This is a genomic window from Shewanella morhuae (assembly GCF_900156405.1).
GTDB lineage: Bacteria > Pseudomonadota > Gammaproteobacteria > Enterobacterales > Shewanellaceae > Shewanella > Shewanella morhuae.
Genome location: NZ_FTNN01000006.1, coordinates 1 through 57,671 on the forward strand (window position 1 = coordinate 1; position 57,671 = coordinate 57,671).

52 protein-coding genes and 1 tRNA gene (1 of these 53 running past the window's edge) are annotated in these 57,671 nt (G+C 43.7%); 22 read left to right on the top strand and 31 right to left on the bottom strand.

The genetic code is table 11. The features are described from left to right. Positions 1-8 precede the first annotated feature (8 nt). Positions 9-84, bottom strand: a tRNA-Gly gene (locus BW947_RS08595). A gap of 201 nt (positions 85-285) precedes the next feature. Beyond that, positions 286-831, bottom strand: coding sequence for an oligoribonuclease (gene orn / locus BW947_RS08600; RefSeq protein WP_076498504.1), 546 nt, complete (start codon positions 829-831; stop codon positions 286-288). Between the two features lie 112 nt (positions 832-943). Here orn and rsgA point away from each other — a divergent pair, with 112 nt between their 5' ends. From rsgA to BW947_RS08620, 4 genes are all read left to right on the top strand, one after another. Continuing rightward, entirely contained in the window at positions 944-2,008 is a 1,065-nt protein-coding gene (gene rsgA / locus BW947_RS08605) for a small ribosomal subunit biogenesis GTPase RsgA (RefSeq protein ID WP_076498506.1), read from the top strand. Positions 2,009-2,070: 62 nt separating this feature from the next. Next, positions 2,071-2,943, top strand: a complete 873-nt coding sequence (gene asd, locus BW947_RS08610; RefSeq protein ID WP_076498509.1) for an archaetidylserine decarboxylase — start codon at positions 2,071-2,073, stop codon at positions 2,941-2,943. Between the two features lie 290 nt (positions 2,944-3,233). Then, the gene (locus BW947_RS08615; protein WP_076498512.1) at positions 3,234-6,437 is read left to right on the top strand and encodes a mechanosensitive ion channel domain-containing protein; all 3,204 of its coding nucleotides are present in this window, start codon (positions 3,234-3,236) and stop codon (positions 6,435-6,437) included. Positions 6,438-6,451: 14 nt separating this feature from the next. After that, complete coding sequence (locus tag BW947_RS08620; protein ID WP_076498514.1) at positions 6,452-7,174, top strand: glycerophosphodiester phosphodiesterase; 723 nt, start codon at positions 6,452-6,454, stop codon at positions 7,172-7,174. A gap of 11 nt (positions 7,175-7,185) precedes the next feature. On the opposite strand, the gene BW947_RS08625 is transcribed toward BW947_RS08620, so the two are convergent. Further along, the gene (locus BW947_RS08625) at positions 7,186-7,521 is read right to left on the bottom strand and encodes a DUF3392 domain-containing protein (protein WP_076498516.1); all 336 of its coding nucleotides are present in this window, start codon (positions 7,519-7,521) and stop codon (positions 7,186-7,188) included. Between the two features lie 120 nt (positions 7,522-7,641). Between BW947_RS08625 and BW947_RS08630 the strand changes: the two genes are divergently transcribed. Then, a complete protein-coding gene (locus tag BW947_RS08630) occupies positions 7,642-8,574 on the top strand; it encodes a D-2-hydroxyacid dehydrogenase (protein WP_076498518.1) in 933 nt (310 codons plus the stop codon). Positions 8,575-8,769: 195 nt separating this feature from the next. Next, positions 8,770-8,961 (top strand): bacterioferritin-associated ferredoxin, encoded by a 192-nt coding sequence (locus BW947_RS08635; protein WP_076498521.1) that lies wholly within the window; start codon positions 8,770-8,772, stop codon positions 8,959-8,961. A 325-nt stretch (positions 8,962-9,286) separates the two neighbouring features. Here the strand turns inward: BW947_RS08635 and BW947_RS08640 are convergent, their stop codons facing one another. Together BW947_RS08640 and BW947_RS08645 are read right to left on the bottom strand one after the other, a co-directional pair. Next, positions 9,287-9,943, bottom strand: coding sequence for a thiopurine S-methyltransferase (locus BW947_RS08640; RefSeq protein WP_076498523.1), 657 nt, complete (start codon positions 9,941-9,943; stop codon positions 9,287-9,289). A gap of 101 nt (positions 9,944-10,044) precedes the next feature. Then, positions 10,045-10,386 carry a hypothetical protein gene (locus tag BW947_RS08645; protein ID WP_076498525.1) on the bottom strand — a complete coding sequence of 114 codons (342 nt, stop codon included), beginning with the start codon at positions 10,384-10,386 and terminating at the stop codon, positions 10,045-10,047. 249 nt (positions 10,387-10,635) lie between these two features. Between BW947_RS08645 and BW947_RS08650 the strand changes: the two genes are divergently transcribed. After that, positions 10,636-12,444: a protein kinase domain-containing protein gene (locus tag BW947_RS08650; RefSeq protein WP_076498527.1), complete on the top strand. Its 1,809-nt coding sequence runs from the start codon at positions 10,636-10,638 to the stop codon at positions 12,442-12,444. Positions 12,445-12,494: 50 nt separating this feature from the next. Here the strand turns inward: BW947_RS08650 and BW947_RS08655 are convergent, their stop codons facing one another. The 3 genes from BW947_RS08655 to BW947_RS08665 all read right to left on the bottom strand — a co-directional run bounded on the left by BW947_RS08655 (position 12,495) and on the right by BW947_RS08665 (position 20,307). Continuing rightward, entirely contained in the window at positions 12,495-14,897 is a 2,403-nt protein-coding gene (locus BW947_RS08655; RefSeq protein ID WP_076498529.1) for a zinc-dependent metalloprotease, read from the bottom strand. 84 nt (positions 14,898-14,981) lie between these two features. Next, positions 14,982-18,698, bottom strand: a complete 3,717-nt coding sequence (locus BW947_RS08660; protein ID WP_076498531.1) for a response regulator — start codon at positions 18,696-18,698, stop codon at positions 14,982-14,984. A gap of 214 nt (positions 18,699-18,912) precedes the next feature. Next, positions 18,913-20,307, bottom strand: coding sequence for a PhoH family protein (locus tag BW947_RS08665; RefSeq protein WP_076498533.1), 1,395 nt, complete (start codon positions 20,305-20,307; stop codon positions 18,913-18,915). A gap of 403 nt (positions 20,308-20,710) precedes the next feature. Here BW947_RS08665 and rapA point away from each other — a divergent pair, with 403 nt between their 5' ends. Together rapA and BW947_RS08675 are read left to right on the top strand one after the other, a co-directional pair. Continuing rightward, positions 20,711-23,617 (top strand): RNA polymerase-associated protein RapA, encoded by a 2,907-nt coding sequence (gene rapA, locus BW947_RS08670; RefSeq protein ID WP_076498536.1) that lies wholly within the window; start codon positions 20,711-20,713, stop codon positions 23,615-23,617. A gap of 158 nt (positions 23,618-23,775) precedes the next feature. Continuing rightward, positions 23,776-24,702, top strand: a complete 927-nt coding sequence (locus tag BW947_RS08675; RefSeq protein ID WP_076498539.1) for a DUF3530 family protein — start codon at positions 23,776-23,778, stop codon at positions 24,700-24,702. A gap of 22 nt (positions 24,703-24,724) precedes the next feature. Here the strand turns inward: BW947_RS08675 and BW947_RS08680 are convergent, their stop codons facing one another. Continuing rightward, positions 24,725-25,531: a crotonase/enoyl-CoA hydratase family protein gene (locus tag BW947_RS08680; protein ID WP_076498541.1), complete on the bottom strand. Its 807-nt coding sequence runs from the start codon at positions 25,529-25,531 to the stop codon at positions 24,725-24,727. A gap of 162 nt (positions 25,532-25,693) precedes the next feature. On the opposite strand from BW947_RS08680, the gene BW947_RS08685 reads away from it, so the two are divergent. Together BW947_RS08685 and BW947_RS08690 are read left to right on the top strand one after the other, a co-directional pair. Then, positions 25,694-26,689, top strand: coding sequence for a response regulator (locus BW947_RS08685; RefSeq protein WP_076498544.1), 996 nt, complete (start codon positions 25,694-25,696; stop codon positions 26,687-26,689). 18 nt (positions 26,690-26,707) lie between these two features. Next, on the top strand, positions 26,708-27,673 hold the full coding sequence (locus tag BW947_RS08690) for a GGDEF domain-containing protein (RefSeq protein ID WP_076498547.1): 966 nt from the start codon (positions 26,708-26,710) through the stop codon (positions 27,671-27,673). 80 nt (positions 27,674-27,753) lie between these two features. Here BW947_RS08690 and rraB read toward each other — a convergent pair whose 3' ends face one another. The 6 genes from rraB to BW947_RS08720 all read right to left on the bottom strand — a co-directional run bounded on the left by rraB (position 27,754) and on the right by BW947_RS08720 (position 32,369). Then, entirely contained in the window at positions 27,754-28,170 is a 417-nt protein-coding gene (gene rraB, locus BW947_RS08695) for a ribonuclease E inhibitor RraB (protein WP_076498549.1), read from the bottom strand. 42 nt (positions 28,171-28,212) lie between these two features. Beyond that, complete coding sequence (locus BW947_RS08700) at positions 28,213-28,956, bottom strand: 1-acylglycerol-3-phosphate O-acyltransferase (protein ID WP_076499047.1); 744 nt, start codon at positions 28,954-28,956, stop codon at positions 28,213-28,215. Between the two features lie 161 nt (positions 28,957-29,117). Then, a complete protein-coding gene (locus tag BW947_RS08705) occupies positions 29,118-29,918 on the bottom strand; it encodes a metal ABC transporter permease (RefSeq protein WP_076498552.1) in 801 nt (266 codons plus the stop codon). Between the two features lie 4 nt (positions 29,919-29,922). Continuing rightward, positions 29,923-30,831, bottom strand: a complete 909-nt coding sequence (locus BW947_RS08710; protein ID WP_076498555.1) for a metal ABC transporter solute-binding protein, Zn/Mn family — start codon at positions 30,829-30,831, stop codon at positions 29,923-29,925. Further along, positions 30,815-31,996: a porin family protein gene (locus BW947_RS08715; RefSeq protein WP_076498558.1), complete on the bottom strand. Its 1,182-nt coding sequence runs from the start codon at positions 31,994-31,996 to the stop codon at positions 30,815-30,817. The genes BW947_RS08710 and BW947_RS08715 overlap by 17 nt, the downstream gene beginning before the upstream one ends. 82 nt (positions 31,997-32,078) lie before the next feature. After that, a complete protein-coding gene (locus BW947_RS08720; RefSeq protein ID WP_076498561.1) occupies positions 32,079-32,369 on the bottom strand; it encodes an ABC-type zinc uptake system zinc chaperone in 291 nt (96 codons plus the stop codon). Positions 32,370-32,668: 299 nt separating this feature from the next. Between BW947_RS08720 and BW947_RS18950 the strand changes: the two genes are divergently transcribed. Then, positions 32,669-32,794, top strand: coding sequence for a hypothetical protein (locus tag BW947_RS18950; RefSeq protein WP_107883768.1), 126 nt, complete (start codon positions 32,669-32,671; stop codon positions 32,792-32,794). Between the two features lie 112 nt (positions 32,795-32,906). Here BW947_RS18950 and BW947_RS08725 read toward each other — a convergent pair whose 3' ends face one another. Together BW947_RS08725 and BW947_RS08730 are read right to left on the bottom strand one after the other, a co-directional pair. Next, positions 32,907-33,236, bottom strand: a complete 330-nt coding sequence (locus BW947_RS08725; protein ID WP_076498563.1) for a hypothetical protein — start codon at positions 33,234-33,236, stop codon at positions 32,907-32,909. Between the two features lie 178 nt (positions 33,237-33,414). Then, positions 33,415-34,245, bottom strand: a complete 831-nt coding sequence (locus tag BW947_RS08730) for a MaoC/PaaZ C-terminal domain-containing protein (protein ID WP_083948162.1) — start codon at positions 34,243-34,245, stop codon at positions 33,415-33,417. A gap of 414 nt (positions 34,246-34,659) precedes the next feature. Here BW947_RS08730 and BW947_RS08735 point away from each other — a divergent pair, with 414 nt between their 5' ends. Then, complete coding sequence (locus tag BW947_RS08735) at positions 34,660-35,433, top strand: methyltransferase domain-containing protein (protein ID WP_076499049.1); 774 nt, start codon at positions 34,660-34,662, stop codon at positions 35,431-35,433. 18 nt (positions 35,434-35,451) lie between these two features. On the opposite strand, the gene BW947_RS08740 is transcribed toward BW947_RS08735, so the two are convergent. Next, on the bottom strand, positions 35,452-36,354 hold the full coding sequence (locus tag BW947_RS08740; protein WP_076498567.1) for a TraB/GumN family protein: 903 nt from the start codon (positions 36,352-36,354) through the stop codon (positions 35,452-35,454). 48 nt (positions 36,355-36,402) lie between these two features. Here BW947_RS08740 and BW947_RS08745 point away from each other — a divergent pair, with 48 nt between their 5' ends. Beyond that, positions 36,403-36,711, top strand: coding sequence for a prephenate dehydrogenase (locus tag BW947_RS08745; RefSeq protein WP_076498569.1), 309 nt, complete (start codon positions 36,403-36,405; stop codon positions 36,709-36,711). Between the two features lie 416 nt (positions 36,712-37,127). Here the strand turns inward: BW947_RS08745 and BW947_RS08750 are convergent, their stop codons facing one another. Continuing rightward, positions 37,128-37,652 carry a DUF3016 domain-containing protein gene (locus tag BW947_RS08750; protein ID WP_076498571.1) on the bottom strand — a complete coding sequence of 175 codons (525 nt, stop codon included), beginning with the start codon at positions 37,650-37,652 and terminating at the stop codon, positions 37,128-37,130. A gap of 275 nt (positions 37,653-37,927) precedes the next feature. On the opposite strand from BW947_RS08750, the gene BW947_RS08755 reads away from it, so the two are divergent. Both BW947_RS08755 and BW947_RS08760 read left to right on the top strand, forming a co-directional pair. Then, the gene (locus tag BW947_RS08755; protein ID WP_076498573.1) at positions 37,928-38,236 is read left to right on the top strand and encodes a hypothetical protein; all 309 of its coding nucleotides are present in this window, start codon (positions 37,928-37,930) and stop codon (positions 38,234-38,236) included. 140 nt (positions 38,237-38,376) lie between these two features. Then, a complete protein-coding gene (locus BW947_RS08760) occupies positions 38,377-38,613 on the top strand; it encodes a hypothetical protein (RefSeq protein WP_244153237.1) in 237 nt (78 codons plus the stop codon). A gap of 106 nt (positions 38,614-38,719) precedes the next feature. Here BW947_RS08760 and BW947_RS08765 read toward each other — a convergent pair whose 3' ends face one another. Then, positions 38,720-39,229, bottom strand: a complete 510-nt coding sequence (locus BW947_RS08765) for a DUF4240 domain-containing protein (protein WP_076498576.1) — start codon at positions 39,227-39,229, stop codon at positions 38,720-38,722. A gap of 127 nt (positions 39,230-39,356) precedes the next feature. On the opposite strand from BW947_RS08765, the gene BW947_RS08770 reads away from it, so the two are divergent. The 4 genes from BW947_RS08770 (at position 39,357) to BW947_RS08785 (ending at position 42,025) form a co-directional block, all read left to right on the top strand. Next, positions 39,357-39,737, top strand: coding sequence for a hypothetical protein (locus BW947_RS08770; RefSeq protein WP_076498577.1), 381 nt, complete (start codon positions 39,357-39,359; stop codon positions 39,735-39,737). 87 nt (positions 39,738-39,824) lie between these two features. After that, entirely contained in the window at positions 39,825-40,622 is a 798-nt protein-coding gene (locus BW947_RS08775; protein WP_076498580.1) for a response regulator, read from the top strand. A 148-nt stretch (positions 40,623-40,770) separates the two neighbouring features. Next, positions 40,771-41,043 (top strand): HU family DNA-binding protein, encoded by a 273-nt coding sequence (locus tag BW947_RS08780; protein ID WP_076498582.1) that lies wholly within the window; start codon positions 40,771-40,773, stop codon positions 41,041-41,043. Between the two features lie 289 nt (positions 41,044-41,332). After that, positions 41,333-42,025 carry a TorF family putative porin gene (locus tag BW947_RS08785; protein ID WP_076498585.1) on the top strand — a complete coding sequence of 231 codons (693 nt, stop codon included), beginning with the start codon at positions 41,333-41,335 and terminating at the stop codon, positions 42,023-42,025. An 84-nt stretch (positions 42,026-42,109) separates the two neighbouring features. Here BW947_RS08785 and rimK read toward each other — a convergent pair whose 3' ends face one another. The 4 genes from rimK to BW947_RS08805 all read right to left on the bottom strand — a co-directional run bounded on the left by rimK (position 42,110) and on the right by BW947_RS08805 (position 47,503). After that, positions 42,110-43,015 (bottom strand): 30S ribosomal protein S6--L-glutamate ligase, encoded by a 906-nt coding sequence (gene rimK / locus BW947_RS08790; RefSeq protein ID WP_076498588.1) that lies wholly within the window; start codon positions 43,013-43,015, stop codon positions 42,110-42,112. A gap of 160 nt (positions 43,016-43,175) precedes the next feature. Then, the gene (locus BW947_RS08795) at positions 43,176-44,909 is read right to left on the bottom strand and encodes a putative bifunctional diguanylate cyclase/phosphodiesterase (RefSeq protein ID WP_076498591.1); all 1,734 of its coding nucleotides are present in this window, start codon (positions 44,907-44,909) and stop codon (positions 43,176-43,178) included. Positions 44,910-44,918: 9 nt separating this feature from the next. Next, positions 44,919-45,353, bottom strand: coding sequence for a response regulator (locus BW947_RS08800; RefSeq protein WP_076498593.1), 435 nt, complete (start codon positions 45,351-45,353; stop codon positions 44,919-44,921). Then, positions 45,350-47,503 (bottom strand): CHASE domain-containing sensor histidine kinase, encoded by a 2,154-nt coding sequence (locus tag BW947_RS08805; RefSeq protein ID WP_076498596.1) that lies wholly within the window; start codon positions 47,501-47,503, stop codon positions 45,350-45,352. The genes BW947_RS08800 and BW947_RS08805 overlap by 4 nt, the downstream gene beginning before the upstream one ends. 322 nt (positions 47,504-47,825) lie before the next feature. Here BW947_RS08805 and BW947_RS18590 point away from each other — a divergent pair, with 322 nt between their 5' ends. Further along, the gene (locus tag BW947_RS18590) at positions 47,826-48,002 is read left to right on the top strand and encodes a PA3496 family putative envelope integrity protein (protein WP_115406406.1); all 177 of its coding nucleotides are present in this window, start codon (positions 47,826-47,828) and stop codon (positions 48,000-48,002) included. A gap of 148 nt (positions 48,003-48,150) precedes the next feature. On the opposite strand, the gene BW947_RS08810 is transcribed toward BW947_RS18590, so the two are convergent. Beyond that, positions 48,151-49,119, bottom strand: coding sequence for a PDC sensor domain-containing protein (locus BW947_RS08810; RefSeq protein WP_076499050.1), 969 nt, complete (start codon positions 49,117-49,119; stop codon positions 48,151-48,153). Positions 49,120-49,397: 278 nt separating this feature from the next. On the opposite strand from BW947_RS08810, the gene BW947_RS08815 reads away from it, so the two are divergent. Then, positions 49,398-50,753 carry a flavohemoglobin expression-modulating QEGLA motif protein gene (locus BW947_RS08815; RefSeq protein WP_076498598.1) on the top strand — a complete coding sequence of 452 codons (1,356 nt, stop codon included), beginning with the start codon at positions 49,398-49,400 and terminating at the stop codon, positions 50,751-50,753. 461 nt (positions 50,754-51,214) lie between these two features. On the opposite strand, the gene BW947_RS08825 is transcribed toward BW947_RS08815, so the two are convergent. The 6 genes from BW947_RS08825 to BW947_RS08850 all read right to left on the bottom strand — a co-directional run. Then, a complete protein-coding gene (locus tag BW947_RS08825) occupies positions 51,215-52,591 on the bottom strand; it encodes an alanine/glycine:cation symporter family protein (RefSeq protein WP_076498604.1) in 1,377 nt (458 codons plus the stop codon). Between the two features lie 269 nt (positions 52,592-52,860). Beyond that, positions 52,861-54,303, bottom strand: a complete 1,443-nt coding sequence (locus BW947_RS08830; protein WP_076498607.1) for an MBL fold metallo-hydrolase RNA specificity domain-containing protein — start codon at positions 54,301-54,303, stop codon at positions 52,861-52,863. Between the two features lie 117 nt (positions 54,304-54,420). Further along, positions 54,421-55,179: a DUF2927 domain-containing protein gene (locus BW947_RS08835; RefSeq protein ID WP_258866536.1), complete on the bottom strand. Its 759-nt coding sequence runs from the start codon at positions 55,177-55,179 to the stop codon at positions 54,421-54,423. Positions 55,180-55,465: 286 nt separating this feature from the next. After that, positions 55,466-55,702 (bottom strand): thioredoxin family protein, encoded by a 237-nt coding sequence (locus tag BW947_RS08840; protein ID WP_076498612.1) that lies wholly within the window; start codon positions 55,700-55,702, stop codon positions 55,466-55,468. 9 nt (positions 55,703-55,711) lie between these two features. Further along, complete coding sequence (locus tag BW947_RS08845) at positions 55,712-56,707, bottom strand: permease (protein WP_076498614.1); 996 nt, start codon at positions 56,705-56,707, stop codon at positions 55,712-55,714. A gap of 518 nt (positions 56,708-57,225) precedes the next feature. Then, positions 57,226-57,671: the final stretch of a catalase gene (locus tag BW947_RS08850; RefSeq protein WP_076498617.1), read on the bottom strand. Its footprint extends 1,012 nt past the window's final position; the window shows 446 of its 1,458 coding nt (coding positions 1,013-1,458); its start codon lies beyond the right edge, outside the window; the stop codon is at positions 57,226-57,228.

Consider the following 57,671-nt stretch of genomic DNA (forward strand, 5'->3'; position numbering starts at 1 on the left):
TTTTAATTTGGAGCGACATATCGGGTTCGAACCGATGACCTATACCTTGGCAAGGTATCGCTCTACCAACTGAGCTAATGTCGCATTTCTTTCATTAAGAGCTCTCGCTGCTACATTTGCCCCCAACATTAACAAAGGTATCGTATTCCAACCTTTGCCAACTAAGCTAATGTCGCATTCAATCTAAATGAGCAGAACATCTCGTTCGCATCAAAAAGTTGAGGCCGCATTATATGAAAAATTCATGCGGCTGCAACCCCTTTTGCATATTTATCTACTGATCGGTCAAATTTTAAATACTTTACTGCGATAATACTGCAATTCGGCAATCGACTCTTGGATATCCTGCAGTGCTTGGTGAGTGTTTTGCTTCTTAAGACCCGCCATCGTTTCTGGGCTCCAACGCTTCACCAACTCTTTAATGGTACTAACATCTACATTGCGATAGTGAAAATAATCCTCTAGCTCGCGCATGTAACGATTTAAAAAGCGTCTATCTTGGCCAATACTATTACCGCACATAGGAGATGCGCCCTTGGGCACATACTGCTCTAAAAAGGCAATAGTCTTTGCGACGGCTTGCGCTTCTGTTTCTTGGCTGGCACGAACGCGATCAATAAGACCAGATTCACCATGATGTTTCTGGTTCCAATCATCCATAGCAGCAAGCGCCTCATCTGATTGATGAATCGCAATAACTGGACCTTGACCAATAATATTGAGTTCTTGATCTGTCACTAAAGTGGCAATTTCAATGATCCTGTCGACATCGGGCTCTAACCCTGTCATTTCTAAATCAATCCAAATGAGATTATTTACATTTGCCGTCATAAATCAGCCTTATCATGTCAGTTAGCCTAAATTCAGGCTTTTTTATTCAAGAGTGTGTATCATACTGCTTTTTTGCAACACAAAAAATCACCTAATTGACGAAGACGAATCAGTGACGAAAAAGAAACCCCTAAGCCAAGGTCAATTACGCCGTATGCGCGCTAATCACGAAAAGCGACTCAATCGTGATGGTAGCGAAAAAAATACGCCCGAATTACAAGATAGTTCACTGGGGCAAGAACAACCCGGTACGGTAATTTCACGCTTTGGTCAACACGCCGACATCGAAACCGAAAGCGGCCAAGTGGTGCGCTGTAATATTCGTCGTGCTGTCACCAGCTTAGTCACTGGCGATAAAGTGATTGTACGCTTAGCCATTGAAAGCCAAGCCAATAGCGGTATTGCAGGTATTGTTGAAGCGGTTCACCCACGTCGATCATCACTCACGCGACCCGACTTATACGATGGCGTAAAAATCATCGCCTCTAATATCGACCAGATTTTAATCGTATCGTCGGTATTACCCAGCTTTACCACCCAAATCATCGATCGATATCTAGTGGCTGCCGAAGATACCGACATTCCGCCTATCATCATTTTAAATAAAATTGACTTGCTCAACCCTGATGAGGCGCAGGCCATAGATGAAGCGCTACAACGTTATAAAGATATTGGTTATCCAGTTTATAAGGTCAGCAGTAAGCTAGGTGATGGTATTGATACCATCAAAGACATACTCAAAGATAAAGTTAGCGTGTTTGCTGGCCAATCAGGTGTCGGTAAGTCATCGATCATCAATGCCCTATTACCCGATGCTGAACTGGTTATTGGTGATGTGTCTGACAATTCAGGTTTAGGTCAGCACACCACAACCACAGCCAAACTCTTACATTTACCCAGCGGTGGCGACCTGATTGACTCCCCTGGCGTGCGTGAGTTCGCCCTCTGGCATCTCCCTGCACAACGTGTAGGTTGGTGTTTTATCGAATTTCGTGAATATCTTGGCGCATGTAAATTCCGCGATTGCAAGCACGGTGACGATCCTGGCTGTGCACTGCAAGCAGCCCTGAGCGAAGGTAAAATCAGCGCAGATCGCTTTAATAATTACCATAAAATTATCGCCAGCTTAGATGAACAACGTCATGCGCGCCATTTCCGCGCGGCAGCGGATGAATAATAACTGATTGATAAATAACAGTGCTCTCAGAAAAGATTGAGCAGTAAGAAAAGGAATTAACATTGGATAATCTTAAAATAGCCTTGCAGTACATGCTGCCAAAACACTTATTATCTCGTCTAGTGGGTAAATTCGCCGCCGCCGAAGCGGGCGCGTTAACCACAGCTGCCATCAAATGGTTTATCAAACAATATAAAATTGATATGAGCGAAGCGGCACAAAGCGAACCTGATGCCTATAAAAGCTTTAATGCTTTTTTCACCCGCGCGCTAAAACACGGTATTCGGCCGTTGGATCTAGACGCCGATATCATGGTGCACCCCGTCGATGGTGCCGTTAGTCAATTAGGCCCCATTAAAGATGGCCGCATCTTTCAAGCAAAGGGTCATCATTATTCAGCGTTAACATTACTTGGCGATCAAGCCGATGATGCTAAACGCTTTGAAGGCGGTGATTTTGCGACTATTTACCTCGCACCTAAAGACTATCACCGCATTCATATGCCGATTAAAGGCACCTTGTCAAAAATGACCTATGTTCCCGGTGAGTTGTTTTCAGTGAATCCACTCACAGCTAAACACGTCCCCGGCTTATTTGCTCGCAATGAGCGGGTTGTGGCGATTTTTGAAACGGAATTAGGACCACTGGCGATGGTATTAGTTGGCGCAACGATTGTCGCCAGTATCGAGACAGTATGGGCAGGGACAATTACCCCTCCAACAGGTAAGCAAGTTTTTACATGGCAATACCCAACCCAAGGCCCTGATGCCATCACCTTAGATAAAGGCGATGAGATGGGCCGTTTCAAATTGGGCAGCACTGTGGTGATGTTGTTTGCCAAAGATACTATCCAAACTTTTGCTGAAGGCGTTGAAGCCGAAGCGATAACCCGTATGGGTCAAGCCTTCGCCAATCTTAAAGATGTTAAAAAGTAATTTAAGCCCGCTTAAATTTACGCAAAACCCTCAAGATTAATCGATACCATCTAACCGTACTGCTTTTTAGCAGTACGGTTAATATTGGCGGCACTATCATGCATGACTATTATCATACCTAGGCATGCATGACTATTATCATACCTAGGCGCGACTATCGTCATAGTCACTAACATCACCTTCAAAATCGACCAATCACACCAATAAAAAAAGAACGCTTGAAACATACCAATCTCAGCGTAACTTGGCTAATATGATACGTCTTTTGCCCCTAAATATTCTTAGCCTATATGCCACGTATTTTATTGTTCATTATTGTTTTTTTCTCATTTTCTGTTGTTGCCAACTCTCCACTGCAACTGGACAAACGTCTTGGCATGAACAAACAGGATCAACAACAAAATCCCAGCATTGATGAACAAATTAACGATCTAAAAATTAACATAGAGAAGCTTGCAGCTAACGCGACCAGCTTCCAACAGGCGCAAATCGATTTTGAACAACATAAAAAAAGCACTGATAAAGCGCTCAAAGAAGCTTATAAACCGCTGCCACTAGAAAAAGGTACTGATCTCAGCCAGCAAGCTTCTATGGCTTACCTGCGCCTATCTGAGCTTAAAGAAAGCGAGTCTACCTTAGTTAGACAAGTTAACGATTTACTACAACGCCAGAATGAGTTGCCAGCTGTCATTGCCAGTGCAAGACAAAATTTGGTGCAAAATAAAAAGGCTGAACTTGCACCATTAGATACGCCATCGGGTGAATTACAACAAATGCAACGGCTGTTTTTTGAACAAAGCCTGACCACCAATGAAGCTGAATTAGCTAGCAGTCAAAAACGCATTGAACTGACGCAATTACAATTACAATTAGTGCGTCAGCAATTGATACAACAAGAAGCGTTAATTGAAGCTATTAATAAAGCTATCAATAAACAACGCCAGCAAAAAACCGATGCAACCCTAGCCAAAAACTTGGTCGATACTGACAAAGTTATCGACCCTGTCACCCGTAATATTGCCGATACCAATCACATTTATGGTCAGAAACTGCAAACCCTGACCTTACAGATCAATAATGTCGTCGAACAGCAAGAACAAGCTGAAACCCAATATCAATCCCAAGCTAAACAACTTGCGAATATTCAAGAACAAATCACTTGGGTCAAAATGAACTCCGCCTTTGGTGAGCGTTTTTTACAGATATTACAATCGCTGCCTAAGCCGCCAAATAATGAAAAGCTTCAGACACTCATCGCCGATGCCCGTTTAGACAGATATCATTTAGAGCAACAGCAAGCACTCAATGAGCAAGAACTAGAGCATCCTGGTTTATACAATGATCAACAGATTAAGTTACTGCATTCGCAGCAAAGTTTAATTGCACAGTTGATGCAAAGCTATGACCAATACCTCAGTGAATTAGGCAAGTTGAGAGTTAACTATCAACAACTCAGTCAACAGCACCTCACTCTAAAAAATACTCTTAATGAACATTTATTCTGGGTCCCTAATGCCGCCAGCATTAGTAAATTATGGCTTACGGATCTCGAGCGCAGTGCAGTATGGTTGGTGCAACAGGCACAATGGGATGAACTGGGTAAAGCGTGGGATGAGCAAAACGACTATTGGTCTTGGTGGATTATATTGCTGGTATTATGTTTAGTCGTACAAGACTTGATTACGCCTAAATTCAATCGTTTATTTAATCATTACACCACTTATGTGGGTAATGTGACCCAAGATAAGTTCATTTACACGATAAAAGCACTCGCCTGCAGCTTAAGCTATGCATTAATAAAACCGACACCTGTGATTTTGGCGGGGTTAATCTTTTACCAATCCGATCGCAATTTTGTACAGGCGGTAGGTATGGGCATACTGGCTATTGGCTTAGTTTATCTGTTATATCGTTTTATCTTTATTCTCACGCTCGACAAAGGTGTGCTGGTCGGACATTTCAAACGTCCATCAAAGCTTATCCAAGCGGGTCAATTTAGATTTAGGCACTTTGTGTTAGTTGCCAGCCCATTATTAGGCTTGATGGGTTTTACCGAAGTGCTCGATGCATCATTGGTACGCAATAGTATTGGTCGCGGCGCATTTATTATATTTTGTATTGTTTTATTCTTATTTTACAAGGATATTTTACTGCTCAGCCGTAAAAGTGCCAATGCACAGCAAGACGGTAAGAATAAAAAACTTATCCAGAAAATGCTTTGGTTTTTGTTGATATCATTTCCATTACTCAGTGCAGTACTCGCATTTAGAGGATATTACTTTACCGCCTTTCAAATGTTGCTCCAGCTACAATTATCTATCGTGCTAGGTCTGGGTTTCTTGTTGTTATATCAGCTCATTAAGCGCTGGATGTTAATTGAGCGCCGCCGTATTGCTTTCGATCGCGCCAAGGCTAAACGGGCTGAGCGCTTAGCGCAAAGGGAAAAAGGTGAAACACACCATCTATCTACCGATGGCCTCGATACCTATGAAGAGCCAGTAGTGGATCTCGAAACAATTTCAAGCCAGTCACTTGGGTTAGTGCGCTCGTTATTATTATTGGCTTTTTTAGCCAGCTTAATTGGCCTGTGGACACAAACCCACACCGCATTATTTACCTTTCTCGACGGTATTACGCTGTGGACAACCAATACCAGCGTGAATGGCTTAGAACAACAATTACCCATTACCATGAAATCCTTGATGTTTGGGCTTATTGTGGTCGGCTTCTCAATGATGATCGCGACTAATTTACCGGGCTTACTTGAGCTGATGATCCTACAAAGATTAGACCTATCACCCGGTACGGGGTTTGCGATTACCACTGTAAGCCGTTATCTAGTGGTCTTTTTAGGATTATTAATCGGCTTCTCTAATCTGGGAATGGAATGGTCTAAACTGCAATGGTTAATAGCCGCACTCTCGCTCGGTTTAGGTTTTGGTTTACAAGAGATTTTTGCTAACTTTATCTCGGGCCTAATCATTTTATTTGAAAAACCAGTACGCATTGGCGATACCGTGACGATTCGTGATTTAACTGGGACTGTGAGTAAAATTCAAATTAGGGCGACAACGATTATTGATTGGGACAGAAAAGAAATTATCATTCCAAACAAGGCCTTTATTACTGAGCAATTAATTAACTGGTCGTTGTCAGATCCGATTACGCGCGTGATTGTTTATGTATCAGTTGCGCGTGATTCTGATCCGGCCAAAGTTGAGGCAACGCTCTATCAAGCGGTGCAAGAGTGTGAAGATGCACTAGCAACCCCTGAGCCAGAAGTATGGTTTGCCGGTTTTGGTAAACATACTCAAGATTATGAAGTCCGTGCCTACGCAAAAGATATGTCATCACGCTGGCCACTTCGCCATGATTTACATAAACGAGTCACGAAAAAACTCAAAGAAAACAATCTTGAACTCGCTTATCCACAAATGGAAATCTATATTAAAAATAGCCAAAATCGCGAACAACAAAGTATTATTAGAAGCTAATAGGATTGCACAACATGCTCATTTTTGCTCACCGTGGTGCCAGCGGTTATCAGGCCGAAAATACGTTAGCTGCTATGGAGAAGGCATTGCAACTAGGTGTGCCAGCCGTTGAGCTCGATGTGCATAATGTTGAAGGTGAGCTAGTCGTGTTTCACGATCGTCGTCTTGATAGTAAAAGCTCAGGATCAGGAATTATCCATTTAGTGAGTAAGGATTATCTGGCGAATATTAATGTAAAAGGTGAACCAATACCCACATTGTGGCAGGTGCTGGAATTGATTGCAGGGCGCTGCATAGTTAATATTGAATTAAAAGGCATTAATACCGTTACGCCGTTAATTGCTTTATACCCAAAGGCTTTAAAACAACTCGGTTTTACTCAAGAGCAGTTACTGATTTCCTCTTTTAATCATCCTTATCTACGTGAGTTTAAACAAGCACTCCCAAAGGCCTTAGTCGCACCGCTACTCGCCAGCATTCCACTCGAGGGTGCCGCCGTTGTAAGCCAGCTTGATGCCTATTCCTTGAATTTAGATGTGAGTTTCATCAATCAAGCGTTAATTGATGATGCACACCAGCGCTGCGCCAAAGTTTATGTTTATACGGTCGATCATGTCGATGATATTCATGCACTTAAACTAATGGGCGTTGATGGCGTGTTCAGCAATTATCCCGATCGCGCCATGCAGGCTTTAACTCAAGTAATCACCACAGATTACCTTGGTTACTTTGAATAAAGTGTGGCTGATTAAGACTGGTTATTTCGCTGGGCCCAATAGCCGATAAAAATAAACATCGTCATAATTAACAGAAACATCCAATGGGATGGCATAGCCGCAATGTGCCTTGCCACCCATGGGGTAACTTTAACAATCAATAGACCGTAACCAAAAGCATTAATAATAATAAAAACAAAGGTCCGCAGCACAAAAGAATGCCCTAATAAATGGCGCCTTAGGAGACGATTGACGTCCGCTGAAAAAACCAAAATTAGGCATACTACCATGGCGGTAGCAATATCAAATGCCCAAGGACGAAGCATGTTTCCCAATTGGGCGATGATGGCAACTAACTGATCAAACATAATGAATTAACCTAAAAAATACCGCACAAGCCATTTTAATAACTGAGACTGTGCGTAAAATAATGAATTGAAAACCAGTGCATTGAAAAATAACAATAACCAAGCATAAAGGGAGACGCCATGGGGCACAAGTTACTCTTGCTAACAAAGGTCAATCAACAATACCGCGACTTAATTGAGGCGCTGGAACTCCCTAATCTAGTACTACTCAACGATGATCCCAAACACTTAATTGAGGCTGATCTTTGGTTAGCTGAACCTAAGCTCGCAGCGCCATTATTACCTCATGCAAAAAATCTAAAATGGTTGCAGTCCAGTTTTGCGGGTATAGAGGCACTGATGAGCCCAAGAGGCAGAAAAGACTACCTACTAACTAATATTAAAGGCATATTCGGCCCATTAATGAGTGAATATGTGTTCGGTTATTTACTCGCTCACATCCGTAGCCACGATTTTTATCGGCTGCAGCAACGACAAAAACACTGGCAGGTTGAATCACCACCATATTCAAGTTTACAAAACATGCGCTTACTCTTGCTCGGGACTGGGTCAATAGCTCAATATTTAGCAAAAACCGCACAACATTTTGGCATGCATGTCACGGGTATCAATAGCAGTGGCAATACGGTTGACAGTTTTGATGCTATCGAAACGATGCCAACATTAGGAGAAGCCCTGACTAAAGCCGATGTGGTGGTTAATTTATTGCCAAGCACACCAGCAACACGCAACATACTCAACGCTGATATGTTGGCGACGTTAAAGCCAGATGCCATTTTGTTTAACGTCGGCCGCGGTGATGCCCTTGACCTTGACGCGCTCAATAATCAGCTTATCGCTAATCCTAATCAGCAAGCGATTCTCGATGTATTTACTCAGGAACCTTTACCCAATAGCCATCCTATTTGGGAACGAGAAAATACCATTATCACCCCGCATATGTCGGCGCTGAGCCAACCAGAACAAATAGTCACCCAATTTAGCCAAAACTATCATCGCTACTTAGCTGGTAAGCCACTAGCTAATGTTATTGATTTTAATAAAGGATACTAAAATAGCTTAACTTAAATACTCGTTGGGATAGTAATGACCACTGCGATGTACAAATAAAAAAAGAAGGATGACTGTGATGGAACGCGGTCATCGAATAATTATTAAACAGATTTATTCAAATAATGTCCACATGCGTATTGCATTTGATAAGCGTTTTCATTTAGAATTAGCTCAATTCATTTGGGAGGCTAGAAAATGTACGTTTGTCTTTGCCATGCAATCACAGATACGCAAATTAAAAACGCAGTAAGCCAAGGCGATAGCTCTCTTGCTGACGTCAAAAAGCGCTTAGGTGTGGCCGACCAATGTGGTAAATGTGCCAGAATGGCGGTGCAGATTATCCAAAACCAACTAGAACTTGAACCTAATTATTACGAAGTCGCCTAATAAAATTGATGGTTAACGCACTCGCTAACCTATAGCCAAACCATCCATTAGCGACAAAAAACGCTTGCACAGACGACATAAGTGACGTTAAAGCTAATCGTAAAGTTATCATCTGCTCCCTCACCCTGATATTCTTATTCGCCCCCGTATTTTCGCTTCCCAATAGTTCTATCTTGTATCAATCCTAAAGACAAAATAGGGCATTAATAGCCGCTAAAAGACCATAATACTTAACCTGCTGATACGAAATAATAATCCCCATCAACTTAGATTATCTAGCATAAATTCAATGGGGATATTTCACTGCAGCTATAGGAGAAAGCCACTATTTACGCTTCAACAAATAAGCAGCTTCATTTAGCCAAGGCACTGCCTTTTTAATAAATCGAGGATTATCCGCTAACACATTTTGTGATGCTAGCACCTCGATAGCAAAGTCATCACTCAGGTGCTGCTCCACCCAAGTAGGCGATACCGCAAACGGGGGGCCATTTAAGGCTGCTTGTGGATAATCTAAGGTTACGAGTAAACCGATACTGCCACTAGGTAATAAGTTCGCCAGCTGCTTTGCATAGTGTGCACGCATATTTTCTGGCCAAGCAATAAGGGCAGCACGATCATAAAAGGCCGTCACCGCTTGTGTAATCGTCTTAGGCAAAGTGAAAATATCACCCTGATACACACTGATCTGCTCAGTTTGATAATGTTGGTGCTCACCAACTGCCGTTTGCGTAAGCTCAAGCTGGTTGTCAGTGAAAAACTGCTGCACAGCCAGTTCATTTAGCTCGCAACCAATCACTTGATGCCCCTGCTCGGCTAAAAAGCACATATCTAACGACTTACCACATAAGGGCACAAACACTTGAGCATCAGCCGGCAGAGAAAGCTTCTGCCAGTACTGAACAAGGAAAGGATTGATGTCTTGCTGATGAAAACCTATATGTTGCAGGTGCCACTTTTCATGCCAAAAACCGGGTTCCATGGTGTATCTCTATTCGCTAAAGTGACCCTTACTTTAATGGCATTTTAAAATCGATGCAAAGCTCCTTGCAATTGACCCGATGCAACAATGTAAAGACTAAGTTACTGATCTAAAGTAGCTTGCACTTTACGCAGCCAAACACAGTTATCACACTGACATTGACGGCGTGATAGATGATGTGGGCTTAAAGATGAATCAATAAAATCCACCGCAATTAATAACTGCTGTTTTAACTCGGTTACTGATTTTTCATTCACGGCCACTAGCTCATCGTTCTGGTTCATCCAGATGCATTCCATACCCTGGTGGCAAGTTAAACATTGTTCGTCGCGATCATTAAAAAATACCGCATGCGGACAATGAGTAACTTCCATTGACTGTAAAATTCGCTTACGCGGATATGCTAATAATTCAATCAACAAAGCTTTATATTGGGTGGGCATAGGCCCTCCTTAGCTGCACTTTTTATGGCGGTTAATTAACAAATACTTATCTTGTTCGATGTCCAAAGACTACCTATAGTCGTGAAGATTTAACTTGATGTAAGTCAAAGTCAGTGACGAAATGATCGTATAGGTAAGGCACTATGGAAGCTAAGTCTTAAAGCGCTTAAAAATTCTTAACTAAAACTCAGCCTCGATTTGATTATCGCCCCTGCTTACTGGTTAAATGAACAAAACAAGGAGCGCAATTTGCAAACACCTCAGCTGCAACATTTTTATATTTCCGAAGAGCAATCTATTTACTTGCTCAAGGCCAATGATGCCCGTAAGCACAAGGCGTGGATCCGCCTGTGTAAACAGCAACTGAGTAAGCTTGGATATGCCGATATTGAATTAGTTGGCAAAGGTGCCTACGGTTTTGTGTTTGCTGGCATCAATCAAACAGGCGATGCCCATGTTTTTAAGTTTTCGCGGATAACGCTACCGCAACATGTTCAAGACCGGCTCGAAGAAGAAGCCTTTATGCTGTCATTGCTAAAACACCCTAATGTGCCTAGCGCGATTAAATTTGAACGTGTTGGCAAACAAGGCATTTTGGTGATGGAGCGTGCTAAGGGGGAAGATCTTGATCAACTATGCCGCAAAATGGGCGCACTACCTACCGCAATGATCATGAATATTGCCCGCCAGCTTGCCGATATTTTGTATTACCTACGAACGGGTAAACCTTTAGTCCACGGCGATATAAAACCCTCGAATTTAGTTTACGATATTGAGCAGCAGCATTTATCGTTAATCGATTGGGGCTCAGCAGTCTTTGCACAGCGGGATGAGCATAACAATCCCGTTGAAGACAATGTAATGGCATTAATGTCGAGCGATCAACAGCATACTAATGCACGCATGGGTGACGTGTACTTTATTGGTGAAGAACAACTTAACGGTGCACTCTCCAGTCCACGCTTTGACGAACAAGGTGTGGCCGCAACGCTGTATTCCCTTGCCTCAGGACAAGCCAGCCGTTTTGGCGCGCAGGTAATTTCGCCTACCAGTATTGGTTTACCCATGGAGTTAGCCCGCACCTTAGAAGGCATGCTCAGTACAGATCCTGAGCAGCGTAATACCGCTGGTGATTATTTTTTAAAAAGCATGCGCCACAGCCACAGATTACATTTACCCACGCTACCCAAAGCGGAGTTATTAGCCGATATTCCGGTTTGGGTACAATCGCGCGATAAAGATGTTGAAACCGTCAGCTACAGTTCACGTAAATCCTTTTTGAGGGAGCATAACGGCCAAGATCCTATTGCGAAGATGGACGATATTCAACTCGAAAAATATTACCGCAACTTCCTTGCGGGTATGGGCGATACCGAAAAAGGCTTTATCGCAGCGGTGGGCAGGTTGGCGCAGTATCCTATCGTGGGGGGACTCGCAATCCATTGGCAAGAAACCGGCGTTTTTATTGACTCCAATCTTGCAATTTACGATGCTAATCAAAAAGGTGCGTTAATTATCGCTGTTAATAACATGGTGGACTTAGCACGGGGAATTAAACGTATTGGTGTGTTTAAGGCGTGTTTTTTTAACGCTAAAGACACGCTGCATATCGAACGCTCCGATACCAGTGAGCCCTTTAGCGCTAGTGCTGATTTACAATTACCTTTTGACATTGGCGATGTGCCCACCTTAGAGGATAAATCGCGCTTACACTCATACTTCGAAGACGGTAAAGATCCCGATGAAAACCTCGAACTCCCGCATGAAATCATGGAAGAATTAGCCCGCATTAACCAAATTCATCATACGGGTTGTATTATTTTTGAGGCACTGCCCAATCATTTGAAAATCCACAGTTACTTAAAACTGCTTAATCCGCGTAAACAGGCGGCATTTCGTGCAAGTCTCGATCGCATCTTGCATCATGTGGGTAAAATTCAAGGCTACGGAGTGTCGGGTTTTATGAAATTACCTTACAAAAACACCCGTCGTTTTACCCATCTAGAGCGTAAAGCTGAACATTTTTACCCACGAAATCCCAAAAAAATTGGCGCCTAGTGCGCCAATTTTTAACCAAACTTAAAATGCAAAATCTGGGGACTCACCGCTTAAATCGGCGAGCCTGGCGGTAAGACAAGTGGCTTAGGAATAAGCTTAAACTGGGCATCGGTTAATCCGGTCGATAATCCCTGTTGTAGCCCATTATAATGCGCCGCAAGACTAACATTTGCCCGATTTGCTCTCGCCTTTAATTGCTTAATCACAAACTGAATACGATCGTAAATAACAGCCCGAACTTCAGGAGATGTGTCTGGATTGTGTAGCGCGGCAAGGACTTCATCAACCACTACAGCATTGACTCGCATCCACACGCCTTCAACCAGTCCCAGCTTACCCTCTTGGTATAAGGTCGCCGCAAAAAGGTTATCGAGTAATGTCGTTACTGATAGCTGCTCGTTATCTGCCATTGCAGCTTGAGCAATACGGTTCAAACGTTTTGGCATCAATAAAAGGCTAATAGTATGACGACTAAACACTTCTGCCATGCCTAGAGGATCGGTAATGGCTCCTAAGCCTGAATCAAAGGATTCACGCGTAGCATGATAATTACCGGCCTTGGGCACTAAACTATCAAGCAAAGTTTGCGGTACCGTTAAGCTCGTTGCATCTAAGGTTTTAAGTACGGCTTCTAACCCCGCTAACTGCAACGGCGGTGCAATATAACTCCAGCGGCTCCCCTCACCAACAGACAGGTAGTTATAGTCAGTCCCGCCAATAAACTTAGCCACCGCATCAATTTGATAGCGCGTGAGTAAATAAATCGGTGCAAAGGTATCAGCTAACTCGCCCAGTGGCTCATTAGGTAATAATGCGGCACTGGAGAACCCCGCTATCGCCTTTGTACGAATATTATCGAGCTCAATAAGTTGGTCTATCGGATCATCGCCACTGTCCCACAAACTGGCATAAGCCTGGCTTGCATCTTTTTGGCGGGAATCGGCCTCGCTGATATAACGTAAGCCCCGTTTCGCCACATCGGCTAACAAGTCCGCTTGTTGCATTTGTTGTGCGTGCACATCACCCACATCGCTATATCCATAAGCAATAGCAAAATCGTCCCAAGGACCAACACCTGTGGCATAAGGCGCTGAAATATCAATATCGTTACCCTTGAGTTGGATTTTCGGATGAGGGTAATCCATCACAGATGCATCTTGATTACTCGAGGCTGCAAAATTATGGTCAAGCCCTAAGGTGTGGCCAACTTCATGGGCAGCCAGTTGGCGAATGCGTGCGAGCGAAAGTGCTGTTGCCGCTTTATCGGCTGCGATTCTATCCTGCCAGCCAGCGGTTAAGCCTTTGGCAATTAAGTAATCCTGACGTACACGCAAGCTGCCGAGCGTCACTTGGCCTTTGATGATTTCACCGCTGCGCGGGTCAGTTAACGCCGCACCATAAGACCAACCCCGTGTAGCCCTATGCACCCATTGGATCATGTTGTAGCGAATATCCTGTGGGTCGGCATCTTTAGGTAATAACTCAACTTTAAAGCCATCGATAAAGCCTGCGCGTGTAAAAGCACTCTCCCACCAGCGCGCGCCATCGAGCAATGCCGAACGGATAGGTTCAGGCACGCCAGGGTCAAGATAATAAATAATAGGTTTAACGACTTCGCTTGGCGCAGGCCCCGGATGCACCTTTTGTAAACGGTGGCGTAGGATAAAACGTTGTACTAAAGGTCGGTCAAAAGACGTGGCGTAGTCGCGATACTCATCAGATAGATAGCCGCTATTGGGATGATATGCCCGAGCCTGATAACCCGCATCGGGAAGCTCAACAAAAGAATAGCGCATGCGTACCGACATTAATGTGCCATCGGGTGTCACCTGCGCCACTTGCTCACCAGCAACATCGCCTTTAAAGGTAAGTTGAACATCTACGTCGGCATTTTTAGCAAAGGATTTAACCCCTGCCGGCAAGATAACTGATCGGCTCAAATCAAGCTGATAATCCCCCTGCGCAGTTTGTTGTAATACGGAAGATACGCCGTGCAAATCGTTGAGTACCAGATCGTTAATCGCAACCAATACAGGCTTGCCTTCAATGACTTTACCTTGCCATAACACCGAATCAGCAAAAGCTTCGGCAACGGCGCTTTGCTCGGCAGCATCAAGAGTATTAGCGCGATATTGGCTATTCAGTTGCTTGAGGACAACGTAGGGACCTTGGCGCTCAAACTGCACCATACGAGTTTGGCCAAGTTGACCACGGTCAAGGCCAATGTCATTTGAACCCACGCCTTGTGGCAGGCTAGTGACCAATAAAAATGGTTGATTTAAGCGATTAACCTCAAGGTATAACTCTCCTTGAGACGGCTCGTAATAGAGATTAACAAACCCTTTAGCTGCTTGGCTCTGCTGAATGATCTTAGCGCTAGGCGCAGTAGCGGCCACAGTAACAGTGGGAAATCCTAACAATGCGATGACTAAGGCTACACTTTGAGGTTTCATCTTCTCTCCTAATACGGCTAGCTGCGTTATTCATGAAGATCAATTGGAATAACGCGGGGCCATCACTGGCCCCAAGCAAAAAATTTAACGATTCTTGTGCTGATTCTTATGTTTAATCCAGTGATTTAATGTTTCAAATAATTCATTGAGCACTATCGGCTTGGTGATATGAGCGTTCATCCCCGCCGCTAAACTCTTTTCCCTGTCGCCCGACATAGCATGAGCCGTCATGGCGATAATAGGCAGTTCATCGGTATTAAAACGCTCGCGCAGAGCTCTGGCCGCCGTAAGCCCATCCATCACTGGCATTTGGATATCCATCAATACTGCATCAAAAGGACGTGAGTCAACAATATCCAGTGCAACTTGACCATTACCAGCCAACACCACTTCATAACCCGCACTTTTGAGAAGCTCTGTCGCAACTTGCTGGTTAATAAAGTTATCCTCTACCAGCAATACTAATCCTGCGTACTCACCTTCTGTCACGACAACATCTTCTGGTGGCGGCAACATATTCAATCTTGGCTCGTCAGCAAAAGCTGCGATGATTTCATCGAACAAGCTTGATGCTTTAAAAGGTTTTTGCAGTACTGTAAACACCTTGGCATTATCCACTTGATCCTGCAAAGGTTCTGCCGCATAGGCCGTCATCATGATAATGACGGGGCGTTTTTCTAAAAGGCCTTCGGCCAACATAGTATCGATGGCGCTCACCACATCACAGCCATCCATTTCGGGCATCATCCAATCGAGCAAGATTAAATCGATTGGCGCCTGTGATAGTTTATCTAAGGCTTCGGCGCCGCTAGTGGCGGTATCGACATCAAAATGTAAATCCCGCATCAAGGTTGAATAAATCTGCAACGCGGTCGGATTATCATCAACAACCAAGGTACGCAAATTATTCAGTTTTTCGGGTACGACGAAAGGCTCAACTGTCGCTTCTTCAGCAATTTCAAAACTGATGGTAAAGCTGAAGGTACTACCTACCCCAAGCTCACTCTGCACTTGCATTTTGCCGCCCATCATAGAAACAAGATGCTTACTGATAGACAAACCTAAACCTGTGCCACCGTATTTACGCGTCGTCGAACCATCGGCTTGGGCAAAAGCATCAAATAACTTTTCTTGCTGATCTTTATCAATCCCAATTCCCGTATCACGAACCCAGAACTTGAGCGTAATACGGTGGTCACGCTCACCCACATCTTCACACCCCAGCTCAACCTCACCCGATTGGGTAAACTTTACCGCATTCGATAAAAGATTAATCAGGATTTGCCCTAAACGCAGAGGGTCACCTTTGAGGATTAATCCCGAGGTTACTGGCGCATAGAGTAGTAACTCCACACCTTGTTCCTGCGCTTTGAGCGCATTAAGATCCAGTGCATGATCAAGCACTTTATCTAGCGGGAATGGCACTAATTCTAGCTCTAACTTACCGGCTTCGATTTTAGAAAAATCGAGAATATCATTGATGATCCGCAGTAATGATTGCGCCGAAAAACCGGCTTTTTCAAGGTAATCCTTTTGCTGCGCCGTTAACGCAGTGCGCTGTGCCAACTGCAACATACCGATAATAGCGTTCATGGGCGTGCGGATTTCATGGCTCATATTCGCCAAGAACTCACTCTTATATAGGTTAGCTAATTCAGCGTCTTGCTTAGCTTCCAGTAGCGCCACTTCGTTGCTCTTATGGCGGGTAATATCCTTGTGAGTACCGAGCATACGTTTAGGCTGACCATCACTAGTAAACTCCACCACTCGGCCACGACAAAGTACCCAATGATAGCTACCGTTTTTGGCTAATAACCGAAACTCGATTTCATAGGCATCAATAGGATTTTGTAAATACTCGCGCCGATACTCTTCCACCCGAACACGATCGTCAGGATGAGTTAGCTGATCAATTGCCGATAATAAGGCTGGAAATTCATTGGTTTGATAACCCAACATAGAATAGTAAGCAGGATTACAAATAATTTGTTCCGAGTCTAAATACCAATCCCACAGGCCATCTTCTACCGCATCCATGGCTAAGTGGTAACGCTCTTCCGATAATCGTAACTGCTCGGCTGCTTCATATTCACGGGTGACATCACGCCATACCGCAATCAACCCCTGAAGCTCACCACGGCGGTTATAGAAAGGTAGCTTTAGTGTGTCCAGTAACAACGGTTTACCTGCGAGCTCTATTTTTTCTTGATAACGCAGCGGCACACGATCTTTTAATACTTGTTCATCTTCAGCGCGGATACGTATACCCATTTCCGGCGAGGTTAAATCGTCTGATGACAAACCAATCATCTCGCTCTCGGTATAACCTAACATCCGCTCAGCTGCTTTGTTACAGCCTAAGTAGTTACCCTCTTTATCTTTAAAAACAATAGCCTCAGGAATCGCATCGAGTAAGGATCGCAATAGTGCATATTCGCGTTCACGCCGTTCCGTGGTGTCTTTTAAGCGTTCAGTTCGCCGTGCCACTAACTTATCAAGCCGCTTATTTTGCTCGGCTAAATGATGGGTATATTGTTTGTTTTCCTCAAAAATCCGACTCACTAACAAGAACCAAGGCTCCCAGCCGCGAGTGATTTTCTCTGGAGGCTTACGTGGCTCTTGCGAACACCCTTCAAGGTGCGATAACAAGCGTGATGCTGGACTCACAAAGGAGCGACGAGTCTGCCAATGCACTATGGTGACTAACACAGATAGCGCTATCACCACCAAGATAAACGTCAGCTGTAATTTCTCCCAAGAATCTTGGAATAAATCATCTTCATCCTGTAAATACAGTAAACGCCAAGGTGCGTTATGCAGGGCAACCGAGTGGATGTAATAGCCATTACGAATAATGCCGTCGTGGGCATCGAACAGTTCAGACTCAGGTAACGAATGCAATTCAGACGGGATGCGCTGGCTAATGTGATAAACCCGATTAATGTCGGAAATATCAAAGTCGCTGTGGGATAAAATATTATTCTGTTGGTCGAGTAAAATCACCGTACCTGGCATCTTAAAGTAAACTCGAATTTGCCGTGCTAAGGAGGCCAACGTCATGTCTAAATTGATTGAACCGATAAAGTCATCTTCTAAATAAATGGGCACACCTAGCGTGGTTAGCAAACCTTTGCCGGTTGAATCAACATAGGCTTCGCTCCAAAAAACGCTGCGTTGTGGGTTCATTGCTGGAGTGGCGTATTGGAACTGCTTCTTGTTGAGGTATTCATCCCTGAAACGTATATCTTCATCAGACCAGGGGAAATAAGACATGATCCTACGTTTAGACAGATAATAAATTGCCGAGGCTTTTGGGGCGGCTTCCTTAGCGACAGGGAACGACAGCGACAGCTCAAATAACATCTCAAGTTCTTGATAAAACCCATCACTGCGGCCATCAAGGGAACCGGCACCCGTGATCCGTCCCATGTTAGTAAAAGGTTTACCGCTCTGAGCATAGCGAGGTTCTAGGGTAAAATACTGGCCACTCTCATTAAACTTACCGTATTGGGGTAAGCGCTCTTTACGCACGAGCTCACCTAAACGCAGATGATCCACCGCAACATCACGTAAGCTTTTTACTGCCCGAATACTCGATTCAAGTAACAAATCGATTTGCAGCACATGTCGTTGTACTTGTTCTTCACGCTGCTCCATTTGCTGGGCTTTCTGGCGGTCAAAAAACATCCATGCGGTCAACAAAGACATGACGATAACGCCAATGTACGTATAAAAAACAGCACGGTTGTAATTTTTCTGGATCGGCGATTTTAGTTGGAGATCCGGCTCACTCGATTTCATCCACTACCCTTGATTGCAGCGCTTAATTTAAGCCATCGACGGCAAAAACTATCAGCACCTATAGTAGCAGGAAGAAACGGTCAATCACATAAAATAATTGCCCGATAAAGGCTACTCATACCACTGATAAGTCAATTAAAAATCTGTTACATAATAAACATCAGGCCTCAATATCTGAGGCCTGATTATTTACTCAAAACAAAACTCTCCCGCATTAGAGATGCTCTTCGGCATATTCGGCTAAGCGTGAACGCACCACGCCATTTAAATACACGTTAGCACTGCCTTCAAAGTCTTTAAAACGCTCAACAATATAAGTTAATCCGGAGGTGACAGCCGTTAAATAGTTAGAGTCAATTTGCGCTAAGTTACCGCAACAAATCAGTTTTGTACCCTCACCCATACGGGTAATCATGGTTTTAAGCTGCGAAGCGGTGAGGTTTTGACATTCATCCAGTAACACGATGGAGTTTTGGATTGAGCGCCCACGCATAAAGTTAATCGACTTAAACTGGATATTGGCTTTTTCCATAATGTAATTCATGCTGCCGGTGGGATTAACATCATTCTTGTGTAGCACTTCAAGCGTATCAGTAATAGCGGCCAACCACGGCAGCATTTTCTCCTCTTCGGTGCCGGGTAAAAAACCGATAGATTCGGCAATTTCAGGGGTATTACGGGTCACGATCACTTTATCATAGCGATTACGCTCAACCACCAACTCAAGCGCCGCTGCCATGGCGAGCAAGGTTTTACCGCAACCGGCGGGGCCGGTTAAGATCACCAGATCTATATCGGGATCGAGCAGCGCTTGCAATGCCATACCTTGGTAGACGTTTTTAGGCTTAATCCCCCATGCTTCAAGGTTGTTTATCCGCTCGCGGCCTAGATCTAAAATATGCAGATGAGTTGCAGTGCGTTCTATCACTCGTCCGCAAAAATCAGACTCGGTATCGATAAGGTATTGGTTAATATAAAACTGATCATTTTCAAGATCGGTAATTGGTACTTCATGTACCGTATGCCGCCCCTGACGCTCAGTAGAAACCTTATTCAAGTGCTCCCAAAAATTGCCCTCAAACTGGTAAAAACCTTTACTGAGGAAACGAATATCATCAATCAGTTGATCAGTTCGATAATCTTCAACCAATTGAACACCGGCGCCTTTGGCTTTAAGGCGCATATTGATATCTTTAGTAACTAAAACAACAATACGAGGATGATGTAGGTTTTGCAGGTGTAAAACAGTATTGATAATGCGGTTGTCGTTACCGTCACCTGGCAAGGCGCCAAGGGTGAAGCTAACAAGATGGTCGGGGAAGATAGACAGCGAACCGATGGCATCGGCATGGCTTTCACGATTTGGTAAGTGAACCCCATTGATAATCTGCTCTGGAGTAGTTTCACCACCAAGGGTGTCCTCCAATGCTCTGATAGCGACTCGAGCATCGCGGCTTACATCACTTTTTCTGTCTTTAATCTGGTCTAATTCTTCTAGCACTGTCATCGGAATGACGACATCGTGCTCTTTAAATGAATAGATCGCCAAAGGTTCATGTAGTAACACATTGGTATCCAGTACAAACAACTTTCTGTCGTTTTGTTCCATGGCGCCTCCAGAGTGCTTCAGTAAAGTTTAAACAAACTTTTGAATCTCAATAAAAGTAACACGGCTGCAATGACTGGCTAAACATAAGGTAAAAATAACAATAAGGTTCAAGTTGATAGCGGTTATCAGCGCCTAAAACCTTATATTGATATTGGCACCAAAGTGACTCAATAACAATATAACCACCTTTATTTGCCTGCAGCTCAAGGCAGTGTATCGCCGCAAATGTGACGCTAGCATGACAATATCCTCAACTTGCACCACAACTTTGTCGCTTGTACAATTTGTAATCTATCACAGTGGAAATTAGGCTCTAACAAGTGATTGGGCGATTTAACTATCGTGAGTATTGGTATAACATACGCGCCCTTTGTTAGAGTCCGCCTAGAAATGAGAATTAAAGATGCCGTTCGCCTTAGGTCAACGTTGGATAAGTGATACCGAGTCAGAGCTTGGTTTAGGAACTGTGGTTCAAGTAGAAGGCCGTATGGTCACAGTATTATTCCCTGCCACCGGTGAGAACCGCATGTTCTCCCGCGCAGAAGCCCCTCTGACACGCGTTATATACAATCCCGGCGATTCGGTTGAAAGCCATGAAGGCTGGAGTCTTGTCGTCAGTGAATTGACTGAGAAAGACGGGATAGTGCTTTATCACGGTATTCACAGTGAAACTGGCGAAGAAGTGACTCTGCGTGAAACTCTGCTGAACCACAATATTCGTTTCAACAAACCTCAAGATCGTTTATTTGCCGGGCAAATTGATCGCCTCGACCGTTTTGGGGTGCGTTATCAATGCCAAATGCTGCGTCACAAATTGGCTTCATCGGACTTACTCGGCTTGCAAGGCCCACGTGTTGGACTTATTCCGCACCAAATGTGGATTGCCCATGAAGTCGGTCGTCGTTATGCGCCACGCGTATTACTCGCCGATGAAGTGGGTCTAGGTAAAACCATTGAAGCAGGTCTGATTATTCATCAACAACTGCTGACTAGCCGCGCCGAACGCATCCTGATTATCGTGCCTGATACCCTGCGCCATCAGTGGTTAGTGGAAATGTTGCGCCGCTTTAACCTGCGTTTTTCTGTGTTTGATGAAGACCGCTGCGTTGAAGCCTATGCTGATAATGACAATCCTTTCTACACCGAACAGTTAATTATTTGTTCACTGGAATTACTGCGTAAGAAAAAACGCCTCGACCAAGCCCTCGATGCCGATTGGGATCTATTAGTCGTTGACGAAGCGCACCACTTAGAATGGACAGAAGAAGCGCCCAGCCGCGCCTATCAAGTGGTTGAAGCACTAAGTGAAGTGATCCCAGGCGTTTTACTGCTAACCGCAACACCGGATCAACTTGGCCATGAGAGCCACTTTGCTCGTTTACGCCTGCTCGATCCAGATCGTTTCTACGATTACGATGCCTTCCTAACCGAAGAGGACAGCTATAAAGACGTGGCCATTGCCGCCGAAGCGCTAGCAGGTAACGCTAAATTATCCGATGCTGCTATCAATAGCTTGACCGAATTACTCGGCGAAAAAGATATCAGCCCAAGTATTCGTTTGATCCAAGCTGAGGGTGTCGATAGCGAGGTTCAACAAGCCGCTCGAAGCGAATTACTACAACAATTACTCGACCGTCACGGCACTGGCCGCGTGTTGTACCGCAACAGCCGCGCCTCGGTAAAAGGTTTTCCGCAGCGTTTATTTAACGCTTATCCCCATGCTATGCCAGATCAATATCAAACTGCCGCACGCGTCAGTGGCATGATGGGCGGACATAAATCTTTAGAAGCGAAAGCGGCGCAAGCCCTGAGCCCTGAAAAGCTATACCAAGAATTTGAAGATAATAGCGCCAGTTGGTGGAAGTTCGATCCTCGCGTAGATTGGTTAATCGAGTTCTTAAAATCCCACCGCAGCAAAAAAGTACTGATCATCGCCAGCCAAGCAGAAACGGCGCTGAGCTTAGAAGAAGCCCTGCGTACCCGCGAAGGGATTCAAGCGACGGTATTCCACGAAGGCATGTCGATTATTGAGCGCGATAAAGCCGGTGCTTACTTTGCCCAAGAGGAAGGCGGCGCGCAGGCGCTGATTTGCTCTGAAATTGGCTCAGAAGGACGCAACTTCCAGTTTGCCAGCCACTTAGTGCTGTTCGACCTGCCGCTAAACCCTGATCTATTAGAACAACGTATCGGTCGTTTAGATCGTATTGGCCAGAAAAATGATATCCAAATTCATTTGCCTTACCTTGAAGATACAGCCCAAGAACGTTTGATGCAGTGGTATCACCAAGGGCTTAATGCCTTCGAACGCACCTGTCCGAGTGGCCATGTGCTTTATCGTGAGTTTGCCGAAGAGCTATTAAATGTTCTGATAGGTAATGACAGTGACGAGCTAACAAACCTGCTCAATCATACTCAGAGTCGTTATAAAGAACTTAAACATGCTATGGAGCAAGGCCGTGACAAACTGCTTGAAATCAACTCACACGGCGGCGACAAGGCACAGGCTATCGTCAACCGTCTTGCACAGAACGATGGTGACACCCATTTAATTGGCTCCGTTATCCGACTGTGGGATATTATCGGTGTTGATCAAGAAGATAATGGTGAAAACTCGATCATTTTACGCCCGAGTGAGCACATGATGTTCCCGACGTATCCCGGCCTACCAGAAGATGGTATGACAGTGACATTTGATCGCGACACCGCTTTGTCCCGCGATGATATCGCGTTGATAACCCAAGAGCATCCATTGGTGCAAACAGGGCTCGACTTGATCACAGGTTCAGAAACGGGTACCACCAGCGTAGCCATTTTAAAGAATAAAGCATTGCCAGCAGGCACCTTGTTCTTAGAACTTATCTATATGGCTGATGCGTCTGCACCTAAATCGAGCCAGCTATATCGTTATTTACCACCGACACCAATCCGCGTGTTGATGGATAAAAACGGTAACGACCTGTCAGCTAAAGTGGATTACGCCAGTTTTGATAAACAACTGAGCGCGGTCAATCGTCATATTGGTGGCAAATTAGTTACCGCATCTCAACCTATTTTGCACCCACTGTTTGCTAAGGGCGAAGAATATGCACAAGTCGTTGTTGATGAAATGGTTGTTCAAGCGAGAGAGAAAATGACTCAACAACTGAGCGCTGAGCTCGACCGTTTAGAGTCACTCAAAGCCGTCAATCCTAATATCCGTGAAGAAGAATTAGAATACCTGCGCAACCAGATGCAAGAGCTTAATACTTATCTCGATGCCAGCCAGTTACAACTCGATGCTATCCGTATGGTGCTCGTAAGCCACGTATAAACCCTAGCTGTAAGTTGCAATAATCTGCCCAGCCTCAGTGCTGGGCTTTTTTATGGGAGTCATCAGACTTTATAAGGAAAATTAACCCTAGAGGAAGCGTTCAGGTTATACTCAAATATGGGTGAATTTATGAGACTACACAGGTGGTTATCAATTCTATGGTGCGTATCCTCTGCTTTATCTTTAGCTGTATTGTTGGCATCACTACTCTGCCGTCCTTTAGTGCTGATACCACCACGCCTGCGGTTAAAACTGTAGAAAAAGAGAATCCTCCTACACCCACGCCAACACCAACGCCAAAAAAAACTAATTACAACTATTTACCCGCCAGCGAAATTAAACAAATCACAATCGATAATAAACAATACGATTTATTAGTTCGCCCGTGGGAAGGGAAAAAGAAACTCGGTACGGCCATTATCCTGCCCGCCACCAACGGTACGGCAGATTCTCCAGGACTGATGGCTTTCGTGCGCCGTAATATTAACCCCGCGGGTTGGGCAAGCTTAGGGGTAACCCCGCCCACTGAGCCGCCAACTGCCAATTTTGCTACTGATGCCACCGAAGTGACCTCAGCTGGCGCGGCTCAGCTCAGCGCTCCTTCTAACAAACCTAGCCCTAAAGTTAAGCCTGAAGACAATAATAAACATCAACAGGAGCAGGAAGATTTCCTCGTTAAAAGTATGTCGCAATTAGATGCCATTGGGGCAGATTATGCGGGAAAACGCATTTTGATCACCGCAGATCAAAGCGCTGGGTTACTGATTAGCCTATTAAGCCAAAAGAAAATTGCCAATCCTGATGTGTTGATCGTCATCAATCCCTATCGTGAAGATGAACAACGTAATCAAGCACTACCCGAGTTATTAGCCAAACTTACAATGCCGATTTTAGATATTCAATCACCAGATGGACACCCCGCCTCATTAGAAACGGCCAAGCATCGTAAAACGTTGGCGGTGACGCTAGAAAGCCCTAATTATCGACAAACCACGTTAGCCCTTAATTTAGACAACGAAAGCGCTTGGCAAAACTGCCTTAATACGATTAAAGGCTTTGCCGCCCGCATGAGCGGCGCGCAGTAAAGGCGACATCAATAAAACGGTTTTACCAACCCGACTGACGATCCTGATAAGATTTTTGCGGATCTTTAAGCTGGCGCGTGGCCGCTATTTTACTATTTTTGCCTAACAACAACCGAATTTGGCTAATTGACTCTCGGCAAAGTAGGCTGCGAATAGAAGCCGTCCAACTACGGTTAATACTGAGTTTAATGGCTGCGGCGGCGTCAGGAGAGGTCTGCATCAGTTGCACAGCCAATTGCTGCGCGCTCGCCATCGGCGTTTTGCTCACTTGCGTTACCAGTCCTAATGTTAGCGCTTCATGGCTTTCGAGCACTTTGGCTGTAAGGCTCAATAGCATAGCTTGATCCTTAGGCATAATTTGCCGTAAGGCGACCAGTCCTGCCATATCGGGCACGAGCCCCCATTTCGCTTCCATAATAGATAACTTACTCTCTGTACTTGCGATACGCACATCGGCACCTAAAGCGATTTGCATACCACCACCATAACAACACCCCTCAAGTACAGCGATAACCGGTACTGGTAGAGTTTGCCAACCTAAAGATACCCGCTGCGCCAAGTTCGCATTACCGGGCAAAAACTTAAACAATAACTTAAGCGCTTGCATCGGTGCCGACATCACACTTTTCACATCCAACCCTGAGCTAAAGTGGCCTCCCGCACCAGAAAGGATCACCGCACGCACCGTAGGATCAGCTTTGATACTTTTAATTGCGCTATCGAGCTCGCTAAACATGGCATAGTTAATCGCATTCATTTTCTCGGGGCGATTTAACAACACATAGGCGATACCATCATCGACGTTAACTTGCACACTTTGGCTACTCATAAAATATTCCGTTACTGGTCAGTCCAGAACAAATGTTAACACGTTTAAAATGCTTCGTTAAAATATATAAGCTGGACTTGCCCGAAGAATATAATTCGTCAGTCGAATCCGAAAGATAAGTGTTATCTTTAGTAAATGGGCAAACAAGGATCATTAGTCAGCATGTCAATACCTGTACTTATCTGTGACGATTCCGCCATGGCACGTAAACAAATGGCTCGAACACTCCCTAAAGAATGGGATGTGGAAATTACCTATGCGGCCAATGGTGCCGAGGGGCTTGATGCCATTAGAGCCGGAAAAGGCGAAGTGGTGTTCCTCGATCTCAACATGCCTGTGATGGACGGTTATGAAGTATTACAAACCGTGCAACAACAGGATCTACCCGCATTAATTATTGTGGTCTCAGGTGATATTCAAATTAAAGCCCACGAACGAGTTAAAGCTTTGGGAGCATTAGATTTTATCCAAAAACCCGTTAGTGCTGATGCCGTTAGTAATATTTTACAAGATTACGGCATCTTAACCCTGAAACAAAAAGATATCGCCGACGAAGCCCCAATGATGAAAGTCGATTTACGCGATGCTTGTCAAGAAATCGCTAACGTCGCCATGGGGCGCGCCGCCGATCTATTAGCTAAATTACTCGATGTATTCGTATTATTACCCATCCCTAATGTGAACGTGCTGGAAGTGAGTGAGCTCACCATGGCGCTCAAATCTACAGAAGAAAGTGAAACCGTATCGGCACTGTGCCAAGGGTTTATCGGTGCGGGAATTGCGGGTGAGGCACTGCTGTTATTCCATGATTCTAGCTTTAAAGACATGGCAAAACTGATGGGGCTGGCTAATCCTGAAGATAAGAATACCGAAATAGAAGTGTTGATTGACACCGGAAACGTACTGATTGGCGCCTTTCTCAGTGGTATTTCTGAACAACTCGATATGAAATTCAGCCAAAATCACCCTATTGTGCTGGGACGCCAATGTACGGTAAATGAGCTGATCCACGATAATGCCGAAAAATGGCATCGCACGTTGGCAATGGAGATTAATTACCGCATTGAAGATCATAATATTCAATGTGATTTGCTACTGCTCTTTACCGAAGACTCCATTCCTACACTGAGCTATAAACTCGGCTATTTACTCGATTAATCAGTTGGATGCTACTTTATGTCAAATGACCAAAGCGCAATGAACGAACTACATTGGCTTATCGATATGGTGCAAACCATAGAGGTAGGATTAGTGGTATTAGATCGCCATTACAATATCCAACTGTGGAATGGTTTTATGGAGAATCACAGTGGTGTTTCTCCTAATTCGATCAAAGGCCAAAATCTATTTACCCGCTTTCCCGATCTGCCAGACACTTGGTTAAAGCAGAAAATGGAATCGGTTTTCATGCTTAAAAATCGTGCATTTATCAGCTGGGAACAGCGTCCATACGTTTTTAAATTTAAAAATTATCGCCCAATTACCGGTCGCGCTGATTTTATGTACCAAAATGTCACCTTGCTACCACTGGCCTCACTCACAGGCCAAATTACCCATATCAGCGTAATTATTTATGACGTGACTGATATCGCTATCAACAAGTTACAATTTAAAGCCGCTAACGAGCAGCTCCAACGTCTTAGCCAAATTGATGGCCTCACTCAGTTATACAACCGTCGCTATTGGCAAGAATGCTTAAATCATGAGTACGATTTACATGCTCGTTATTCAGATATCGCCAGTTTAGTTTTGCTAGATATTGATAACTTCAAACATATCAACGACAGCTATGGGCATTTAGTCGGTGACAAGGTCATTCAGCATATTGCACACCTACTCAGCCAATCCCTACGCGAGACCGATTGCGCTGGGCGTTATGGTGGCGAAGAATTTACCGTCATATTACCCAAAACCAGTGGCGCTGATGCGATAAGGTTTACCGAGCGACTCAGGGAGAAAATTGCCTCATCGGTCATCACCTATGAAAACCTTAAGATCACAGTAACGGTTAGTTTAGGCGCATGTGAAATAGGCTCTGATATTACCAGTAGCTCTAATTGGATTTCGTGCGCAGACAAAGCTCTCTACGAGGCAAAGGAAAAGGGCCGCAACTGCAGTGTTTTATATACTTCAAACCAATGACCTATAAATATACCTAATAAAAATGCCCATCAATGATGGGCATTTTTATTTATAATCAGTGACTAATACGCAATAAAAAATTAATGGGGAAAACCATCATCCTCTTCTTCTTCGTCATCTTCATAGTCTTCGTCATCCATATCATCGCCGACGTAATAAGTCCCCCAACCGTCGTAATCGACTTTCTGCTTATTTGCTAATTGCAATAATTGCTCAGAGGCTTTATCGAGTAATGCGATATCCAGTTTATGATGCGCGACGGCATCGAAACAGAAGATAATAGAACCGTCTTCTAAATCCATTTCTTCGGCGTCATTCACCTCAAAGCCTAATTTGAATGCATCTACTGCGGCTTTTTCAAGGCGATCAAAATTAGTCGAAGAAAAATGATGCTCAATTACGTATTCTGCATCTGGATCAGAACCATCATCGAACAAGGATTGAACTATGTCACGGTTCTCGGCAAGTTGAGCTTTTAATTGACTTTCAATAGACATGGATTTGTCTCCGTTAAGGTAACGTTGTCACTAATGAGGCTATTATACGTCATCGCTCGTAAGAGTTTTACCCATAAGTGCAGCCGCTTCTTGATTTATCTCTGCGAATTTGGCTGACATACTGGCATGGATCTGCGCAGAAAAGTTTTTCACCTCTGTTTTATCCACATCCGCAGTAGGCACTGGCGCCATCATATCGATAATCACCACACCATTATTCCAACGATTTAGCTTAATATGGCTCTGGCATGAGGCCACCACTGGCACCACTGGTACTCCAGCAGCAATAGCAGTATGAAAAGCGCCCGCTTTAAACGGTAACAGACCGCGACCCCGAGAACGGGTGCCTTCAGGAAAAATCCACACTGATAAATTATTCTGCTTAATTTTTTCAACCGTCTTAGACATAGTATCAAAAGCACTGTGACGATTTTTGCGGTCAATAAGAATATTGCCCGACAACCAATAGATTTGACCGAACAATGGCATCCACAACAAACTTTTTTTACCTAAACTAACCGTACCTTTAGGCACTGCAGCCGTGTGAGTGAAAAGATCGAAATTATTCTGATGATTGGCTAAGAAAATATAAGGACCATCCTGCACATCTTTATGTCGACGTACTATGACTTTGATCCCAAGGATCGGTGCAACCGATGAGAAAATCTTGGCGAACATATGTACATTGTCACGGTGGCGAGGTCTTAATGCACACACTAAGCCACCAAAAATAAACGCCAGTAACAAGGATACCGCCAACAACACAGATCTTACGATTAAAAGCACGATTGACTCCGATGATAAAAGTGGCGACAGTATAGCCACCATGGCTTTGGGACTCAATATATTGTTTACATCTGTAAGCTGACTTGCTAACAAGCACACAAAAAAGCCCATCGATATACTGAAAATCCAGTGTATCGATGGGCTTTTATATCAATATTTATCTAAGCGTGGTGCTTTGGCAGGATTTCGGATTCCGTAGCCTGAGGCGCAACTTTAGCCAGTAGAAAACGAAATGCTAAGGCGCTTACGGCCAACGTCGCGACTATCGCCGCACCGCTGGGTAGATCTAATGTAGCCGACAGGACTAATCCTAAAACATAACCCAATAAACCGACTAAGTAAGCATAAAATAACCGACCTTTGCCGCGGTACTTGTTCAGTGCTAAAGCCGGTAATATCAAGGTACTGAATACCAGATAAACGCCAACTAATTCAACCGACAAGGTAATAACCAACGCAAACAGCAGATAGAATCCTGCACCATCCAAAATGTGGGGACGCAGGAATATCGCCAATAACACTAGTAAATACACCACTGCCGGCAAAATCAGTTGTGACCAACTCACCCACAGAATCTGACCTGACATCAATTGCTTTAACAGCTCGGCGCCATGCGGGTCATTCGCCAGCAGCAACATAGCCGCTACTGCAGACAACACATAAAAGCAGCCGATCATGGCCTCCAACTCACCCGCCATCCGCTTAGATAACCAAGCGATAAACCCTGCGCCCGCGAGGGCAAACAGCGCTGGCATCCACACATTAGCAAACGGCATGTCTTCTAATCTGTGGTCCATGTGAGCAACAATTGCGCCTAAGGCGGCAACTTGCGCTATCGCTAAATCGATAAAGATGATGCCACGCTTAAGTACTTGTCTGCCAAGTACAATATGCGTCGACAACACTAAGATCCCCGCCGCCAATGCAGGCAACAAAATCGACATCAGTTCAAGATCAAACATAGGTTTATTTCACTCCATTTAAGAGGGAAATCACGCTGTCATAAAGGCCAAATAGATCTTGGCTACTATCATTGCCACCCACGGACATAGGCAGTACCACTACGGGCAAGTTTGCTTTTTCACCGAGCCATTTTGCACCGCGCTCATCTTGATAAGAGGCGACAACTATTGCGAGAATATCCCCTTGTTCTGCGCGCGCCAGCAGACTTGCTAAGTGGCCGCTAGTAGGCGCCAAACCCGGTTTAGGTTCTAAATCAGCCACTTGCTCAACACCAATCCAGTTGAATAGGTATCTGAAGCTTGAGTGGTAAGCGATCACTTTTTTACCCTGCAATCCCTTAGCTTGCGCTTCCCAACGTGGCATTGCGGTTTGCCAGCGAGTGGTAAAATCAGCCAGTGACGTTTGATAAGCGGCCGCGCCAGCAGGATCTAACTGAGTCAATTTAGCACTTAGCGCCGTTGCGACTTTTAATAGGCGCGTTGGGTCAAAATGGATATGTGGATTGCCTTGGGCATGCACATCACCCATGCTGCGATCGACACTGGCCAGCTTATCTAAAGTCTCGATTTGATCGGCAGCAAAAAATAAGCCTTGATCAGTCGAGCGAACATTCGCGTTTGCCGACTTCATCTGCAGCATAGGTAACCAACCCACTTCAAGATCGGCACCGGCGCAGACGACAAGATCCGCCTGTCGCATTTTGGCGATCAAGCTCGGACGTGCCTGCACTTGGTGTGGGTCCTGAAACGCCGTCGTCGCCGAATAGATATTGGCCGTAGGAGCCAGCTCCTTCGTTAACGCCGCATATTCAGGTTCGCAGGCAAACACATTCAGTTCAGCGTGAGCCAAACCGGTATAAGTGATAGATAAGGCCACTGCGGCCACTTTAGCTAAATTAGAATTGATGTGCACCGTGAGCCCCCAGAGACATAATATATTGAATAGTAAAGATGTTATCGTCTTCTATGCCATCGAAATTAGTACCATTTTGATGGGTATACTGAAAACGAACCGTTGAAAAATGGCTAGAATGCCAAGCCAAACTCACTTCTGACTCCTTCAATTTTTGCTCATGAAAATGATCATCATGCAGCTCTTGCGTATCAGCTTCACCGTAACGCACGCCCGCTGACCAGCTAGGCGTGAATTGGTACACACTGCTCAAATACCAACCTTGATGGTAATCTTTGCTCGGCGCATCCTCAGGATGTAAGTCGGTCGGGGTAAAATCACTTACGCGGAAATACTCACCGCTCACGCTTAGATTTTGATATTTGTAGTTGCCGTTAGGTGCCCACTTATATACAAAATCAGCGCCATAGGTATTTTGCCCCGTGTAAGATGCGGCGTGGCTATGGTCATGACCCTCAACAGCTTCATGCTCGTCCTCGGTTTCATGCGCTTCATGGGGAGTTACTTGGCCATTCTCGTTTCGTAAGTAACTCAAGCCCGCTTGCCATGAGCTATTATCGCCTATGTCACCACCCACTTTTGAATACAAGGTGTACACACCGACATTTTTAAACTCACGCTCACCATGCTCATCAGCGGCGCGTAAACTCTCGCCCTTAAAGGCTTCAACACCCATGGTCCAATACAAATCCGTTGGTGCGACATAGTTCAAACGCACACCATCATCAAAATAATGGCCGCCTAAAAATGCACGATAAGCAATAGGGCGATCGGTGAAGGAATCTGTGTGTAAATGTTGGTTATTGAGGTAACCAATGTCCGATAAAAAACGACCACCACGAATAGAGAACCCCGCTGGCATAGCCATGGTTTGAATAAAAGCTTCCTCAAGATTCAGCTCGGTATCACCGTCGTGCATTTCAACCACAGCAGTGACTTTACCGTAAAACATATCGTCAATATTGGCGCTTAAGGCTAACTCAGTCTCACCTAAACCAAAACCATCTGGACTTTCGGCTAATGGACGTTCACCTGTTTGATAGTAACCATTTAATACGGCACTGATAGCAGGGTTAGTAAGGCTCGAATCTTCAGCCCATAGGCTCGGCGAAATAAGCGCACACGCCAAAGCCACCAAGGAAACTCGGGTATTTAACACAGTCATGATATCTCCAAAATACAACTAGCACTCGACGACTAATATAAAGTCATCAAGAAATACAATAAGTTAAAATGTTTAAGTTGATTTAGAGAGCGTAGGGAGGCGCACGACTGCGGTAAACACTGACGTGTTTAAAAGTAGAAGGAGGTAAAATAAACTCGACCACATCGAAATGCTGTATAACTAAATTTAGCGTTAGCGCTTGGGTCGGGATAATCTTGTTGAGTTGATGCTGATGGAAGCACAGCGTACAGTGGGTCTTAGCGCCATCATCAAGATGGGTCACACTATGGGCTGAGGCGGCAAAAGACAGCATTATCAATACGGCAGAAAGCCATATTGAAATCGTGCGTCTTATGTGACGTTTAAGTCTCACTCAGTCGTCCCCATAGTTAAAAAGTGGCACAAGTTTATGTCAGTGCGATAGTAAGTTGCAATAAGGTAATCATCTTGCAAAGGGTTACAAGATGTGTGCTGTGCTCAATCATACCCGTAAGGTCAGATAAGGCTCGGCCTGAAACCCTAGCGAAGATGCGCATTTAAGCTTAACTTAAGTGAGTATAACTATAGTGTATTTAGTTTTTAACTAGGTGTATTTAGTTTTTATGTCGGCGAGCATAACGAAGAAGTTGAGTTCGATATGGCGCCACTTCTATCCAGCAAAAGGCAATGTTCATGCTAACATTTTTTCGTAACAACTTAGGGCTTATCTTAGGGATCGTGATCTTCAGCGTAGTGATTTTTGGTGGGATTTATTACGTTGAGCATTCATTAGCAGGTCAAGAACAAGTCGTGCAGTAAGCTATTACGCCATGCGTTAAATATCTATTCTCACAGCGTTACTGACGTTATATTGGGTACCGGTGAAAGGTACTCAATATGCGGTATTGTTTATAAAATTACCCCCTCCAAACTAACGGTGCTTCTGCCGTTGATCGCTATCATCAACTTGTTCTGGTGCTTCTTTGGTGACGAGTTGATCCATAAAGTGACTGACAAATAATAACATTAGCGAAAAAATCATCACTGGGATCATAATATTACGCACCGAAGCATCGAAGTAACTATAGGCGGCTGTAAAAGCGCTTAAATAAAATCCCAATAGCTTCAGTTTACCAAATACAGGGTTATGACCCAGCCAAGCCATGCAATGGGGACAACGTACCTCAGCATCAAATCCACCGCCCCTTTGCTGGCTGATATCACTAACTTTGATGTATTGATGGCAATGGGAACACAACATGAAACACACTTCCTAAATAACGATGCACTAATTTATCGGTTTGTATCTGAACACGCCCTGAAATGGGATTATCCTTATAAAAATAGATATATCATTAATTGCGGCTAAGACGAAAAGCTCAATAATAAAGCGCCCTAAGGCGCTGTCACTATGTGAATATTAGTTAGACAGGTGCTATTTAAAACTGCACATCACCGCTTAAATGCGGTCGACGACCTTTGCTGTCGCGTAATTCAAAAATCATCTTATCGACACTTTTTTCATAGCTAAAGCCAACATCGGCAGGCATCAACAACGGCAGCTTAAAAGTTACATCAACAGTAAACGGACGCTCGCCGATACTTGGCATTAACTCTGCCAAACAACGTGCCTTAGACCACATACCATGGGCGAGCACGCGATCAAAACCAAAGCGTTTTGAAAGCACTGGATGCAAATGAATCAAATTATAGTCACCAGATGCCTTAGCGTAACGACGACCTAAATCGTCACTCAAACTCCAACTCTGTGGTGTTTCCCATGCCATATCAATGGCTTTAGGTGGACGCACGCGTCGCCCTGCAACATCAATACGATATAGATAGGTTGATAGTGATTCCCAAACGAGTTCATCTCCAACAAATACCTTAGAAACAAATTCAAACTCTAAACCCGAATCTGTTTCACGACTTGTCGCCAGAGCACATTCGAAGGAAAATGTTTCGTTAATCGTCACGGGACGATACACCTGAATACGGTTCTTTAAGTGGATCATGCCAAGCAGTGGAAAAGTGATGCCATCGTGGGTAAAAATCACCGCATGTAGACGAAATGCCATCACGTAGAGATAAGTTGGCGGTAGGACTTTACCATCAAATTGAAAACCACAAACCTGTGCGTATTGACTGACTTTAGCTTCAGATAAGATCACGCGTGGCGTAGTTACTTTAATGTAGGGTAACGGTTGCTGATCCCAACCCGGCTTACGGCCAAAGAAGATCTTGCGATAAAGAGAAAACAGCGATGGCATCGCGCTCAATTCAACACAATATGCATTATTCAAATCTGAGTACCTTTTAATTAACTGTCCCTTGACACAAAATGTATCGCATACATCATTTCCACGCAGTCGAATAACAACTGTTCAATCAAACAAATAACGAGTATGAAATAGGTAAAGCTGCGTCTTAGTAAGGGCTGATGCTGACTCTTCGAATGGGCAGTGATTGAGCCAGGCTTGTTTCAAACTAGTCGATTATAACCCACAGAACAGAGCCCTGTGTATCACTAAGTTTCACAGATAAAAACAATTACAATAAAATCAATGTGTTAAAAATCAGCATTATGCCGTAATTCAACAGTACAGGGTTATAACATCTCCTGAGTGCTAAAAATTTACGCTTGTGCCACACTAGCGCCCCAGCCTCTTTATCCTAGTTATCACGTGCAAGATAAGAATTTTGATAAGCTCGCGCAAAAATTTGCGAAAAACATTTATGGTACCCCAAAAGGTGAAATTCGTGCTGCGGTACTGTGGCGCGATCTTGCCCCTGCGCTGGCGAATATTGGTGAGAAGAAACTGAGGATATTAGATGCCGGCGGTGGCTTTGGCTACTTTAGCCAAAAATTAGCCCGCCTCGGCCATGAAGTTGTATTGTGCGACATCTCAGCTGAAATGCTCGCCCAAGCAAAAGAGCAGATAGAGGCATCACCAACGCCATTAGCCATCCAGCTTATTCACGCTCCTATCCAAGCACTGTCGGTCGATAACCACGGCTATTTCGATATCATTTTGTGTCATGCCGTTGTCGAATGGTTAGTGGATGCTAAAACCACTATGGCAGGGTTAATCAGCATGCTAAAACCCAACGGATTATTCTCGTTAATGTTTTATAACAAAGAGGCTATGCGCTTTCATGCTTTAGTGTCGGGTAACTTCGATTACGTCGCCGCAGATCTAAAAGTGAGGAAAAAAGTCAAGCTTACGCCAACTCATCCACTTTATATTCAAGAAGTTAAAGACTGGTTTAGCGATTGGCACATGTCACTTATCAGCCAGTCGGGCGTGCGCGTGATCCACGACTATTTAAAAAAGAGCCAGCCTGTCGATTTCGATTACCAACAACTGCTACAAATGGAACTCGAATACTCACAACGCGAGCCCTATATTTCCCTCGGTCGATATGTGCACTTTTTAGGGCAAAGCCCAGCAGTTTAAGGCTATTACCTTAAATGGTTACTCACATACATCTTTCCAGCAGGCGTTAACTTTGGCGCCTGCCTGTTTTAGCAATTGCACCACACTTTTGTCGCCGACTACATGGCCAGCGCCGACTACCACAAATAAAGGTGCAGCTACGTCAGCCGAACCCATTAATTTTATAATGCCATCGGCCATCACATGATTACGCTGCCAGAGGATCTTTTCTAGCATTTGAGTATCGTCCTCTCCGCCCATTTGCTGCTGCATTATGCTATCGAGCCCAATTTCATTGCCCGAGCGCCAAGCCGTAATTAACGATAAAAGCTCGTCATCCGAAGTACTAATGGCTTCACGCACCATAGACCATTGCTCTTGACTACCAAAAGACGCTAATAACTGAAATTGCGACTCTGCCGTTTCAAGTTGATACACAGGTAAAGCGGCATAACGAGTCATCAACTGCATATCGACACCATAATCAGTACTGTAACCTAATGCGTTATAACGCATTAGGTTAACTTGGGTGGCTTGTAGCCAAGGCGCGAAGGATTGAATTAACTGACAAACATTGGCAGCAGATGCACAATAAGGCGCCATGATCTGCAGCGTATTTTTATCTCGGCTCTGCCAATCTAGCCCCTTAGTTTTATCGGCACGGCCATATTGCTGCAACAAGGCGGTACTATCGGCTTTATTAATATCGACTTCGACCACTAGGCCACGAGCTTTGCCCAGAGCAGCTTCAATTTGAGCGGGTAAAGGATAAAAATCGGCACGACCAATATGAATCGAACCCAGTAAATACGCAGTCTTACCGTGCCATTGCACTTGGTAAAATGGCGGTTTATCTGTTTCAGCACTCGCGACTTGGATACTGAAACCCATAAAAGCCAGCAAACAGATTGATACTATTAATCGCCATTGGCTTGTTGCCATATCCTTTGCCCCTTATAATTCCTGCAAATTTTGCCATGAGACGCTGTTATGCCACACACTAAGGTTATAGAGCAACTGAAAGAGAACCTTCAAATCGCCTATCGCCAAGCCATAGACGCTGACGCTAAATTAGATGAGCTAAAGAAAGCTGGCCATGGAAACTTCACCAGTATATTCACGGCAGAACAAGGTTTTGTTGCTTCGAGTAATCGTTTTCTGCCGTATGTACAAGAGTTGGTCGATGACTTAACTTGTATGGAAGAAAATCCAGCGCTGGATCTTAAAGAACTTGAGACCTACGTGCGTCAGCTTGGTGCATTGCTGCAAATGCTACAAGCCTTTAAGAAACAAAGCTAGTTAACCTGAACTCGGGATAACGAGTGTCGAAAAATCTAAATTTAACAAACTAAATCAATGCTATAAATGATTAGTTTGAAAATAAAATTTATTTCTGACTGAATGCGCAGATTTTTGCGCATATCAATGCGCTCTGTCGTACGCCATAGCGAGCTATGGTTAGTTACATAAAAAGCTGAAACTCATCGATGAATTTCAGCTCTTTATTGCTGCACATTACCACACAACATAATATCTAAAGCGCCCATCAAGTCGTTATTTCAAATGATATTCAATATATTAGATCCACTATTTTGAAGATTTGAGCAGCAGATAAAAATAGGCTAACCCCACAAGTAACGGGCTTAGCCTATGAGATTCTATCGATCATGGCCAGCAGGCTTTAAGTACTTAAACCTTAATGACCGACAAAGTGATTACAGCTGTGGTGCAATCGTTTTCTTTAACCATTCAGTTAGCATCTTAGTTTCGTAAATAAAGGGTTTATCCGTTGACGAATGGATCCCACCTAAAAAGCCCATATCTGACAATTTTTCATCACCGACAATAATCACTTTGTCATTTTCTAAAATTTGATAAGTAAAAGTCATTCTTGGGGGATAAAGATCTTTAATAACACGTAAATCATCGGGGGTTGCACCAAAAGTGGGTCGCATATCGCCGGCAAGATCAACATCAGTCATCGTCATTTCAAGCTTTTGATTAGGCTTTAAAATCTTTGATGCTTCTTTACTGATATTTTTAGTTAAGGTTTCAAATAAACGCTTTTCATAACGGGATTGGATCTCTCCGGATGATTTTATATCACGAAAATCTTTAGGATTTTGCCAAGTAATTTTAACCATTCCATCTTCAGTAACTGGGTTCACTGGCGCCTCGTCGGCCGCCCAAGCTGCACTACAACTCAACACACTTGCGAGTATAAGGGACTGAATTTTCATATTTGCCTCCAAGGCTTCAATAACTTTCTGTGAACTACAGTACAAAATCTAACCTGAACTTGGGCTTAATGTAAAGCTGATATAAATACAATCAATTCAATGTAAACCATTGTATAAATAAACAAATACCCTACTTAAGCACCATGTTATACGTATCGTTTTGTATCTACATGTAACTGGTAGTGATAAAGTTACTAATTTGTAATATTTTTTAGCGCATAAGCATCAAAAAAGCGTTATCCTTCCGCTATTGTTCACATAGCTTGTTTAATAACATGAAATTCCCCGTGATCCCTGTGTTCATTCTGATCCTATTTAGCTGCGTTGTCAGTGCGATTTGGTTTATCTCTCCAGCAGACAAAGATACTGGCCCTAAAACTTGGTCGGCCTTTATCTACAATCATGGCTATAACTCTGGAAAGTATAAAAAAACTGATAACTTTGATAGCTATGATGCCTGTAGCGATTTTGCGCGCCAGCAATCTGCCTTCTACGACGATGCGCCTTGGGAATGCGGTTCTATGTGCCAGTTTGATACTCGCAAGCAAGGATTTCAATGCATAGAAATGAAAAATGAACATTAACTAACTGTTCAGTATTGGTTCAATATTTATACAATAAGCTAAGCCCATCACAGTACAACTCAACTCGTTTTCTTTACCGTCTAGGGATGCACGATTTAGAACTAACGAATTAAACGTAATTGTTAATTTGGAGCTCACCTATGCACGTAAAAATAGCGAACGTAACAACCACTCATTCATCCAGCTTATTGTCATGTAAACTGGCTTTACTGACGCTGCTGACAATTGGAACTAGCCTAAGCTTTTCAAGCTCTGCAGCACCATTAACCATAGTTCAACAACAGGCGGTTAACACCCACTTTAGCAAATTGGCTCAGGTGCAAAATACCGCCGAAGCTCAAATGACTGAGCAGCTGCAGCAAGATTTTAATCAGTAACTGACTCTACATGAGCACAAACTAATGAAAAGTATCTGCCCTAAATACGGCATGACCTTTGATGTCAGCACTAATGCCTGCTTACGCTGATAGTTTATTTTACTGATTAAAAAGGGAAACGTGCACTGAGTCCAGGGTATTGCAACTTTAAATCCTTGGGCTTAGTGCTAAATTTTTTCCCCGCGGGTGTCGCTTTACCCGATGGCATAAAGGGTAACTCATCACCGGTTCTATCTTCGTACAATTGCCCTGCAATAAGATCATACTCATCGACAAAGGGGTACGCATACGCATCTTTTTCTGGCCAAGCAGCTAAACGCGCTAAAATGTCTGGTTGATTCACCACACCATCGTAAATTTCTTTGCCAAGTGAAATTAAAAAACACCTAAATTCAGCAAAGGCGTATTCAGAATCACAACCCGTAATAATATAAGCTGCGCCCCAAACCGACCATAAATAGCTACGGCGCATCTGCTGACCAAAGATTTTATCAAAGGCTTTTAACTCTTCATTACTTAACTCGGCGAGGTTCTGTTTTAGTGCTTGAGCCAAAGACTCCTGCGATTGCGCCGCTTCCGTTCGCGTGACTAAACCCCAAAACTCAGTTTCCGTCATAAATCCCACCTATTTAGCACCCTAGAAAAAGGGCATATTCTACACGATATTGCAGTTATGCTGGACTCGGATTCGCGCATTTCTTACACTTGCTTACCTTCTTCGTTACCGGCCTACAGATCAATCCATGCCTAAACGCCTTATGCTACTTATCGCTTTATATTGCTGTTGCTGTATTGCTGCACTTTTACGGGCAGTGATGGCCCAATCCTTTGATATATTTACCCTGAGTGTATTTCCTGTGCTGATCGGTATGTTAATGCGTACACCTTGGTCAAGTTTAATGTTGAAAATTTTTATTGGTATGCAAACCCTAGGCTTTTCCGCCCTCGCGATTACAGCCATTATTGCTTATCGCATTACACCTGAAGATGTAAAAGTAGTTATTTCAGGCCACAACATTCCCATATTGCCACTGACGGCAAGCATGATTTTCATTTTACTCATACAATATTGGGCAGCGTTTTCTAAGGTGACGAGTCAATATTTGACCCGCCAAACGCAGTGATGGACATTTGTGACTAAGCTGTTATTAATAGCTTAGTCACCCGAACGAAATAGCCGCGATTCTTAACTTGATAACGTGAAGTAAACTATGAGCCATTTATTGCCCAGCGAACTTTCTATTCTTTTAGTCGAGCCTTCAGAGACACAGCGTCGAATTATTATTCAGCGTTTACAACAGGAAGGCATTCTCAGTATTCAAACCGCAGAAAATATTGAAGCGGCGAAAGAAATTATTACTCGTCATAAACCTGATCTTATTGCCAGCGCCATGCATTTTGATGACGGCACTGCCATAGAGCTTTTGAGCTATTTAAGAGCTAAACCCGACTTTAAAGATATTCAGTTTATGTTGGTCTCTAGCGAGTGTCGCCGTGAACAACTTGAAATATTCCGTCAATCGGGCGTGGTGGCAATTCTTCCTAAGCCTTTCAGTGCAGAGCATTTGGGGACAGCTTTGAATGCGACGATTGATTTACTCAGCCACGATGAACTCGACCTCAGTAACTTTGACGTGCAGGATGTACGCGTATTAGTTGTTGATGATAGCCGTATGGCAAGGAACGTGATTAAACGCACTATTACTAACTTAGGCATGAAACTCATTACCGAGGCCGAAGATGGTGCGCAGGCCATTGAATTGATGAAACACAATATGTTTGACTTAGTGATCACCGACTACAATATGCCCAGTGTAGATGGCCTAGCTCTGACTCAATTTATTCGCAATGAAAGTTTACAAGCGCATATTCCTATCTTAATGGTCTCATCTGAAGCCAACGATACCCATCTGAGTAATGTATCTCAAGCGGGCGTCAATGCCTTATGCGATAAGCCCTTTGAACCCAAGCTAGTTAAAAAATTACTTTACCAATTGTTAGAAGAATAAAATCTAAGTCACGAACTGAGTAAATATTCTGCACTTTACTGAATATCCTGCAGTAAGCAGAGCGCAAAAGACTTTCCAAGCGCTAAACCTTATGGCATGTTAGGCACGCTAATTTCAAATAAATCTACGGAAAGAAGAGACAATAAAAATGAACAAAACTGAACTTATTGCCAAAATTGCAGAAAATGCCGATCTAACGAAAGTTGAAGCCGCACGTGCATTGAAGTCTTTTGAAGCAGCAATTACCGAATCAATGAAAAATGGTGACAAAATCTCCATCGTAGGTTTCGGTTCTTTTGAAACAGCGACTCGTGCCGCTCGCACTGGCCGTAACCCACAAACGGGTAAAGAAATTCAAATTGCAGAAGCGACTGTACCTAAGTTTAAAGCGGGTAAGACCCTACGCGACAGCCTAAACTAAGTTAGTCATATCAAAACAACGCCTCCATAGTGAGGCGTTTTTTTTGCCTTATTCCAATGAAGTCTTGAGCATTTTTCGCACAACAAAAGTGCACCTCTGCCTCATAAACTGACAAGCAAATATATTTTCCCCACTTATAATTATCTAATACATTGTTTTATATGTAATTGTAATAATGGCATGTGATTCGCAAATCCCTTATTAGAAATAACCAAGATGCACTAATGACCACTGTTTACTTAGGTGTGCCACTGGTGAATCGATAAATAAGTCAATCGAGGGGATGAGCATGAAGAAATCACTGTATAGCGTTTTGGCTTTATCGACGACAATGATACTGGCTGGCAATGCCTTTGCAGCCGTATCAGGCAACATTGGTGGTACCTCTAATTACCTATGGCGCGGTGCAACCCAAACCAAGGACGCGGTAGCAATCCAAGGTGGTATTGACTATAGCCATGATGCTGGATTTTATGCGGGTACTTGGGTATCGAATGTGGACTTTGGCGACGATACTAGCTACGAGCTGGATCTCTACGCCGGTTATGGCGGTAGTATTACTGACGATATTAGCTACGATTTTGGCTACCTCTACTACGCCTATCCAGACGCTCCTGGCAGCATTGATTTTGGTGAACTCCATGCTGCAGTAACGTGGAAGTGGCTTGAACTCGGTTACTCCCATGTCATCAATGCCGGTGACGATGTCGCAGCAGAGCCTTTAGATAATAAAGATCTCAGCTATCTTGCCGCAACTGTCTCTGTGCCTCTTACCGAGAAGCTAAGCTTATCGGTGCACTATGGTTACTCAAGCGGTGATGTTGTTCAATCTTGGTTTGGCGAAGATAATTATGCCGACTATAACGTCACACTCAGCGCAGACACCAGCATGGGCACAGTGTCGTTTATGGTGTCAGATACCGATCTTAGCGATGATGATGCCAAACTGGTACTCGGCTATTCCTACAGTTTTGATCTTTAGGCTTAAGCCTGAACTCGGGATAAGCTCCCTGCATAAATAAAAACGCCACCTTAAGCGGTGGCGTTATTTTATAACTATCATCGATTAGGCGATGATTGGCCTGTTCGTTTTACGGGCTGAGACCATTTTCTCAATATATTCAACAATTGGCTCAGTGACCGAAATCCCTGTAGTTTGCTCAATACCTTCGATACCGGGCGCCGAATTAACCTCTAAGACTAAGGGGCCGCGGTTAGAGCGTAAAATATCCACCCCCGCAACAACCAAGCCCATGGCTTTCACTGCCGCAATCGCCATCTTACGCTCTGTGGCGGTGATTTTAACCACCTCGCCACAGCCACCTAAATGCAGATTGGAGCGAAAGTCGCCCTCTGGTCCTTGGCGCTTCATAGAGGCTATGACTTTATCACCAACAACAAAACAACGAATATCACTGCCATTGGATTCTTTAATGTATTCCTGCACTAAGATATTCGCTTTAAGCCCTAAAAATGCTTCTATCACACTCTCTGCAGCCGTTTTGGTCTCAGCTAATACCACGCCAATACCTTGAGTACCTTCGAGTAGCTTAATCACTAATGGAGCGCCACCCACCATATTGATGAGATCAGGGATATCGTTGGGCTTATTTGCAAAACCTGTCACTGGCATACCAATCCCTTTACGGGAAAGTAATTGCAACGCCCGCAGCTTATCCCGAGAACGTGCAATAGAGATTGAATCGTTAGCCGCATACACGCCCATCATTTCGAACTGACGTACCACAGCACAACCATAAAAAGTCACGCTGGCATGAATACGCGGAATAATGGCATCAAACCCAACGAGTTCAGTACCTTCATAATGAATACTCGGTTTAATGGAGTTGATATTCATATAGCAGTTCAGTGTATTGATCACGACCGCCTCATGTCCGCGTTTTTGACATGCTTCCACTAATCGTTGTGTTGAATATAACTGCGGAAATTGAGATAAAATGCCTATTTTCATGGCTGAGTGACCAACGTAAGTGTGTGTGGATAAATCGTTCTGTAGTATCAAATACGCCACAACAGAAAAGGGGCAGATATTTGTCTATATCTGAGTGTAAAGCAAGAAAATACTGCTAACCAGATGAAATCAGTATGCTATTACAATACTGCGAGGTACCTTACATTCGCACTTGTGTAGGGGTTAACAAAGGTAAAATATATTTCGCCTCAAATGTCATTGCATCGAGCGGTGGCGAAAATAAATACCCCTGTAATACAGTGCAATGGCGAGAAGTGCAAAACTCAGCTTGTTGCATTGTCTCTACCCCTTCGGCAACCGATATCACATTAAAACCATGGGCGAAATTAAATAATGCCGTGAGCAAACGGGTATCTTTTTCATCTTTGTCATAGCTTGCGATAAAACTTTTATCGATTTTCAGTACGCTAATCGGAAATAGTTTGATGTGCTCTAAAGATGAAAAGCCAGTACCAAAATCATCTAAGGCAAAACGTACTCCTAATTGAGCAATTTTATCGAGCTCTTTTGCGTGTTCGTGGGGATCTTCAATAAGGCAATTTTCAGTAATTTCGAGCTCTAATGCGCTAGGAGGTAATCCTGTAAGCTGCAACGCGTGCACAATTTTATCAAATAGACGTCCATTATCAATTTGAGACGCAGAGAGATTAACAGCGATGGTAAATGTGAGTCCTGTCGGCAGTAATTGCGTTAGCCAACGCTGCGCCTGAGCGCAAGCTTGTTCAAGTACCCAATCCCCAATTTCAGCCATTAAACCTATCTCAACGGCTATGGGTAAAAATTGATCTGGGCCGATAATGCCATCTGTAGGATGCTGCCAACGGATAAGGGCTTCCATACCCACAAGTTGGTGTGTTTTTGCATTGACTTGTACTTGATAGAACACCTTAAACTCATTGCGCTTTAAGGCCATACGTAAACTTGACTCAATATGATTACGATATCGTACTTCTTTATCTAACGCCTCTGAGTAAAACTGGATTTGATTTCGTCCCATTTTCTTTGCACGATACATAGCAATATCAGCACTTTTCATCAGTTCTTCACTGTTTGAAGCCGCCTCATTATAAAAAGCCACACCAATACTAGCGCCTATAAATACATCATTATCGCCAAGACAAAAGATTTCTTCGAAGGCTTTTAATAAGCGATTTGCCACTATCATAGGAAAATATTGATGTTCATCATCAGTCACTAGCACGACAAATTCATCGCCACCTAAACGGGCAAGAACATCACCATCACGTAGCAAATCGTTTAATCGTGATGCCACTTGGACTAATAGCGTATCTCCAACTTGATGACCTAATGTGTCATTAATTGCTTTAAAGTCATCGAGGTCTAATAGAATGACGGCTAAAAAATCATTGCTGCGTTTCACTCTAGCAATGGCACGATTTAGGCATAGTTCAAAACCGTAGCGATTTACAAGCTTAGTGAGGGAGTCGTGCTCTGCGAGCTCTTTCAACTTTTGGTGGCTGTTGCGTAATGCTAACGCCATCGAAGATCGTTGTTTCGCGTAGCGGATAGCGCGGGTTAATATCCGTGAGTTCACTTCATCTTTAAGTAAAAAGTCCTGTGCGCCCAGCTCAATACAGCGTTGCGCTAATTTCTCATCTTCATAACGACTTAACATAACCACGACCGTCTGATCTTGGGTCATCGCATTGAGCTTAATCAATACTTCTAATCCATTGGCGTCGGGCAATAAATAATCTAATAAAATGCCGTCAAAATGACGCTCTAACGCTAAGTTCAAACCATCAAAGGCACAATTAGCTTCGACTACATTAAATGTCAACTTTGATTGTCTAAGTGCTCTTATGATCGCCGTTCTATCAACTTCGTCATCATCGATTAGTAGTAAATCCATATACTCACCCTATGCAGATGGAAGCTCAACGATGCGCCAATAACCCTCGAGCATATTAAAAATGTGGTTAAAGCCGTCTTTCATCTTAGTTTTAACCATATAGCCCGCTACGTGATGACTATAAGCCTGCATCCTATCCTCATCGGTACTTGACGTCGTCAGCATAAAAACCACTGCAGAAGTGAGCGCTGGATCGGCACGTATTTGCTCAAGAAACTCAAAACCATTCATTCTGGGCATATTTAAATCCAGTAGAATAAGATAAGGACCTTTAATCCCATCAACACTCGTAAGGATAGATAATGCTTCAATTCCGTCTCGAGCCCGTACGATAGGGTTAAGTAATCGTAGTTGCTGCATCGCTCGCTGCACGGCCATATAATCCACATCATCATCGTCAACCAGTAAAATAGTAACCTGCTGATATTGATTGACTGCACTCATAAAGCCTCCTTACGGCTAATCTGCTTTGGCCAACTGAAGCGAAAACAACAACCCCGACCGTCTGATTGAAGTTGGATTTTACCGCCTATGCTTTCAACCGTTTTTTTAACGAGAGATAGGCCAAGACCACTACCTTCAACCTCATCCCTTGGTTTAAGCGTTTGAAACATTTGAAATATTTTTTCGTGATATGAGCTTGATATACCAGGGCCATCATCATTCACACTAAACCAATAATATTCGTCAATCGATTCGCATGAGACCGTTATTACACCGGTTTCTTGGTCATGATGCTTAATCGCATTACTGATTAAATTTCGTAACACCAACTCTAATAATACTCTCACGGTATGAAACTGTGGGAACTCACCTTTTAGCGCTAATTCGAATCCTTTTGGCGGTGCAACCAAAGCAAACATATCTTCAATTAGCTGCCGACTATTGACTTCAACCGTTTCATTGTCGACACGCCCAATGCGTGAAAACATCAACAGCCCGTCGAGTAACAATACCATTCGATGAATACGGCTTTGAATAAGCCTCAGATACTTATGGATATCCTCATTAGTATTATCGGCTAAATCTTCAGACAGCCACGAGGTGAGCTGCTCTATCCCCCTCAGTGGTGATTTCAAATCGTGGGAGGCTATATAAGCAAATCTATCTAGCTCTTGGTTAATACGCTCCAGTTCTTGCGTATGTTCAGCTCGCTGAATTTCAATACGTTTACGTTCAGACACATTATTAATCGTCGCAAGAATAGAAATGCCCTGACTAAAATGGATTGGCGTTAGCCCCACTTCAATAGCAAGCCGGCTACCATCCTTACAGCAGCCAAATAAGTCATCACGCATCGACATATTTTTAGCTATCGGTTGCGCTAGGTACTGGCTCATGTGCTGCTGATGGATATTTCTTAGCGCTTCGGGCAACAACATATTGATTGAGCGCCCGAGCAACTCGTCTCTAGCATAACCAAATAAACGTTCGGCGTGAGTATTGACTAACGTAATACACCCCGCTTTATCGATCATTAGCAGCGCGCTGGGGGAGGCTTCAATCACTAATCTAAAGCGTTTTTCGTTAGCAATTAACTCAGAGGTCAGTTGGGACTCTTTATACCGATTGCGTGCCATAACAAGCACTGAGTAAAACAACGCTAAAATAAAAGTACAACCGATGAACTGTAACCAGAGGCCTTGGGATTCTTCTGATTGTGAGATAAAACGCGATTGTGATGAGATATCTAAACGCCAAACTTGCCCACCCATGGTTTCATTATGTGAGTGATAAAACACATCCTGCTGTCGGGGTAATGCCTTACTGCTAGCAAACATTAAACTGTCAGCACTGGCCTGTGCGTTTTCATAAATGGCAAGTTTAAGGCCAGAGAAACGGTCGCCCATAATCCCTTGCATAAAATCATCCATCCTAAATGCTGCATAAACGAGTCCGGTAGCAGATTGTTTACGCTCAATCTCTGTGGTCGCTAAACCTTGATAAAGGGCTAAATACATTAAAAATCCCGCTTGGGTATTATCTAACCCATCTTGAACCAAGGTAACTTTACCCGAGACCATTGGTAGCCCTGTCGCAATTGCGTTATCTATCGCTTTACGCCTATTCGCCTCAGAGCACATGTCATAGCCTAGCGCCATTTGATTAAGCCAATCAAAAGGCTCTAGGTATAAAATCGTGCAATATTGATCACGCAGCCCTTCTGGATACACCTGGTAATTTTTATAGTCTTCGGTCTGAATGCGCTTAACCTGGTTTTTTAATGTGTCAGGCTTAAGCAATAAAGCATAACCAAACCCCTGAAACCCTGGGTAATAATCAGATAGCCTGGCATTAACAACATAGGTTTGCCATTCTGTACGAGTCACATCACTTGATGATAACAACAGGCCGACCCCACCGCGTAATACTTGCTCATAGTCTAACATTCGGCGACTTACCGCTTCAGTTAGCTCTTGAACATTATTCTCAAATCGCTCTTCTCCTCTATCCCTAAGATATTCTTCAAGCACGTACCAAGAAATTCCCATAAAAAAGATCGCTGCCACTATCATCAGCCAGCTAGAACTTAATACGCTAAAGTAAATGTTGTTAGATTCATCAGGAGATTTAGAAAACGCATCCTTGTCCATTAAAGCCTATTCCTTAGCAATATATTGGCAGTCACACTATGCTCAGTGTTGTAGAGATCGTTGCTAAATTCAAGTTTATCCTACGATTTAAGCCAGATTAGCCTAAATACAGCTACGTCACTAATGTGCCCTCAATCACAAAGTAAGCAATAACTAAATTAACCAAATACTCGGTAATTCTCTCGGACTTGCCCTAAAACGCAGTGAATTGACTCGTTCAGCCCACGGACAAAAAGTTTTACCCATAATCGTAAAATTTTTTGCTTTTCTGCCACACTCTTTTTAGTTAGAAAGTCGTTAGGAACAACTAGAGGAATTCGTTATGGCTCATATTACTGAAGTCGTGCCCAACGATACTGAACTTGAGGCAATGACCAACCCCAAAAACAGTAAAGCTGCTGAAACAATGCAACATAGACGTGAGGTCAAAAGACGTTTAGAGGACTACCTCGAACGGGCAGAGTTAAAACGCGCATTAGGAGATGACGATTTTTTCTAGCCTTGCATTTTTGACTCGTGTCTCGATTGAGTGGACATCCACTACCATGCCCACTCACTTAATTTATCGTTTCTGAAATGCAAAATTATGGGTGATTGAATCGACTAAATCTGTATATCTAGTCCGATAAAACACTACACTTTTAACGTTACTGTGTTTTTTTACTCCTTTTATAGGCTTGAGTTTTAATCAACAGCCATTCAGCCTTTGCGCCCAAATATACATATGCCCCTAACCCCACTAACAAACCGACTACCGCTAACATCATCCAGATTGCAGGCTCTATATATTGTTTTTCACCCAGTGACGCCTTAAACATAGTCAATAAGGCCTCAATCGAAATGGCAATGAGGATGGTAGAAACAAACCGCGTAATGGTTCGCCTTGTTGAGCTGTGGCGAAAAATATCTTTATGCATTAGGACTTCTTCTTCAAGAATCGTTTTCCCGAGATCAAAAATCGCGAGAGCAAGCGTCATAAAAATAATGATCCCAAAAGGTTGCAGCGGATCTTGGCCAATAATATCAACCGTAAATAAGCCGTAGATATCCCGTAATGCGGTCCAAATCAATACTGTCACCAGCACAAACAGCCCTACTACTATCACACCATAAACTACTTTAAACGCCGGAGTCACACGCCTTCTGGCACTATCTCCCATCATAAATTCAATCAAACGGGTCAAGTCCACATCTATCACTAAAAAGCCCAGTTTTTGTTCCTGTTGATAAACCGCCAAGGAGGCAGAAAGGCATAAGTTACCGCTGGCATTAGATAAATAAGGCCGCGTGATGTTTACGCCATCGGACTCATCACGATTGATAAAATAAGGCCTTTGGCTACGATCGCGATTACCACCTAACGGAATTAACTCAATTTGGCGATCTACCACGGCGATATTCTGGCTTATTTGCAACCCTTTACTATTAAGTAAATACATCAGCTCAACAAAGGGATAGCTCTTTGCTACCCCTTTCATCGTTTTAATATTCACCTGAGGTTGTTGAAATAACTCGGCATCGGCCATCCCCGTTAGAATCGATTCCATCAGTTCATGCACAGTGGCTTCATATTCGTGATACCGCTCGATCACGCTCAAATAACTCATCGCTGCCATTATTAACTCTAGTAAACCGATTCCAGAATAAAAACAAAGCAGTTTTAATGCCATATAAACAAAAGCATATAAAACAAAATGTTAATTCTTATAATTAACAATTGATAGCACTAACATAGTAATCGCTGCACCAAAATGATTCGCAAAAGCGATAAAATTTCACCCCACTAATCGAGATATTTCCTAATCATGCCAGTGAATCAATATGAATAAATAAGCTTTAACGCTATGATGGCCAAAATATCTCTTAGCTGAAACTACCTGCAGGATATACGGGAATGTCTGAGTCGTTAGCCCAATATCAACAAGATTTACGCCGTTTTTCTGATGAATTAATTCGTATCCAAACCCCCATAAAAATCTTAGATGCCATTAAATGGCCAAGGGAAATGGAGGAACGTTTTCTCTCTAATAAAGGCACGGTATTACCGGCTATCACGCAAGACTTCTATCAAAAAATTGTCTTACCTTTTGACCCAGTAACAACGCAAGCAGAACTGCTATCTTTAAAACAAGATATCCATAGACGCATGGGTAAACGCGATAAGCTCGGTAAAATATTAGTCGCAAACGTCGACCAATATAGTCTTGTAGTGGATATGTTAGGTAATAGAGGTACGCCAATGTTTGGTAAGCTTAGCCAAGAATTGTATGGCAGTGCGAGCCACAGATTACACGGCGATCGCCACACACTGCGCCAGCTAGGTGATAAGCTCAGTTATATTTTCTCGCTGCCAGCGGCGAGACATATGAATAAACACCACCCTAAAATCATCAGTGCACCAGAAGCCGTTAACGTGCTCAGCCAACGCTTAGAGAAATACTTCCATAGCGATGATATGTGCGTGCGCCTCAGTGACGGTATTGTTTCTGATGCCGCCGTCGGTGGCGATACGGTTAAGCTCAATAGCAGAGCCATGTTCAGCGAGTCGGATCTGAATGTATATGAGGTTCATGAAGGCTGGGTACATGTTGGTACAACGCTCAATGGCCGAGCCCAGCCCCATGCCACTTGGTTAAGCGTGGGCTCTCCCCGCGTTGCAGCGACTCAAGAAGGTCTCGCTGTTTTGCTTGAGATGCTGACGCTCAGCTCAAATCCTGGTCGAGCTCGCCGAATTAGTGACCGAGTTGCGGCTGTCGATATGGCAGAAAATGGCGCGGACTTTATTGAAGTTTTTAATTATTTCAGAGAATTAAACTTAAGCGCAACGGATAGTTACCGTGTTACGCAAAGGGTCTTTCGCGGTGGTATGGTAGAAGGTGGCAGCTTTTTCACTAAAGATATTTCCTATGTACGTGGCTATGTGGAAAACATTAACTTTATCCGCAGCGCTATCACCTCAGGTCTTCCTGAGCTCATCCCTATGTTATTCCTAGGTAAATTAGCTATCGAAGATATTCCAGTGCTATACCAAGCCTGCCAAGAAGGGATTTTAACGACACCTAAATATCTACCGCCTATGTTTGATAACTTTAGCGGCCTTTATGCTTGGTTTGGTTTCGCCTCAGGATTATCCGGAATCGATTTGAAAGGCGTGCAACGTCACTTCACACGCTTATTTAAAGACCTACCTAATGTCGCTCCAGCCTTTGAATTACACGATGACACTGAGTTCGACAACAACTCGGATTAATACAGAAATATTATTGATATAAATAAAAAAGCTCACAATTATGTGAGCTTTTTTATAAAGATAATCGCTAATCTTCGATAGAAAACCCTTCACCATTGCATTCAAAATATAACTCCACTGGCAGGATAATTCGCTTTGCCGCATGCGTAGAAAATAAGGGCATTTCCACCCAATTTTTGAACTTGTACTTTTAAATCCTTTTTAAGATCGTTCAAACTAACCTGTTCAGCAGGATAAATTTGAGTACTGCAAAATGTAGCGGATACTTCACCTAAGCCCATAAACTTGTGCCTAGATATTTCCGCCTGAGAATAAACCTCAACAGTACTGGCAACTGCATTATTAAAGCTACAGCACCGCAATGTCACGCCTTACACGCTGTCAGTCGTGAGCAAAAGCAATAACACTCAGACTTTTATAAAACTCCATTTTATTCGCCACCAATCCTTAGAATAAAGAATCTACAAACTTGATTTAGCGGCTTCATCAGCGCGTTTTTTAATGAAGTATTCCCGCGTTAAACCAAAGACTACAGGGCTTAACAGTGCCAAGGCGATTAAGTTAGGGATAGCCATCATAGCGTTTAAGGTATCAGCCAGTAACCACACAAAATCTAGTGAACTAACGGCGCCTAAGGGTACAGCTATGGTCCACAGTAACCTAAAGGGCTTTACCGCTTTGATACCAAAGAGATATTGCACGCATTTCTCGCTGTAAAAACTCCAACCAATAATGGTGGTAAAGGCAAAAATAGACAAAGCAATAGCAACAATATAATTGCCCATAGGCAAAGCATGGGCGAAGGCGTATGAGGTTAACGCCGCGCCGTTTTCTCCTGAAGTCCAAGAGCCTGAAACCACAATCGCAAGCCCAGTAATAGAACAAACGACAATGGTATCGATAAACGTACCGAGCATAGCCACTAGCCCCTGCGCTACCGGGTTATTGGTTTGTGCGGCTGCATGGGCTATCGGCGCACTACCCAAACCAGCTTCATTAGAAAACACCCCTCGAGCCACACCAAAACGAATCGCCGCCCATACTGCTGCACCCGCAAAACCACCTTGGGCAGCAACGGGATTAAAAGCACTGTGAATAATTAAGGAAAATGCAGCAGGCACATCTTGAATATGCACTATCAACACACCTAAGCCGGCAGTAATGTAAAAAATCGTCATAAATGGCACTAACTTACCGGCGACCTCGGCAATACGCTTAATACCCCCCATCAACACTGCGCCCACTAGTAGCATCATCAACGCACCAGATACCCAAGCCGGTACGCCAAAATTACTGCTTAATGCCGCTGCAACTGAATTGGCCTGTACAGTATTACCAATACCAAATCCGGCAAGTGATCCAAAAATCGCAAACAAGGTACCCAACCACGCCCATTTTTTCCCGAGACCATTTTTAATGTAATACATAGGGCCACCGACATGGTTACCGTGAGCGTCGACTTCACGATACTTAACCGCCAGTACAGCCTCCGAATACTTAGTCGCCATGCCCACCAACGCAGTGCACCACATCCAAAATAAAGCGCCAGGACCGCCGACAAATATTGCAGTGGCTACTCCGGCAATATTACCCGTGCCAATAGTGGCAGAAAGCGATGTCATCAACGCATTAAACGGGCTCACATCCCCTTTTACGGTTTTATCTTTATCGGGAATGCGGCCAGACCAGAGTAACTTAAAACCTGTGCCTAATTTCAGAATAGGCATTAATCTCAGCCCAAGGGAAAGGAATAAACCCACGCCTAAGATCATCACCAACATAGGTGTACCCCAGACAAAGCCATTAACTAGGCTAACAAATTCCGTAATTGCTTCCATTCAAACCTCGTGATGACTTGTTATTGTTATTATTTATCTGGCTATACCGCATTAGATACGCAGTCTAATACCATTTATTAAAATATAATCTAACAGCCCAGGCTCAAATTACAACGAATTATTAACAATTAAAATTATAAATATTGAGATGATTTATGTCCTAAGAATTTTAAAGCGGTGTTGTGATTACGTGGTGATACATTGATTTACAACATAAATAAAAATGCCCTACCGTCTCCGATAAGGCATAGTCGATAAGGCGGATAAACTTAGGCGGGTTTCCACGCTAACTTTGGTAGCGCAGTTAAATCCAATTTATCGCCATGAGTGGCAATCGCAGTCGCTTGCGGTTTTGTCTTAGGTTCTTGATTAATGACCTCGACTAATCCGCGCTGTGCTTCAGGCTCTCCGTGGATTAAAATTAGTGGTGGTTGGCCTTCAAAATGTCGATACCAGCGTAATAATTCCGCTTGATCCGCATGGGCAGATAATCCACCTACTGTATGCAACTTAGCGGCTACTTTAATACTGTTGCCGTGGATGGTTAGCTCCTTCGCACCGTCGACTAAAGTCCGCCCCGGTGTTCCAATGGCTTGATAACCACAGATAATTACATCGCATTCTGGTCGCCATAGATTGTGCTCTAAGTGGCTACGAATACGCCCACCGTTACACATACCGCTACCTGCGATAATAATTAATCCTTTATGTACGTCATTTAATGCCATCGACTCTTCGGTCGTCTGGATAAACTCGACATTCGACAGCAAAGGGTGCTGTCCAGGATGCTGACGAGTAAAGCGTTTAAAATCTTCATCCATTAGTGGATAATTATTAACATAAACCCGAGTTGCCTCAATGGCCATAGGGCTATCTAAGCAAATTTTCCAACGGCCAAGATCCCATTCTTTTGCATATAAATGAAAAAGATATAATAGCTCCTGCGCTCGTCCAACGGAAAAAGCCGGTAACAAAATATTGCCTTGGCTTTCGTTAACTGTCTTAGCAAAAATCGCTTTTAGCTCAGCTAGGGTCTCAGTCCAACTGCGATGAAAACGGTTGCCATAGGTGCTTTCCATTAAGACTAAATCCGCCGTATCGACTAAGGTCGGATTACGTAAAATCGGCATACCTGCGCGGCCAAGATCGCCACTGAAAACTACTTTCTTCTGTGACTTACCCTCGCCTAACCACAGCTCAACTAAAGCAGAACCTAAAATATGCCCCGCATCTGAGAGACAAATATCAACATGCGGGATAACCCGAGTCACTTCGCCATATTCCAATGGTACAAATTGTTTTATGGCTTGTTCGGCATCTTCAACGGTGAACAAAGGCGCTAAAGGGTCAAGATCATGCTTAGCACGCTTTTTATTGACCCTTTCAGTATCACGGGTCTGTAGCATGGCCGCATCTTTGAGCATGATGGCGCACAGTTCAGCGGTAGCTTTATGGGTGTAGATGGGACCATCAAAACCCGATTTAACTAAAAGAGGTAAACGCCCAGAATGATCGATATGGGCGTGGCTCAGCACCACGGCAGATATAGACTCAGGATTAAAAGCGAAGGGGTCATGGTTACGCAGTTCGTCCGCTTTACCGCCTTGAATCAAACCACAATCAAGCAATAAGTGCTCATGGTCGACCGAAAGTAAATGGCACGAGCCCGTTACTTCCTCTGTCGCCCCTAAAAACTGCAATGTCATCCGCATAGTGTCACTCCGACTTGTTTGCCTCGTATAAAGATAGACTATGCCCTTATTCCTAAAACAAAAAGGATTAATTGGCCGCGTACAAACAATGTCAACTTTAGCCGTAATGCTTAAGCATCAATAACCTAGCAAAGGGTATAACTGACCTTGGCGCACTATTTTATCGGCATGTTCAATCGTGCCATCGCTTTGCCATTGCTTAAGTAAAAATTGCACTGGGGACTTAACCTCAGCGGCAGTCATTCCCGCGAGAATACTTGGGTTATAGAGTAGTTTTAGTAGAATAAAATCAAGCCCAGTGAGTAAATCTTGCGGGGTTTTATCATTAAAGATAGAGGGAAACACTTTTTCGGAATCATTAGGCAATCCGAGCACTTGGGTTATTTCTTCAACCACGCAAGCCACTAACTTACCGTGCATTTGCGCCTGATCCACAGGAATAATGACCCATGCACGTTCAATTTCACTCTTTGAGTTGAGGGCGAACTTGCCCATACAAACAGAACCATGAACATTTTGCGCTGACTTGACGCCCATCAAACGCGTCACCTCGCTTGCCCACAAGGATTGGCGGGTAAATACTAAATGGAGGTTCGCATCAGCGAGCGTATCCACCAGTTGCATATCATGGCCCGTAATCTCAGCTAAATGCGTTAGCTGCATCTGCACCAATTGTGTGTGCAGTGCCCTATCACCCACTTGATGTTCGATAAACACTCGCACAGGTATGCGCCATTTACGTATCCGATGCCTAGCTTTGTCATACTCATTTTTAAGCGCCACTTCATTGAATGCTTGGCTGATATAGATTGAGCTTTGCCAAGCCGCGGGCTTAGCAGCATGACTCAAAACTGGAGTTGTTTGTGCAGCAAACACAGAGAATGTTGAGCAATATAGGCTTAAGCACAAGCTTAGATATAGGCCTAAATTTAACGACGTCCGCACAGTTGCCCTCGAATATTCATCATAGTTAGGCCCCAATAAATTGATGTTAGATTATATTCTTTTATTTTATGGCAGTTAATTTTGACTTATGCGGTAATAGCGCCATTGTCAAAAATGGAGACCGACAATGGCGTATATAGTTAGCCCCTATTATTACTAACACTATCACTGTATAGCAAACGGGCCAGTAATGCGTCTTAGCAAATCAGTTTGCAACTTAATCCCTTAACCATCCTTCAACTTCGTCACGGGTTGGTACTGAGCCACTGTGGATAAGCTCATCATCAATGATTACCGCAGGGGTTTTCATTACGTTAAATTTCAATAAACTTTGAGGATCGGTGTCTTTTTTTACTATCGCGTCTATGCCCATTTCTTCTGATATGTCAGCAATCATCTCGGCAGTTTGGCTACACTTAGCGCAGCCACTACCTAATACTTTGATTTTTTTCATGTTACTTCCTTATAAATACGGTGCTGCAAAATTAAAAATCCAACCTACTAACGTAAATGCCATTAATAGTACAACCAACAGCACCGCCAAAAGGCGCCACTGCATCACTTGTTTAAGTAAAATAAATTCTGGGAAACTGGCAGCGACGGTACTCATACAAAATGCCAGCGTGGTACCAATGGGTAAGCCATTTGCTAACAAGCTCTCCATCACAGGAATAATGCCCGTTGCATTAGAATACAAAGGAATACCGATTAGCACTGCCACAGGTACAGACCACCACTGACCTTGGCCTAAATGGGTTTCGACCCATCCCTCGGGTACAAAACCATGCAAGGCAGCGCCAAGACCTACGCCGATAACGACCCACTTCCATACGCGACTAAAAATCTCAACTGCCTCCGTTTTAGCAAAGGCATGACGCTCGGAAAAGGATAAAACACGGTCTGGAATAGAGGCATCGTTCGATAGCGCCATCTGCCGTCCACGGGCTAGGGCCTCTGCAGCGAAAGATTGTAACCAACGTTCAGCCTTCATCGCATCTAACAACAACCCGCTGACTATGCCCACTGTCATACCAACGACAACATATAGCAAGGTAAACTTCCAGCCTAACAAACTCATAAGCAGTAATACGGCGACTTCATTGATCAACGGCGATGTGATCAAAAATGCCATCGTGATACCTAGTGGAATACCCGCCGAGGTAAAACCTAAAAAAACTGGGATGCTCGAGCAAGAACAAAAAGGGGTAATCGCGCCAAAAATCGACCCCAGAAAATAACCTAAGCCCCTATTTTTACTGGCTAAATAATCCCGAACACACTCAACATCTAGGGAAGCACGTAGTAGTGCAATGAGATAAATCATCACCACCAGTAATACGAAAATTTTACTGACATCTTCAACAAAAAAATGCACCGCTGCGCCCAAGGCTGAATCAGCCTTTAGAGCGAACACGCCATACACTAGCCAAGTTGCAAATTCAGTAAACATTTGGAACATATTGATCCTTAATAAAATTATTGTTCCTTAATAAAATATTAGCTTACTTCACTATTGCTTAGAATTGACCGCTTAAAATTGCCCCCTTAAGATTAACCTCGCCAAAGTACGCCCGTGACTTACTGGTGACTAAGTCACTAAACACCCTATCGTACTCACCACAATGACCAAGGCTACTGTATAAATTTAGCCCAATAAAACCATAACGACTGCGACCGAAAGCGCAAAATAAGAGGAATGGATCATGATCACGACAACCAGCATAAATGGATAATTTTAGGCTGTATGGAAGAGATAGATTAAGCTTTTGAAACTGTAAAAACGCTAAATCATAGATAAAGAATTTGATTAGAAATAACAGCTACGTGGCGCTATTGGCGGGGGATTTTGGTAACAATTAAGAGAATAACCTCCCAGCAGAGTGAGAAATGATGAGCGCATTATCACAGGATAAACAGCTCATTTATAGTACGGCTAACCGTCTGCGATATGCAGCACGGTTAGCCGTTTCAGCGTATTTACTTCGGTATGTCACTTAGCGGAATACCTAGCGCTTTAGCGATACCCGTACCGTAGGCGGGGTCTGCTTTAAAACAGTTGCCAATATGACGGATTTGAATTTCTCTTGGTGCATCACCAATAGCGCGAGCCGTATTTTCAAACAATACTTGCTGCTGTTCTGGCGACATTAAGCGGAACAACGCACCAGGCTGCGAGTAATAATCCGCATCCTCACGGTGATCCCAGTGAGCAGCAGCACCCGATAGGTCTAGCGGTGGCTCGCTAAAATCCGGTTGTTCTTGCCATTCCCCATAACTATTAGGTTCATAACCCAGTGTACTGCCGTGGTTGCCATCGACACGCATAGCACCATCACGGTGATAGCTACTAACAGGGCAACGAGCCGCATTAACAGGTACTAAATGATGGTTTACACCCAAACGATAACGCTGGGCATCGCCAT

Bases quoted from the DNA above. Each gene is read 5' to 3' on its own strand.
- BW947_RS08640 (WP_076498523.1), bottom strand. From the start codon at position 9,943: ATGGAACCCGGTTTTTGGCATGAAAAGTGGCACCTGCAACATATAGGT.
- BW947_RS08825 (WP_076498604.1), bottom strand. From the start codon at position 52,591: ATGGAAGCAATTACGGAATTTGTTAGCCTAGTTAATGGCTTTGTCTGG.
- BW947_RS08775 (WP_076498580.1), top strand. From the start codon at position 39,825: ATGAGCCATTTATTGCCCAGCGAACTTTCTATTCTTTTAGTCGAGCCT.
- orn (WP_076498504.1), bottom strand. From the start codon at position 831: ATGACGGCAAATGTAAATAATCTCATTTGGATTGATTTAGAAATGACA.
- BW947_RS08780 (WP_076498582.1), top strand. From the start codon at position 40,771: ATGAACAAAACTGAACTTATTGCCAAAATTGCAGAAAATGCCGATCTA.
- BW947_RS08675 (WP_076498539.1), top strand. From the start codon at position 23,776: ATGGTGCGTATCCTCTGCTTTATCTTTAGCTGTATTGTTGGCATCACT.
- BW947_RS08845 (WP_076498614.1), bottom strand. From the start codon at position 56,707: ATGTTCCAAATGTTTACTGAATTTGCAACTTGGCTAGTGTATGGCGTG.
- BW947_RS08815 (WP_076498598.1), top strand. From the start codon at position 49,398: ATGTCTGAGTCGTTAGCCCAATATCAACAAGATTTACGCCGTTTTTCT.
- BW947_RS08745 (WP_076498569.1), top strand. From the start codon at position 36,403: ATGCCACACACTAAGGTTATAGAGCAACTGAAAGAGAACCTTCAAATC.
- BW947_RS08770 (WP_076498577.1), top strand. From the start codon at position 39,357: ATGCCTAAACGCCTTATGCTACTTATCGCTTTATATTGCTGTTGCTGT.
- BW947_RS08705 (WP_076498552.1), bottom strand. From the start codon at position 29,918: ATGTTTGATCTTGAACTGATGTCGATTTTGTTGCCTGCATTGGCGGCG.
- BW947_RS08625 (WP_076498516.1), bottom strand. From the start codon at position 7,521: ATGTTTGATCAGTTAGTTGCCATCATCGCCCAATTGGGAAACATGCTT.
- BW947_RS08765 (WP_076498576.1), bottom strand. From the start codon at position 39,229: ATGACGGAAACTGAGTTTTGGGGTTTAGTCACGCGAACGGAAGCGGCG.
- BW947_RS08645 (WP_076498525.1), bottom strand. From the start codon at position 10,386: ATGCCCACCCAATATAAAGCTTTGTTGATTGAATTATTAGCATATCCG.
- BW947_RS08760 (WP_244153237.1), top strand. From the start codon at position 38,377: ATGCACGTAAAAATAGCGAACGTAACAACCACTCATTCATCCAGCTTA.
- BW947_RS08840 (WP_076498612.1), bottom strand. From the start codon at position 55,702: ATGAAAAAAATCAAAGTATTAGGTAGTGGCTGCGCTAAGTGTAGCCAA.
- BW947_RS08685 (WP_076498544.1), top strand. From the start codon at position 25,694: ATGTCAATACCTGTACTTATCTGTGACGATTCCGCCATGGCACGTAAA.
- BW947_RS08750 (WP_076498571.1), bottom strand. From the start codon at position 37,652: ATGAAAATTCAGTCCCTTATACTCGCAAGTGTGTTGAGTTGTAGTGCA.
- rapA (WP_076498536.1), top strand. From the start codon at position 20,711: ATGCCGTTCGCCTTAGGTCAACGTTGGATAAGTGATACCGAGTCAGAG.
- rimK (WP_076498588.1), bottom strand. From the start codon at position 43,015: ATGAAAATAGGCATTTTATCTCAATTTCCGCAGTTATATTCAACACAA.
- BW947_RS08615 (WP_076498512.1), top strand. From the start codon at position 3,234: ATGCCACGTATTTTATTGTTCATTATTGTTTTTTTCTCATTTTCTGTT.
- BW947_RS08630 (WP_076498518.1), top strand. From the start codon at position 7,642: ATGGGGCACAAGTTACTCTTGCTAACAAAGGTCAATCAACAATACCGC.
- rraB (WP_076498549.1), bottom strand. From the start codon at position 28,170: ATGTCTATTGAAAGTCAATTAAAAGCTCAACTTGCCGAGAACCGTGAC.
- BW947_RS08660 (WP_076498531.1), bottom strand. From the start codon at position 18,698: ATGAAATCGAGTGAGCCGGATCTCCAACTAAAATCGCCGATCCAGAAA.
- BW947_RS08680 (WP_076498541.1), bottom strand. From the start codon at position 25,531: ATGAGTAGCCAAAGTGTGCAAGTTAACGTCGATGATGGTATCGCCTAT.
- BW947_RS08805 (WP_076498596.1), bottom strand. From the start codon at position 47,503: ATGGACAAGGATGCGTTTTCTAAATCTCCTGATGAATCTAACAACATT.
- BW947_RS18950 (WP_107883768.1), top strand. From the start codon at position 32,669: ATGCTAACATTTTTTCGTAACAACTTAGGGCTTATCTTAGGGATCGTG.
- BW947_RS08655 (WP_076498529.1), bottom strand. From the start codon at position 14,897: ATGAAACCTCAAAGTGTAGCCTTAGTCATCGCATTGTTAGGATTTCCC.
- BW947_RS08810 (WP_076499050.1), bottom strand. From the start codon at position 49,119: ATGGCAGCGATGAGTTATTTGAGCGTGATCGAGCGGTATCACGAATAT.
- BW947_RS08690 (WP_076498547.1), top strand. From the start codon at position 26,708: ATGTCAAATGACCAAAGCGCAATGAACGAACTACATTGGCTTATCGAT.
- BW947_RS08785 (WP_076498585.1), top strand. From the start codon at position 41,333: ATGAAGAAATCACTGTATAGCGTTTTGGCTTTATCGACGACAATGATA.
- BW947_RS08755 (WP_076498573.1), top strand. From the start codon at position 37,928: ATGAAATTCCCCGTGATCCCTGTGTTCATTCTGATCCTATTTAGCTGC.
- BW947_RS08830 (WP_076498607.1), bottom strand. From the start codon at position 54,303: ATGCGGATGACATTGCAGTTTTTAGGGGCGACAGAGGAAGTAACGGGC.
- BW947_RS08740 (WP_076498567.1), bottom strand. From the start codon at position 36,354: ATGGCAACAAGCCAATGGCGATTAATAGTATCAATCTGTTTGCTGGCT.
- BW947_RS18590 (WP_115406406.1), top strand. From the start codon at position 47,826: ATGGCTCATATTACTGAAGTCGTGCCCAACGATACTGAACTTGAGGCA.
- BW947_RS08715 (WP_076498558.1), bottom strand. From the start codon at position 31,996: ATGACTGTGTTAAATACCCGAGTTTCCTTGGTGGCTTTGGCGTGTGCG.
- BW947_RS08665 (WP_076498533.1), bottom strand. From the start codon at position 20,307: ATGGAACAAAACGACAGAAAGTTGTTTGTACTGGATACCAATGTGTTA.
- BW947_RS08725 (WP_076498563.1), bottom strand. From the start codon at position 33,236: ATGTTGTGTTCCCATTGCCATCAATACATCAAAGTTAGTGATATCAGC.
- BW947_RS08635 (WP_076498521.1), top strand. From the start codon at position 8,770: ATGTACGTTTGTCTTTGCCATGCAATCACAGATACGCAAATTAAAAAC.
- BW947_RS08730 (WP_083948162.1), bottom strand. From the start codon at position 34,245: ATGCCATCGCTGTTTTCTCTTTATCGCAAGATCTTCTTTGGCCGTAAG.
- BW947_RS08620 (WP_076498514.1), top strand. From the start codon at position 6,452: ATGCTCATTTTTGCTCACCGTGGTGCCAGCGGTTATCAGGCCGAAAAT.
- BW947_RS08800 (WP_076498593.1), bottom strand. From the start codon at position 45,353: ATGAGTGCAGTCAATCAATATCAGCAGGTTACTATTTTACTGGTTGAC.
- BW947_RS08795 (WP_076498591.1), bottom strand. From the start codon at position 44,909: ATGGATTTACTACTAATCGATGATGACGAAGTTGATAGAACGGCGATC.